The sequence below is a fragment of the Myxococcus guangdongensis genome (genome assembly GCF_024198255.1).
GTDB classification, from domain to species: domain Bacteria; phylum Myxococcota; class Myxococcia; order Myxococcales; family Myxococcaceae; genus Myxococcus; species Myxococcus guangdongensis.
Genome location: NZ_JAJVKW010000011.1, coordinates 338,348 through 394,928 on the forward strand (window position 1 = coordinate 338,348; position 56,581 = coordinate 394,928).

Annotated in this window: 49 protein-coding genes; 25 read left to right on the top strand and 24 right to left on the bottom strand. The window is 70.7% G+C overall.

Going from position 1 to position 56,581, the window contains the following annotated elements; translation table 11 throughout:
* Nucleotides 1-176 precede the first annotated feature (176 nt).
* Together LXT21_RS31055 and LXT21_RS31060 are read left to right on the top strand one after the other, a co-directional pair.
* Entirely contained in the window at nt 177-3,032 is a 2,856-nt protein-coding gene (locus LXT21_RS31055; protein WP_254041826.1) for a PAS domain S-box protein, read from the top strand.
* A 6-nt stretch (nt 3,033-3,038) separates the two neighbouring features.
* Nucleotides 3,039-3,695, top strand: coding sequence for a hypothetical protein (locus LXT21_RS31060; RefSeq protein ID WP_254041827.1), 657 nt, complete (start codon nt 3,039-3,041; stop codon nt 3,693-3,695).
* 4 nt (nt 3,696-3,699) lie between these two features.
* On the opposite strand, the gene LXT21_RS31065 is transcribed toward LXT21_RS31060, so the two are convergent.
* The 3 genes from LXT21_RS31065 to LXT21_RS31075 all read right to left on the bottom strand — a co-directional run bounded on the left by LXT21_RS31065 (nt 3,700) and on the right by LXT21_RS31075 (nt 7,853).
* Nucleotides 3,700-4,344: a hypothetical protein gene (locus LXT21_RS31065; RefSeq protein WP_254041828.1), complete on the bottom strand. Its 645-nt coding sequence runs from the start codon at nt 4,342-4,344 to the stop codon at nt 3,700-3,702.
* Nucleotides 4,345-4,347: 3 nt separating this feature from the next.
* Nucleotides 4,348-5,853, bottom strand: a complete 1,506-nt coding sequence (locus LXT21_RS31070; RefSeq protein WP_254041829.1) for a M91 family zinc metallopeptidase — start codon at nt 5,851-5,853, stop codon at nt 4,348-4,350.
* Nucleotides 5,854-6,332: 479 nt separating this feature from the next.
* Nucleotides 6,333-7,853 (bottom strand): M91 family zinc metallopeptidase, encoded by a 1,521-nt coding sequence (locus LXT21_RS31075; protein WP_254041830.1) that lies wholly within the window; start codon nt 7,851-7,853, stop codon nt 6,333-6,335.
* A 294-nt stretch (nt 7,854-8,147) separates the two neighbouring features.
* On the opposite strand from LXT21_RS31075, the gene LXT21_RS31080 reads away from it, so the two are divergent.
* Both LXT21_RS31080 and LXT21_RS31085 read left to right on the top strand, forming a co-directional pair.
* Nucleotides 8,148-9,587 (top strand): vWA domain-containing protein, encoded by a 1,440-nt coding sequence (locus LXT21_RS31080; RefSeq protein ID WP_254041831.1) that lies wholly within the window; start codon nt 8,148-8,150, stop codon nt 9,585-9,587.
* 18 nt (nt 9,588-9,605) lie between these two features.
* Nucleotides 9,606-10,745, top strand: coding sequence for an autophagy-related protein 17 (locus LXT21_RS31085; protein WP_254041832.1), 1,140 nt, complete (start codon nt 9,606-9,608; stop codon nt 10,743-10,745).
* A gap of 9 nt (nt 10,746-10,754) precedes the next feature.
* On the opposite strand, the gene LXT21_RS31090 is transcribed toward LXT21_RS31085, so the two are convergent.
* Nucleotides 10,755-11,039: a hypothetical protein gene (locus LXT21_RS31090; protein ID WP_254041833.1), complete on the bottom strand. Its 285-nt coding sequence runs from the start codon at nt 11,037-11,039 to the stop codon at nt 10,755-10,757.
* A 359-nt stretch (nt 11,040-11,398) separates the two neighbouring features.
* On the opposite strand from LXT21_RS31090, the gene LXT21_RS31095 reads away from it, so the two are divergent.
* Nucleotides 11,399-12,193, top strand: a complete 795-nt coding sequence (locus tag LXT21_RS31095; RefSeq protein WP_254041834.1) for a sterol desaturase family protein — start codon at nt 11,399-11,401, stop codon at nt 12,191-12,193.
* A gap of 126 nt (nt 12,194-12,319) precedes the next feature.
* Here LXT21_RS31095 and LXT21_RS31100 read toward each other — a convergent pair whose 3' ends face one another.
* Nucleotides 12,320-13,012, bottom strand: coding sequence for a hypothetical protein (locus LXT21_RS31100; RefSeq protein WP_254041835.1), 693 nt, complete (start codon nt 13,010-13,012; stop codon nt 12,320-12,322).
* Between the two features lie 65 nt (nt 13,013-13,077).
* Nucleotides 13,078-14,007 carry a hypothetical protein gene (locus LXT21_RS31105; protein WP_254041836.1) on the bottom strand — a complete coding sequence of 310 codons (930 nt, stop codon included), beginning with the start codon at nt 14,005-14,007 and terminating at the stop codon, nt 13,078-13,080.
* A 403-nt stretch (nt 14,008-14,410) separates the two neighbouring features.
* Here LXT21_RS31105 and LXT21_RS31110 point away from each other — a divergent pair, with 403 nt between their 5' ends.
* The 4 genes from LXT21_RS31110 to LXT21_RS31125 all read left to right on the top strand — a co-directional run bounded on the left by LXT21_RS31110 (nt 14,411) and on the right by LXT21_RS31125 (nt 18,770).
* Complete coding sequence (locus tag LXT21_RS31110) at nt 14,411-14,812, top strand: BlaI/MecI/CopY family transcriptional regulator (RefSeq protein ID WP_254041837.1); 402 nt, start codon at nt 14,411-14,413, stop codon at nt 14,810-14,812.
* Complete coding sequence (locus tag LXT21_RS31115) at nt 14,809-16,839, top strand: M56 family metallopeptidase (RefSeq protein ID WP_254041838.1); 2,031 nt, start codon at nt 14,809-14,811, stop codon at nt 16,837-16,839. Before LXT21_RS31110 ends, LXT21_RS31115 begins: the two co-directional genes overlap by 4 nt.
* Nucleotides 16,840-16,995: 156 nt before the next feature.
* Nucleotides 16,996-18,159 carry a 4-hydroxy-3-methylbut-2-enyl diphosphate reductase gene (locus LXT21_RS31120; protein ID WP_254041839.1) on the top strand — a complete coding sequence of 388 codons (1,164 nt, stop codon included), beginning with the start codon at nt 16,996-16,998 and terminating at the stop codon, nt 18,157-18,159.
* A 164-nt stretch (nt 18,160-18,323) separates the two neighbouring features.
* Entirely contained in the window at nt 18,324-18,770 is a 447-nt protein-coding gene (locus LXT21_RS31125) for a fibril protein (protein ID WP_254041840.1), read from the top strand.
* A 30-nt stretch (nt 18,771-18,800) separates the two neighbouring features.
* Here LXT21_RS31125 and LXT21_RS31130 read toward each other — a convergent pair whose 3' ends face one another.
* Nucleotides 18,801-20,573, bottom strand: a complete 1,773-nt coding sequence (locus LXT21_RS31130) for a DUF885 domain-containing protein (RefSeq protein WP_254041841.1) — start codon at nt 20,571-20,573, stop codon at nt 18,801-18,803.
* A 248-nt stretch (nt 20,574-20,821) separates the two neighbouring features.
* Between LXT21_RS31130 and LXT21_RS31135 the strand changes: the two genes are divergently transcribed.
* Entirely contained in the window at nt 20,822-21,970 is a 1,149-nt protein-coding gene (locus tag LXT21_RS31135) for a TolB family protein (protein ID WP_254041842.1), read from the top strand.
* Between the two features lie 4 nt (nt 21,971-21,974).
* Here LXT21_RS31135 and LXT21_RS31140 read toward each other — a convergent pair whose 3' ends face one another.
* Nucleotides 21,975-22,121 (bottom strand): hypothetical protein, encoded by a 147-nt coding sequence (locus tag LXT21_RS31140; RefSeq protein WP_254041843.1) that lies wholly within the window; start codon nt 22,119-22,121, stop codon nt 21,975-21,977.
* A 138-nt stretch (nt 22,122-22,259) separates the two neighbouring features.
* Here LXT21_RS31140 and LXT21_RS31145 point away from each other — a divergent pair, with 138 nt between their 5' ends.
* Entirely contained in the window at nt 22,260-22,637 is a 378-nt protein-coding gene (locus LXT21_RS31145) for a nuclear transport factor 2 family protein (protein WP_323395177.1), read from the top strand.
* 115 nt (nt 22,638-22,752) lie between these two features.
* A complete protein-coding gene (locus tag LXT21_RS31150; protein ID WP_254041845.1) occupies nt 22,753-24,612 on the top strand; it encodes a SulP family inorganic anion transporter in 1,860 nt (619 codons plus the stop codon).
* Between the two features lie 16 nt (nt 24,613-24,628).
* On the opposite strand, the gene LXT21_RS31155 is transcribed toward LXT21_RS31150, so the two are convergent.
* A complete protein-coding gene (locus LXT21_RS31155) occupies nt 24,629-25,099 on the bottom strand; it encodes an MgtC/SapB family protein (protein ID WP_254041846.1) in 471 nt (156 codons plus the stop codon).
* Between the two features lie 96 nt (nt 25,100-25,195).
* Nucleotides 25,196-26,632: a DUF2254 domain-containing protein gene (locus LXT21_RS31160; RefSeq protein ID WP_254041847.1), complete on the bottom strand. Its 1,437-nt coding sequence runs from the start codon at nt 26,630-26,632 to the stop codon at nt 25,196-25,198.
* 499 nt (nt 26,633-27,131) lie between these two features.
* Here LXT21_RS31160 and LXT21_RS31165 point away from each other — a divergent pair, with 499 nt between their 5' ends.
* From LXT21_RS31165 to LXT21_RS31195, 7 genes are all read left to right on the top strand, one after another.
* Nucleotides 27,132-29,849, top strand: coding sequence for a DUF748 domain-containing protein (locus tag LXT21_RS31165; protein ID WP_254041848.1), 2,718 nt, complete (start codon nt 27,132-27,134; stop codon nt 29,847-29,849).
* A 210-nt stretch (nt 29,850-30,059) separates the two neighbouring features.
* A complete protein-coding gene (locus LXT21_RS31170) occupies nt 30,060-31,331 on the top strand; it encodes an NAD(P)/FAD-dependent oxidoreductase (RefSeq protein ID WP_254041849.1) in 1,272 nt (423 codons plus the stop codon).
* Nucleotides 31,332-31,520: 189 nt separating this feature from the next.
* A complete protein-coding gene (locus tag LXT21_RS31175; RefSeq protein ID WP_254041850.1) occupies nt 31,521-32,807 on the top strand; it encodes a sigma-54 interaction domain-containing protein in 1,287 nt (428 codons plus the stop codon).
* A 173-nt stretch (nt 32,808-32,980) separates the two neighbouring features.
* Complete coding sequence (locus LXT21_RS31180; protein ID WP_254041851.1) at nt 32,981-33,691, top strand: MBL fold metallo-hydrolase; 711 nt, start codon at nt 32,981-32,983, stop codon at nt 33,689-33,691.
* A gap of 115 nt (nt 33,692-33,806) precedes the next feature.
* The gene (locus tag LXT21_RS31185) at nt 33,807-34,406 is read left to right on the top strand and encodes a rhodanese-like domain-containing protein (RefSeq protein ID WP_254041852.1); all 600 of its coding nucleotides are present in this window, start codon (nt 33,807-33,809) and stop codon (nt 34,404-34,406) included.
* Entirely contained in the window at nt 34,403-35,416 is a 1,014-nt protein-coding gene (locus LXT21_RS31190) for a sulfite exporter TauE/SafE family protein (protein WP_254041853.1), read from the top strand. Before LXT21_RS31185 ends, LXT21_RS31190 begins: the two co-directional genes overlap by 4 nt.
* A 218-nt stretch (nt 35,417-35,634) precedes the next feature.
* Nucleotides 35,635-37,290 (top strand): formate--tetrahydrofolate ligase, encoded by a 1,656-nt coding sequence (locus tag LXT21_RS31195; protein ID WP_254041854.1) that lies wholly within the window; start codon nt 35,635-35,637, stop codon nt 37,288-37,290.
* A 60-nt stretch (nt 37,291-37,350) separates the two neighbouring features.
* Here the strand turns inward: LXT21_RS31195 and LXT21_RS31200 are convergent, their stop codons facing one another.
* Nucleotides 37,351-38,511, bottom strand: a complete 1,161-nt coding sequence (locus LXT21_RS31200; protein ID WP_254041855.1) for a methyl-accepting chemotaxis protein — start codon at nt 38,509-38,511, stop codon at nt 37,351-37,353.
* 287 nt (nt 38,512-38,798) lie between these two features.
* Nucleotides 38,799-39,872 carry a saccharopine dehydrogenase family protein gene (locus LXT21_RS31205; RefSeq protein ID WP_254041856.1) on the bottom strand — a complete coding sequence of 358 codons (1,074 nt, stop codon included), beginning with the start codon at nt 39,870-39,872 and terminating at the stop codon, nt 38,799-38,801.
* Nucleotides 39,873-40,066: 194 nt separating this feature from the next.
* Here LXT21_RS31205 and LXT21_RS31210 point away from each other — a divergent pair, with 194 nt between their 5' ends.
* Nucleotides 40,067-40,627 (top strand): hypothetical protein, encoded by a 561-nt coding sequence (locus LXT21_RS31210; RefSeq protein WP_254041857.1) that lies wholly within the window; start codon nt 40,067-40,069, stop codon nt 40,625-40,627.
* Nucleotides 40,628-40,665: 38 nt separating this feature from the next.
* Complete coding sequence (locus tag LXT21_RS31215) at nt 40,666-41,112, top strand: hypothetical protein (RefSeq protein WP_254041858.1); 447 nt, start codon at nt 40,666-40,668, stop codon at nt 41,110-41,112.
* Nucleotides 41,113-41,117: 5 nt separating this feature from the next.
* Here the strand turns inward: LXT21_RS31215 and LXT21_RS31220 are convergent, their stop codons facing one another.
* The 3 genes from LXT21_RS31220 to LXT21_RS31230 form a co-directional block, all read right to left on the bottom strand.
* On the bottom strand, nt 41,118-41,615 hold the full coding sequence (locus LXT21_RS31220; RefSeq protein ID WP_254041859.1) for a PTS sugar transporter subunit IIA: 498 nt from the start codon (nt 41,613-41,615) through the stop codon (nt 41,118-41,120).
* Between the two features lie 295 nt (nt 41,616-41,910).
* Entirely contained in the window at nt 41,911-42,408 is a 498-nt protein-coding gene (locus LXT21_RS31225) for a PTS sugar transporter subunit IIA (RefSeq protein ID WP_254041860.1), read from the bottom strand.
* Nucleotides 42,409-42,526: 118 nt separating this feature from the next.
* Nucleotides 42,527-42,892: a hypothetical protein gene (locus tag LXT21_RS31230; RefSeq protein ID WP_254041861.1), complete on the bottom strand. Its 366-nt coding sequence runs from the start codon at nt 42,890-42,892 to the stop codon at nt 42,527-42,529.
* Between the two features lie 220 nt (nt 42,893-43,112).
* Here LXT21_RS31230 and LXT21_RS31235 point away from each other — a divergent pair, with 220 nt between their 5' ends.
* Together LXT21_RS31235 and LXT21_RS31240 are read left to right on the top strand one after the other, a co-directional pair.
* Nucleotides 43,113-44,015, top strand: a complete 903-nt coding sequence (locus tag LXT21_RS31235) for a YncE family protein (protein WP_254041862.1) — start codon at nt 43,113-43,115, stop codon at nt 44,013-44,015.
* Nucleotides 44,015-45,196 (top strand): porin family protein, encoded by a 1,182-nt coding sequence (locus LXT21_RS31240; protein ID WP_254041863.1) that lies wholly within the window; start codon nt 44,015-44,017, stop codon nt 45,194-45,196. The genes LXT21_RS31235 and LXT21_RS31240 overlap by 1 nt, the downstream gene beginning before the upstream one ends.
* 3 nt (nt 45,197-45,199) lie before the next feature.
* Here LXT21_RS31240 and LXT21_RS31245 read toward each other — a convergent pair whose 3' ends face one another.
* Entirely contained in the window at nt 45,200-45,556 is a 357-nt protein-coding gene (locus LXT21_RS31245; protein WP_254041864.1) for a hypothetical protein, read from the bottom strand.
* A 157-nt stretch (nt 45,557-45,713) separates the two neighbouring features.
* The gene (locus LXT21_RS31250) at nt 45,714-46,076 is read right to left on the bottom strand and encodes a hypothetical protein (RefSeq protein WP_254041865.1); all 363 of its coding nucleotides are present in this window, start codon (nt 46,074-46,076) and stop codon (nt 45,714-45,716) included.
* 262 nt (nt 46,077-46,338) lie between these two features.
* Here LXT21_RS31250 and LXT21_RS31255 point away from each other — a divergent pair, with 262 nt between their 5' ends.
* Both LXT21_RS31255 and LXT21_RS31260 read left to right on the top strand, forming a co-directional pair.
* Nucleotides 46,339-47,673: a sigma-54-dependent transcriptional regulator gene (locus tag LXT21_RS31255; RefSeq protein ID WP_254041880.1), complete on the top strand. Its 1,335-nt coding sequence runs from the start codon at nt 46,339-46,341 to the stop codon at nt 47,671-47,673.
* A 126-nt stretch (nt 47,674-47,799) separates the two neighbouring features.
* Complete coding sequence (locus LXT21_RS31260) at nt 47,800-48,264, top strand: hemerythrin domain-containing protein (RefSeq protein ID WP_254041866.1); 465 nt, start codon at nt 47,800-47,802, stop codon at nt 48,262-48,264.
* A 122-nt stretch (nt 48,265-48,386) separates the two neighbouring features.
* On the opposite strand, the gene LXT21_RS31265 is transcribed toward LXT21_RS31260, so the two are convergent.
* From LXT21_RS31265 to kdpF, 7 genes are all read right to left on the bottom strand, one after another.
* On the bottom strand, nt 48,387-48,569 hold the full coding sequence (locus LXT21_RS31265; protein WP_254041867.1) for a hypothetical protein: 183 nt from the start codon (nt 48,567-48,569) through the stop codon (nt 48,387-48,389).
* Nucleotides 48,570-48,751: 182 nt separating this feature from the next.
* Complete coding sequence (locus tag LXT21_RS31270; RefSeq protein WP_254041868.1) at nt 48,752-50,593, bottom strand: HAMP domain-containing sensor histidine kinase; 1,842 nt, start codon at nt 50,591-50,593, stop codon at nt 48,752-48,754.
* Entirely contained in the window at nt 50,590-51,756 is a 1,167-nt protein-coding gene (locus tag LXT21_RS31275) for a sensor protein KdpD (RefSeq protein ID WP_254041869.1), read from the bottom strand. Before LXT21_RS31275 ends, LXT21_RS31270 begins: the two co-directional genes overlap by 4 nt.
* 211 nt (nt 51,757-51,967) lie before the next feature.
* A complete protein-coding gene (kdpC, locus tag LXT21_RS31280; RefSeq protein ID WP_254041870.1) occupies nt 51,968-52,624 on the bottom strand; it encodes a potassium-transporting ATPase subunit KdpC in 657 nt (218 codons plus the stop codon).
* Nucleotides 52,625-52,636: 12 nt separating this feature from the next.
* Nucleotides 52,637-54,697: a potassium-transporting ATPase subunit KdpB gene (gene kdpB / locus LXT21_RS31285; protein ID WP_254041871.1), complete on the bottom strand. Its 2,061-nt coding sequence runs from the start codon at nt 54,695-54,697 to the stop codon at nt 52,637-52,639.
* A gap of 3 nt (nt 54,698-54,700) precedes the next feature.
* Nucleotides 54,701-56,419 (bottom strand): potassium-transporting ATPase subunit KdpA, encoded by a 1,719-nt coding sequence (gene kdpA / locus LXT21_RS31290; RefSeq protein ID WP_254041872.1) that lies wholly within the window; start codon nt 56,417-56,419, stop codon nt 54,701-54,703.
* Between the two features lie 12 nt (nt 56,420-56,431).
* Entirely contained in the window at nt 56,432-56,521 is a 90-nt protein-coding gene (gene kdpF / locus LXT21_RS31295) for a K(+)-transporting ATPase subunit F (protein WP_254041873.1), read from the bottom strand.
* Nucleotides 56,522-56,581 lie beyond the last annotated feature (60 nt).

A 56,581-nucleotide genomic window follows, 5' to 3' on the forward strand; every position in this document is an offset into this window, starting at 1 on the left:
AAGGAAGACAACTCCCCGCCCTCGCACAACATCCAACGGCACGCGGTCCGAATCCCAGGCCCGGGGTCAGGCCAGCCCCCTTGCTTGGCCTGCAGGAAATCCTGAATCGTTGGATAGTTGCACACCGTCCGGACGCCCAGCCCGGATGAGCGCGGTCCACTTCCTCGAGCCTCAACATGCAGACGCCGCCCCCCAGGCCAGACTGGACTCCACACGAGCGACGCTACCGGCTCGTCATCGACAGCCTGAAGGAGGTGGTGTTCCAGACGGACGTGCAGGGCCTGTGGACGTTCCTCAACCGGGCGTGGACGGAAATCACCGGCCACGCGGTGGACGTGTCGCTGGGCAAGTCCTTCCTCGACTTCGTGCTGCCCGAGGACCGCGCCATCTGTCAGGAGAACCTGCGCCGGTTGATGACGCGGGAGCTGGACCACGTGCGCGTGGAGGTGCGCTACGGGACGCGGCAGGGAGGCTTCCGGTGGGTGGAGGTCTTCGGCCGGGTGATGGTGGGCGACGACGGCGAGCTGGTGGGCACCTCCGGCACGCTCAATGACATCACCGAGCGCAAGGCCTCGGACGGGGCGCTCGCGCGGCGTGAGCGCTACCTCACGGCGCTGGTGGAGATGCAGCAGCGGCTGCTCGCGGTGCGCGACGGCGGAGATTTGTACGGCTCCGTGCTGTCGTCGCTGGGGCTCGCGGCGGGGGCCAGCCGCGTCTACGTCTTCGACCTGCACCCGGGACCGTCCGGCGAGCGGATGTGCAGCCAGCGCGCGGAGTGGTGCGCGCCGGGCGTGCACGCGGAGATCGACAACCCGGACCTGCAGAACGTGCCCATGGTGCCCGTGCTGGAGCGCTGGGAGACGACGCTGTCGCGGGGCGACGTCATCGAGGGCCTGGTGGCGGGCTTCCCCGAGTTGGAGCGGGCGCTGTTGGACCCGCAGGGCATCCTCTCCATCCTGGTGCTGCCCCTGCGCGTGCAGGGCGTGCTGACGGGCTTCGTGGGCTTCGACAACTGCGCGGAGGCGCGGCGGTGGGACCGGCTGGAGGTGGACCTGCTGTCCGCCGCGGCGGGCGCCATCTCCGTCGCGTTGGAGCGGCGCGAGTCGGAGCGCGCGCTGCGCGAGCGTGAGCGTCGCTTCCGTCAGCTCGCGGAGAACGCGTCGGACGTGCTGTACCTGTACCGCCGCGAGGCGCCCCGGGGCTTCGTCTATGTCAGCCGGGTGGCGCACGCGAAGCTGGGCTACGGGCCGGTGGCGCACTACGGCGACGCGGACCTGTGGTACCGGCGCGTGCACCCGGAGGACCGCGCGGCGTTGGAGCAGCTGCTCGAGGCGCCGCGCGCGTCGGCGGGAGCGCCGGTGACGGTGCGCTACCTGCATCCGGACGGCCGCATGCTGTGGCTGGAGCACGTGGTGGTGCCGGTGACGGACCCCATGGGGCGCATGGTGGCGGTGGAGGGCCTGGCGCGCGACATCACCGAGCGGCGGCAGGCGGAGGAGGCGCTGCGGCTGTCCGAGGCGAGCTTCCGCGCGCTGCTGGAGGGCGTGCCGGACGCGGCGGCCATCGAGCGGGACGGGCACATCGTCTACGCGAACGCGGCGCTGGTGGGCACGCTGGGCTTCGAGCGCGCCGAGCAGCTCGTGGGCCGTCAGCTCTCCGAGTTCGTCAAGGACATGCGCGGCGTGGAGGCGGTGCGCGCGGGCGCGCTGACGGGAGAGCGCAGGCTGGTGCGCCGCGACGGGCGCACGCGCGTGGCGGAGGTCGTCTCGCTGCCCCTGCGCTTCGACGGACAGCCCGCGGTGGTGTCCATCGCGCGCGACGTGACGGAGCAGCGGCAGTTGCAGGCGCGGCTGACCTTGGCGGACCGGTTGGCCTCGGTGGGCACGCTGGCGGCGGGCATCGCGCACGAAATCAACAACCCGCTGGCCTTCGTGCTGTCCAACCTGAGCTTCATGTCGGACGAGTTCCGCCGCAACCTGCCCCCGGGCGACGGCGCCGCGGCGCTGCAGGCCCGGCTGCGCGGCGAGCCGGACCTGGCCGAGTGGGGCGAGGTGCTGCACGAGGCCTGCGAGGGCGCGGAGCGGGTGCGGCAAATCGTGCGTCAGCTGAAGACCTTCTCCCGGCCCGACGAGGAGCGCGTGTCGCCGCTGGACGTGCACACGGTGCTGGAGTCGGTGGCGATGATGGCGGCGAACGAAATCCGCCACCGCGCGCAGTTGAAGCGGGAGTACGGCGACATCCCCTCGGTGATGGCGAACGAGGGCAAGCTGAGCCAGGTGTTCCTCAACCTGGTGGTGAACGCCGCGCAGGCCATTCCGGAGGGCTCCGCGCACCGGCACGAAATCCGGCTGGCGACGCGCAGGGACGGGCTGTCGCGCGTGGTGGTGGAGGTGCAGGACACCGGCGTGGGCATCGCGCGCGAGGTCATCGACCGCATCTTCGACCCGTTCTTCACCACCAAGCCCGTGGGCGTGGGCACGGGGCTGGGCCTGTCCATCTGTCACAGCATCGTCCACGGGTTGGGCGGTGAAATCACCGTGGAGAGCGAGCCCGGCCGGGGCACCACCTTCCGCGTCGTGCTGCCCACCACGGAGCCGGAGGCGCGCGCGGCGGCGACGGCGCTGGAGCCCTCGGGCTCGCCGGTGGGCCCTCCGCGAGGACGGGTGCTGGTGGTGGACGACGAGCCCGCCGTGGGCCGGGTGTTGCAGCGCATCCTGCGTGGCCACGAGGTGGAGGTGGCGTGCAGCGGACGGCAGGCGCTGGAGTTGCTCGAGCAGGGACTGAAGCCGGACGCGGTGCTGTGCGACGTGATGATGCCGGACCTGACGGGGAGGGACGTCTACGAGCTGGTGCGGCGCGCGCACGCGGGCCTGGAGGGGCGCTTCGTCTTCGTGTCCGGCGGCGCCTTCACCACGGGCGCCCGCGAGTTCCTGGCGAGCATCCCCAACCTGCTCCTGGAGAAGCCCTTCGACGAGGGACGGGTGCGGCGCGTGGTGGATGACCTGGTCCGCCTGCGACCTCCGGAGGCCTGACGCCCCATGTGGACCGATGAGGAGCTGCGCGACTTGGACGGGTGCGCCGCGCGGCTGCTCGCGCGGGTGCGCGAGTCGGACGGGCTGGAGCAGGTGCGCGCGCAGGTGGCCGAGGCCCAGGTCGTGGACGCGGGGCTCGTCGCGGAGATGACGGCGGGGCTGGTGAAGAGCTTCGGGATGTACCGCGAGCCTCGCTACCTGCGGCAGGAGGCGTACGCATGGGAGGAGCTGGACGGCGTGCGCCGCGCACGCGTCCGGCCGCTGTCGGGCCTGTTGCTGTACTGGGCGGGTGGCGACGTGAGCCCCTTCGTGCCCCAGGAGGTGTGGGGCCAGGGGCTGGTCGAGCACTTCTACGAGGAGCTGGGGGAGGAGAACGCGCTGGACTACAGCGCGACGAACTTCGACACCTGCGGCGGCTTCGGGCTGGGCTCGCTGGGGGATGCGCTGCTGGAGCTGGCCGAGGACCGCGAGCTTCGCGAGCTGGCGGTGTTCGCGCCGCTCGAGAAGTTGCTGGTGGTGCGCTCGCTCCAGTGCGCGCGCGAGGCGGTGCGGAAGGCCGTGGAGTCGGAGGCCTTCCGCGCGCTGCCCCGTGAGGCGTCGTTCCAGGTCCTGGCCATGCCGGGACACGACGAGCCGGCGTGCCTGCTGTGGCGGACGCCCTGACGGACTACTTCACGCCGTCGAGCGACAGCGGCCCGCTGTCCAGCAGGCGCTGACGCGTCACCACCTGGCCGTACTCGGCGGAGCGGAAGGTGCGCCCGCCCGATTCGGTCGTGCCATGCAGGCGCACCTCGGAGGTGTCCGGAAGGTAGCCCACGCGCAGGCGCAGCTCGCGCACGGCGGACAGCTCGAGCGTCGTCTCCGGGCCCTGGGAATAGGGCAACGACGTGCGCAGCGGCAGGGGAACCACCAGGCGCGAGGACACGGTGGCACCGGGCGCCAACGGGCTGACGTTGGGGACCTCGGGCATCTCCACCTCGAAGTCCTCCGGCACGGGCACCAGCGCGCGCAGCAGCACGGCGCCGTCACCGGAGAGCTCCACGTAGGCGCGCTCGGGGGCGAGGCCGACGAAGCCCGTGGGGCCCCACTCCGGCAGGCCATCCACGAGCAGCACCTCGCGCGGCGAGCCGTTGTGCACCACGTACGAGACGGCGAGCCCCTCGGGCCCGCTCGACACCGACTCCACCTTCAGCTCCACCACGTCCGCCTGGGCCACGCTTCCTCCCGCATTCACCGGGCGCTCCGCCCGCGTGCAGCCGACGATTATGGCCAGCGCCATGCCGAGGGCGCCAGCCTGGAGCAGGGCTCGCATGGACTAGTAGCGCGGGCGGGTGGGCAGGTTCAGCTCGTCGCGCAGGACGTTCTCGCCCGGGCGGCCCGGCTGCACCACGTCCGGCGTGGCGGGGTTCTGGTCCAGGTCGATGGGCAGCCCCACCGCGGACGTCTCGCGGTTGTTGACGCCGTTCTTCTCGCCGCGCGCCAGCGTGCCGTTGGCGTAGTCGGACGCGTGCACCAGCTCGTGGAACAGGGCCACGATGGGAGGACGGGTCATCCACTCCTCGCCGCCGAGCGAGACGCGCGTGGTGTTGTAGTTCACCGTGCCGTCGGTGCCCTTGCCCGGCGTGCCGTCCGTGTTGAACCAGGCGTCATCGCGGTTGGCGGGAGACGCGGAGTTTCCGCTGGTGGTCTCCTTGATGGTCGTCGAGTGGCCGCTGTCATCCAGCGTGCGCAGCAGGTCCTGGCCCGAGGGCAGCGAGCGCATCGCGTCCAGGTCCGACTGCGTGCGCGCCTGGAAGTCCGCGCTGCCCTCCACCGTCACGGAGCGGCCGCGCTGGCTCGCGTTGGTCATGTCGACGATGGTCCGCTCGCTCGCGGCGCCGTCGGTGGTCTCGTTCTCCTCGACGTAGAGCTTGTCGTCGCCGCCGTTGCCCTCGACGAGGTCCGCGCCCTCGCCGCCCGCCACCGCGTCGTTGCCTTCACCGCCGCTCAGCCGGTCATTGCCGCGGCCGCCGATGACCTGGTCATCGCCCGCGCCGCCCGTGGCCGTGTCGTCGCCCGCGCCACCGTCGATGTAGTCGCGGCCGTCGCCACCATCGAGCTGGTCGTTGCCGTCCAGGCCGTAGAGCACGTCGCGACCCGCGCCGCCCTCCACCCGGTCGTCGCCCGCGCCGCCCTCGACGTAGTCGTCACCGTCGTCACCGGACACCGTGTCATTGCCCGTGCCGCCGATGATGGTGTCGTTGCCCGCGCCGCCACGGATGGTGTCGTGACCCGCGCCGCCCTTCAGCGTGTCGTTGCCGTCGCCACCGTCCAGCGTGACATCCACCGTGACGTTCGGGTCCACCGTGATGGTGTCGTTGCCGGCGCCGCCGTTGATGATGGCGTTCTTCGACTGCTCGGGCGACAGCGTCACCGTGTCGGAGCCCGACTTGATGACCAGTCCACCGCTCTTGTTCATCGTCACCGTCGCGGTGTTGTTCCCCGCGCCCAGGTCCACCACCGTCTGACCGTTCGCGTTCGTGCTCACCTGCGGCGCCGTCGCGGAGCCCGCGGCCTGCTTCACCTTGTCCGCCAGCTTCGCGATGGCCTTGCCCAGCCCGCCGCCAGGGCCGGGAGGAGGCGCACCCTCGAAGTCACTGCCACCCGTGCGGGACTTCGTGCTCGCGCGCGTGGGGGCCGCGTCGAAGCCGTCCTTCATCCGCTGGTCCACCGCCGTCTTCACGACGTTGGGGCGCTGGGCCGGCTGCTTCGCCGTCTCCTGCTTCGGCTCGGGCTTCACGTACGAGGTGCTGCGCGAACCGGTCTTCCCAATCGTGGACATGCGGCTTCTCCCTGAGGCGGCCCGCGACGGTAAAGCGGACCAACGCCGAACTCCTTGATTATCGGAACCTCGGGAACCCAGTTGCTTCGAAGCCCGGGGCGGGGAGTGGATCACCCGTTCAGCGGGGGCGCGGGACTGGGTGACTGGCGCGCGACGTGTCCGCGCCGCATCCAGCGCCTGTCGTTCCAGCAGGTTGGCGGGGGAGTACGGATCAACCCGGCACATGAGCCCCAGCCTCAGGGCGGCGATGCCGGAGAGGATTGCCCGAGCGAAGCCCTCCTCGACGTGGAGAAGGCATCCCCTGCTCGCGGCCCTGCCCCCATGTCGACGCCGCACCGGAGGCACGTGTCCGAGCAGAGCACGCCCCCGCGGAGAGCAGGCGCATCCCTGCGCGGTCCTGAATCCACGTCGACGGCGACGCTGGAGGCGAGGCGCCCTCAGGGGCACCCCGCCATCATCGGCTCACCTCGAAGCGCTGCTCAGTAGTGCGGACGCGTGGGCAGGTTCAGCTCGTCGCGCAGGACGTTCTCACCCGGGCGGCCCGGCTGCACCACGTCCGGCGTGGCCGGGTTCTGGTCCAGGTCGATGGGCAGGCCCACCGCGGACGTCTCCAGGTTGCGTACGCCGTCCTTCGAGCCGTTCGCCAGCGTGCCGTTCGCGATGTCGGACGCGTGCACCAGCTCGTGGAACAGACCGACGATGGGGGGACGGTTCATCCACTCGTCGCCGCCCAGCGAGATGCGCGTGGTGTTGTAGTTCACCGACGCATCCGAGCCCTTGCCCGGCGTGCCGTCCGCGTTGAAGAAGCCATCGTTGAAGTTCGTGCCCGACGCGGTGTTGCCGCCAGACGTCTCCTTGATGGTCGTCGAGCGGCCGCTCTTGTCCAGCGTGCCCAGCAGCTCCTGCCCCGACGGTAGCGAGCGCATCGCGTCCAGGTCCGACTGCACGCGCGCCTGGAACTCCGCGCTGCCCTCCACCTTCACCGAGCTGCCGCGCTTGTCCGCGTCCGTCATGTCGACGATGGTCCGCTCGCCCTTGGCCGCGTCCGCCGTCTCCTCGCCCTCCTCGACGTAGAGCTTGTCGTCGCCGGCGTTGCCGCTGACGGTGTCCTTACCCGCGCCGCCCGCCACCGCGTCGTTGCCCTCGCCACCCGACAGGGTGTCGTCGCCACGACCGCCGATGACCTGGTCATCACCGGCGCCGCCCGTGGCCGTGTCGTCGCCCGCGCCCGCGTCGATGTAGTCGCGGCCCTCGCCGCCGTCCATCTGGTCATTGCCGTCCAGGCCGTAGAGCACGTCGCGTCCCGCGCCACCCTCCACCCGGTCGTCGCCCGCGCCGCCCTCGACGTAGTCGTCACCGTCGCCACCGGACACCGTGTCATTGCCCGTGCCGCCGATGATGGTGTCGTTGCCCGCGCCACCGAGGATGGTGTCGTGACCCGCGCCGCCCGTCAGCTTGTCGTTGCCCTCGCCACCGTCCAGCGTGACATCCACCGTGACGTTCTTGTCCACCGTGATGGTGTCGTTGCCGGCGCCGCCGTTGATGATGGCGTTCTTCGACTGCTCGGGCGACAGCGTCACCGTGTCGGAGCCCGACTTGATGACCAGTCCACCGCTCTTGTTCATCGTCACCGTCGCGGTGTTGTTCCCCGCCCCCAGGTCCACCACCGTCTGACCGTTCGCGTTGGTGCTCACCTGCGGCGCCGTCGCGGAGCCCGCGGCCTGCTTCACCTTGTCCGCAATCTTCGCGATGACCTTGCCCAGCCCACCACCAGGGCTCGGCGGCGCGTTCTCCGTGGTGCGCGCCTCCGTGAGCACCTGCGGCCGGGACGCCGAGCCCGCGCGAGCCGGGGCCGCGTCGAAGCCGTCCTTCATCCGCTGGTCTACCGCCGTCTTCACCGCGTTGCGCTGCGCCTGGGCGGGCTGCTTGGCCGTCTCCGCCTTCGGCTCGGGCTTCACATACGTGGGGGTGCGCGAACCCGTCTTGCCAATCGTGGACATGTCTTCCTCTTTCGGCGGGCGCGCTCCCAATGCGGTCCCGACCCTCTGAAGTCGCGGTCGGAGAAGCCCCAACCTTCCCGATTATCGGAATCCCGGGATGGCAGTTGCTTCGATTCTCGCGCCCCGGGAACCCGCGGGGGGGTGAGGTGTCTGGTGACCCGGAATGCCTCGCACGGCAATGTCTGACGTCTGGGTTATCGGTCATCGGGGGGACCCTCCTCCCGGTGACCGATGCGTCGCGGGGGCGGACGGGCGAGTGTCCCTCCCGTAAAGCCACACACCCCGAGGAACCGCATGAATCGCACCCTGCTGCTGCTGTCCGCCGCCGGATTGCTCGCCCTGGGCGCGCTCTCGCTGGGCAAGCCTCCGCCGCCGCCCGCGCCTCCTGCCCCGCCCGTCACCGACACCAGCCACACCGTGGCCCAGCCCGACGAGCCGCCCGCCACCACCCTGCTGCCGCACGTCATGTCCGCGCCGGATGACGGCGCCCTCGTCCTCTCCGGCAAGCTGTCCGGCAGCTACGTCCAGACGGGCCCCAGCGAGGCCTTCGCGTGGCTGGAGATCAAGGCCCGCCCCAACCCCACCGCCGCGCGCCGCGTCCCCGTCAACCTGGCCCTGGTCGTGGACCGCTCCGGCTCCATGAGCGGCCAGAAGCTCGCCGACGCCAGGAGCGCCGCCGCGGAGCTGGTGCGCCGCCTCACCGCCGAGGACCGGCTGGCCCTCATCCACTACGGCACCGACGTGAAGGTCCTCCCCAGTCGCCCCGTCACCGAGGCCGTCCGCCAGGAGCTGCTCTCCGCCATCGCCAACATCCGCGATGACGGCTCCACCAACATCAGCGGAGGCCTCACCGAGGCCGCCGTCGCCCTGCGCCCCCACCTGCGCGAGTACCGCGTCAGCCGCGCCATCCTCCTGAGCGACGGCCAGCCCACCACCGGCCTCGTCACGGAGCCGGAGCTCCTCCACCTGACGCGCCAGCTGCGCGACGAGGGCATCACCGTCAGCGCGCTCGGTGTGGGCGAGGACTACCAGGCCTCCCTCATGCGCGGCATGGCCGAGCAGGGCGGCGGCTTCTCCGGCTTCATCGAGGACTCGGCCCGGCTGGCGGAGGTCTTCTCCCGCGAGCTGGACCAGGCCACCAGCACCGTCGCCCGGCAGGTGGAGCTGCGCCTGGAGCTGCCCCCCGTCGCCCGTGACGCGCAGGTGCTCGGCCTGCCCTCCACCCGCGAGGGCGCCACCCTCAAGGTGCCGCTGTACGACCTGGCCGGCGAGCAGTCCGTGCGCGTCGTCGTGAAGCTGACGCTCGACGCCCAGGCCACCTCCGACGCGCTCACGCTGCTCGAGGCCCGCGTGGGCTACATGGACGTCCCCCGCGACACGCGCGCCGAGACGAAGCTGGCCCTGTCCGCCATCGTCACGAACGACGCCTCGCTGGTGCGCGCCAACCTGGACCGGGACGTGCGCGTGCACGCCGTGCGAGCGTTGGGAACCCAGCAGATGCGCGCCGCCGCGGCGGAGATGAAGCGCGGCAACCGGGGCGCCGCCATGGGTCTGTTGGGCAACGCCCGGAAGCTTTTCGGCTCGTCCGCGGACGCGCTCTCGGGGGAGCTTGCGGAGCTGGACCAGACCCAGGCAGCCTATGAGGGGGCATCGAGTGACGACGAGGTCCGCCGCGAGTCGCTGAAGCTCTACAAGAAGACCATGAAGAACTTCGGCGAGAACAACGCCTACTAGTCAGGACGGTGCAGCCCCATGGCCCTCTCCCTGCAGTTCCTCCACCGCGAGGAGTTCGAGTCCCGCACCTTGCGCGCGCTGGGGGGTGGAGCGTGCATGGGCATCTTCGCGGCGCTGGCGCTGCGCCTGTGGGCCCCCTTCGAGCCCGTCGTCCGGCTGACGCTGGAGCCGGGCTACTTCGCGGTGCTGGGCGCCGCGCTCGCCGCCGCCCGGACCGCCAAGGGTGGAGGCTGGGGGCTGCGCGCGGCCCTCACCGTGCTGCCCGTCTTCCCCTTCCTCTTCTCCGCCCCGTGGCCCCTGGCCCAGAGCGTGGCGGGCTGCATCGCCGCCGCGCTGGTGACCTGGCTGGGCCATGGCCGCGAGCAGCCCGGCGCGCCCGTCCCCGTCGCCCTGAGCGCCGCCGCCGCGGGTGTGCTCACCCCGGTGGGCCTGTACGTGCAGCAGGTGCTGGACGCCCACTTCCTCGGCAACACCGCGCTCGTCTCCCTGGTGGTGGGCTACGCCTGCGTGGCGCTCTTCTGGAGCATCGGCACGCTGCCCTCGCACCTGGTGCTGCACACGGACGCGGTCGAGGCGCGGGGCAAGTCGCTGCAGGGCACGCTCACGGGGGAGGCCCAGGAGCTGACCACGCGCGCGCTCGGGCTGTATCAGCAGTGCAAGACCTCCGCGCTGCGGCTGCCCGCGAGCCCTGGCCGACAGGAGCTGCTCGGCGTGGTGGAGAAGATGGCCTCGGAGAGCTTCTCCCTCGCGGAGGCGCACGCGGGCCTGACGGCGCAGCTCGACTCCGTGGTGGCCCATGACGTGGATGCCCAGGTGAAGGAGCTGCGCGCCCGCGCCGCCGCCACCCAGGACAGCGTGGCGCGCCGTCAGCTGGAGCTCGCCGCGTCCTCGCTGGGCGAGGAGCTCAACCACCTGGATGCCCTGGGCCGCAAGCAGGAGCGGCTGCTCGCCCAGCTCCACGCCCAGGTGGCGCTCCTGGAGCGCGCCCGCGTGTCCTTCATCGGCGCGCAGGGCCACGAGCTGGGCGCCAAGGGGGAACAGGCCGCGCAGCTCGCGCGCCGGCTCAAGGGCCTGGGCGAGGAGTCCGCCACGCCGCCCGCCCCCGTCGACGACGCCGCCCGCCCCGCCACCAGCGCGGCCACGCGGCTTCCCAGCTAGGACGCCCGTTCAGGAAGCCTGGCTCTTCTTCTTGCGCGCCGCGGTCCGACGCTGCTTGGGCTTCTGCTGCTGCGTCCGGGCCCGGAAGCTGCCGGGCGGCGCGTGCAGTTCGTCCGCGATGCGACGTTCGATGGCCTCGCGGGTGTCGCGCGCCACCAGGAGCGCCGCCTCGATTTCCTCGCGCACCCGCGCCGCCTGCTCCTCGGCCGCCGCGCGGTACTCCGAGGTGGGTCGACGTAGGGCGAGCGAGCCCCGGTCCTCCCCTTCCACCGGCTGGGTGCGCCGCGTCGTCACCGCAGCCTGCCTCCGAGCCCTGCTCCCTCGCGCCTTGTCTTCCCCAGCCTTTTCCGCCATGAGGGCCTCCCCGCGCTGATCCCTTGCGTCGAACATGGGCCCCGCGCTTCCCGCCGGGAAGTCCGCCGCATGACTCGGCCCCCACCCGGGCGGGAGGGCAGGCGGCCCACCGCGGGGACGCACAGCAGCGGTGCTTCTCTTGGGCCGCAGAAAAACGTAAAAGCCGAGCGGATGATTGTGGCGCGAGCGCGCCCGGGCCCTGCTACTCACAGCGGCGCCGCATGCCCCAGGCCGGCGGGCATGGCGCGGCCCACCTGCTCCACTGCCCCGACGGGCAGCGTCCACCTGCGAGGCATACCGTGGCGGTCAGCGCACCCTTTTCGTTTCTGAAGAACCGGAAGCACAACCTGGACCGGATGACGCTGGGCGACCTGGTCTATTCGTTCTTCACCTACTACGCCGTGCTGGCCTACATCACCGTGGGCATCGTCAGCCTGGTGTACGCGGTGAAGTGGTTCGAGAGCCCCGTGCGCACGCTGTTGTCCATGGCGGCCGCGAGCGTGGTGTTCCCGCTCGGCTGGTTCCTGGTGCACAAGCACATCCTGCACAGCCGCTTCCTCTACAAGTCGCCCCTCACCGCGGCCACGTGGAAGCGCATCCACTTCGACCACCACCAGGACCCCAACGACTTGCGCGTGCTGTTCGGCGCGCTGGCCAACGTGCTGCCCACCGTGGGCGGCGTCATGGCGCCCATGGGCTACCTCATCGGCGGCAAGGCGGGCATGGCGGCGGCGCTGGGCTGGGGCATGGTGATTACGTGCTTTTATGAGTTCTGCCACTGCATCCAGCACCTGAACTACACGCCGAAGCTGGGCTTCCTGAAGGACATCAAGCGCCTGCACCTGTCGCATCACTTCCACAACGAGCAGGGCAACTACGGCATCACCAACTACTTCTGGGACCGGCTCTTCGGCACCTACTACGCCAAGGCCGCTGACCTGCCCAAGAGCCCCACCGTCTTCAACCTGGGCTACACCGCCGAGGAGGCCCAGCGCTATCCGTGGGTGGACCGGCTGTCCAACGGCACGCGCGGGGACGGACACCCCAAGCGCTTCTGGCAGGGCAAGGACGGCCAGGGCACCCAGCCCGAGTAGTGCCAGGCCGCGCTCGCGCGCGACGACGGGCGGGCCCCCACGAGGAGGACCCGCCCGCCGTCTCAGTCCGTGCTCACCGGAAGGGCGCCACGATGCCGCCCTCCGGGAGCCTCACCTCCTCGTCGGCTAGAACTTCACCGCGCCGGTGGGCAGCAGCAGGGTGCTGGTCTCCACCAGGCCGCTGGCACCGGGCGCGGAGACATCCACGATCGAGCGCGACACGTCCAGGTGGAGCACCGCGCGGCCACGCGTCCTCAGGTCCGACACCTTCGCCTCGAAGGTGATGGGGGCCACGCGGGCGTCGAGCTGCGAGGCCTGCGCGGACTGACGGGCGAAGTCACCCATGGCGTTGAAGTGCACGGTGATCTGCACCTTGTCGATGCCGGGAGGCACCGTGAAGCGCGCGGCCAGCGGCGCGTGGACCCCGTCGGCGAGCTCCAGCAGGTTCGACACCACCTGCACGTTCACCGGCTTGCCCTCGGCGGTGATGGTGACGTCGGAGACGGGCACCTTCAGCGAGGTGAAGTCCATCAGGCTCTCGCCCTTGAGCCGCAGCTCGAAGCTCTGCGTGGAGGGCGTGCCGGGGTCCTCGCCACCGGGCACCGGGTCCGGGTCCTGACCACCGGGCACCGGGTCCGGGTCCTGACCACCAGGCACCGGGTCCGGGTCCTGGCCACCGGGGGTGGGGTCCTCACCGCCGGGGACGGGCTCCTCCACGCCGGGGTCTTCATTGCCAGGGACCTGCCGGGAATCATCACCACCGCAGGCGGAGAACAACAGGGCCGAGGCCCACAGGGTCGACATCAGGAACTTCTTCATGACTTGTTACCTCAAAGGCTTTCAGTGATTCGGTTGTGTCTGGAATGGGTTTGGGACGGCGACGCTCACGGAGGAGGAATGCAGAACAGCCCCGTGGGAATCGTCGGGTCGATGGCGAGCGCCTGCGCCGCCTGCGGCGTCGAGGGGCCGGGGTCGAACCCGCCCGGGAACGCCGTCGTCTCGCAGGAGTTGTTGTAGGTGTCGAGCTGCGTGGCGAGCGTGTTCAGCTGGGTGCAGTTGACGGTGCCCAGCGCGGTGAGGATGAGCTGGAGCAGGTTGGCCGGGACCGTGGCGCCGCCGAACACGCGCTGGTTGCAGGTGGCCACGAAGAGCTGACGCCCCGCGAGGAAGCGGATGCGGTCCAGCTGGCTGCGCGGCAGGTTGGTGATGGGGTAGCGGTCCGGGTCACCCCAGAGGATGCCCTCGGCGCCCGCCAGGCCGAGCACGACGCCGATGCTGCCCAGCGGAATGGGCCCGCCGGCGAGGCACTGCTGCACCGCCGGGATGTGGTTCTTCCAGAAGCCCAGCGAGCGCGTCGCGTTGGCGCACGCCTGCGGCGGCTCCTCGCAGGCGATGCGCGCGGTGCACACCGAGCTGCCCAGGTCGAAGCCCGCGGTGAACGTGTTGTCGATGTTGTTGTCCGGCAGGCCGTCCAGCAGCGCCAGCGTGCGGCACTCCGTGACGTTGTTCAGCGTGAGGCTGAAGTTCGACGTCACCGACTGGCCCACGGGAATCACCACCGGAGGCAGCGGGCTGAACGTGAAGCCCCGCGTCGCCAGCAGCGGGTCCAGGGCCGTCAGCATGATGGACGGCAACGTCGGATGGACGTTGTTGACCTGGAAACTGTAGTTCGCGGTGAACGGATACGTCGAGGCAACCACCGACGCCTGCCCATTCACCAGCTTCGTGCACGTCAAGTCGTGCGCCTCGGCCACTCCCGACAACCCCACCACGGCGGCACACGCCGCCCCCATCCAACTGCTCCACGCCTTCATGTGTCTGCCTCGTCTTTGCTTCGCGGCTCGAGCCCCGATGACCCGCGCCGGGCAGACCCTTTTTCACCGGATGTGCCACGCGCCCGACCTGTCAGGTCGCATTTGTGGCAACGAACCCACCTCCCTCCAGGCCGACCTGCCTGGACCCGAGGGGTGCTTGCGTGGCCCCCGCGTTTCCCTCCGTGGGTAGAAGTCTTCCCACTCGGAAAAACGGATTCTTCTCCGCGTGGGTAAAACCCGGGAGCAGGCAGGCGCGCGGATGGGGAACCTACGGCCCTTGCACTGGCGTCACCCACACCGTGGGAGTGACTACCACCTCACGGGCGGCATCTACGAAGACCTTCGTTGACATCTACGAACCCGTTCGTATGATGGCCTCGTGGATGCTCGAAGCGAGGGAGTCATGAGCGAGGCGGTGCTGCCGCGCCCCACGGATGGCGAGCTGGCCATCCTGCGGGTGCTCTGGGAGCGAGGAGACAGCACGGTGCGGGAGGTCCATGAGGTCCTCTCGCGGCGCGAGCCCGCGGACGCGGGCCCGGGCTACACGACGGTGCTGAAGCTGATGCAAATCATGACGGACAAGGGCCTGGTGGAGCGCGACGAGACGCAGCGCGCGCACGTCTACCGGGCGAAGGCGACCGAGCAGCGCACGCAGCGGCAGTTGGTGACGGACCTGGTGGAGCGCGCCTTCGGCGGCTCTCCGGCGCGGCTGGCCATGCAGGCTTTGTCCTCGCGCAAGACGAGCCCCGAGGAGCTGGCCCAGCTTCGCCAGCTGCTCGAATCCCTGGAAGGAGCGGACGAATGAGCAGCCTGGTGATGGAGTCGCTGGGGTGGGCGTTGGTGCACTCGCTCTGGCAGGGCGCGCTGGTGGCGGTGGGGCTGGCCGCGGCGCTGTTGACGGTGGGCCGTCACGCGGCGAACGCGCGGTATGCCCTGGCGTGCGGCGCGCTGGTGCTCGCCGTGGCGCTGCCCGTGGCCACCGGCTGGCGGCACGCCTCGCGCGCCCGGGCCGAGCGGTCCGAGTCGTCGCGGGGCGTGGAGCAGGGGCTGGACGCCCCGGCGTTCCAGGCGGCGCGGGCCCAGGTGATGGCGCGCGTGTCGCGGGCCCTTCGCGCCGAGCGCCAGCCCGCGCTCGAACAGGCGGAGGGCGAGGGCTTCGACTGGCGCCACGCGACGCCGACCTCGGCGCTGGCGTGGCTCTGGGAGCGCGCGAGCGAGGCGGCCCCCCGGCTGCTCAACTGGCTGGTGTTCGCGTGGGTGGCGGGCGTGGGGCTGAGCTCCGGACGGCTGACGGCGGAGTGGGTGCGGCTGCACCAGCTGGCGCGCCGCGCGCTGCCCGCGCCCCGGGAGTGGCAGGAGCGGCTGGACGCGCTGTCGGGCCGCCTGGGCCTGAAGCGCGCGGTGCGGCTGCTCCAGTCGGTGGAGGTGGACGTGCCCTCCACGGTGGGCTGGCTGTCGCCGGTGGTGCTGCTGCCCGTGTCCACGCTCTCCGGACTGCCCACGCGTCAGCTGGAGATGGTGCTCGCGCACGAGCTGGCCCACATCCGCCGGCATGACTTCGCGGTGAACCTGGCGCAGGTGGTGGTGGAGACGCTCTTCTTCTACCACCCGGCCGTGCGGTGGATGTCCAACGTCATCCGCGTGGAGCGCGAGCACTGCTGCGACGACGTCGCGGTGGGCGCCAGCGGCAACTCCGTCTCCTACGCCCGCGCCCTCACCGCGCTGGAGACGCTGCGCGTGATGCCCCCCGTGGAGAGCCACGCCATGTCCGCCCTGGGTGGCTCGCTGCCGGAGCGCGTGCGCCGACTGGTGACACCGCCCGCGTCCCGCTGCTCCTCGCGCTGGGTGGCGGGGGCCTCGGTGCTCACGCTCGTCAGCGGCCTCGCCGTCGCCGCGCCGCTGGCGTCGCTGGTGCTGCCCCGGACGCCTCCGAGCACCCTCGCCCCGCTCGCCGGGCTCAGCGCCCTCCCCGCGCCTGTCGCCCCGCCCGCGCCTGTCGCCCCGCCCGCGCCGGCCTTCCCCGCGGTGGACGTGAAGGTGGACATCGCGCCGAAGGTGAAGCTGGCCGCCGCGCCGAAGGTGAAGGTGGACTTCGAGCGCGAGGACGACGTCGACGGGAGCACCCAGGTGGGCGCGGGGCAGCCGCTCTCCGTGGACCAACTGGTGGCGCTGAAGGTCGCCGGCGTGACGCCGGAGCGGGTGAAGGAGCTGCGCGGCATGGGCTTCGAGCCCACCGTGTCCAACCTGGTGGACATGGGCCACGCGGGCGTCTCCCCCGAGTTCGTGAAGCGGATGAACGAGTTGTTCGGCCGCAAGCTGGAGGCGGGCACGTTGGTGGAGCTGCGCCACCTGGGCGTCACGCCGGAGTACGTCGCGGCGCTCTCGGGCGCGGGCTTCGACACGAAGGACCCGCGCGACGTCATGGACGCCCGCGCCGTGGGCGTGAGCGAGCAGTACGTCCAGGGCTTGAAGGCGGCGGGCTACTCGGGCCTGCCGCTCCAGCAGGTCATCGAGCTGCGCGCGGTGGGCGTGGACCCGGGCTTCATCGGCGCGCTGGGCAAGGCCGGCCTGACGAAGCTGACGGCGGACGAACTCCATGAACTGCGCGCGGTGGGCGTCACGCCGGCGTGGCTGGAGCAGATGCGCTCGGCGGGCGTGGGCACCAAGGACCCGCAGGAGCTCACCGAGCTGCGCGCCCTGGGCGTCAACCCGGACTTCCTGCGCGAGCTCAACGCCGCGGGGCTGAAGAACCTCACCACCGAGGAGCTGGTGCGCCTGCGCGCCGGCGGCGTGAACGCCGAGTTCATCCGGCGCATGCGCGACACCCAGTAACACCTGTCACACCGTCACGCAGAGGTCGGAGGGCTTTTTCCCTCCGGCCTCCGGACACCCGCCTCCCCTCTCATCACCGCCTTCCCACGGAACGGGCCCACGCCAGGGCGCGCGCCGGACGGGAGGGCTCCATCCTCGAATCGAAGGAGCCTCACCATGCGTCGAGCATCGTCCTCGTGGTTGTTGTGTGTCCTCATGCTGGTGACGAGCGCCGCCTCCGCCGCGAGCGAGCTGCGCGGGACGTGGAACGCCTCCGCGCACCCGAAGTCCCCCGACCAGCTCCACCTCAACCTGAGCCACCCCGAGGACGCGCAGAAGGGCCGGGGGCACATGGGCTTCAGCGAGGCCCGCGCCGCCTTCCAGGGCCTGCCCACCGGGGACGGGCCGGCCACCTTCACCCTGCCCCGTGAAGCCGGCACCTTCGCCTTCACCGGCAGTTTCCAGGACGGCGAGGGCGCGGGCCACTACCGCTTCACGCCCAGCGATTCCTATATCAAGACCATGGCCTCGCTCGGTTACGCCTCGCTGACCCCGAACCAGCAGTTCCAGCTCGCCGCCACCAACGTCACCACCCAGCGCATCAAGGACCTGGGCGCGCTGGGCTACAAGAACATCCCGGTGGAGAAGCTGCTGATGGTGGGCATCTTCGACATCACGCCCGAGTACGTGAAGGAGCTCTCCAAGCTGGGCTACGAGAAGCTCGACCTGGACCAGCTGGTGCAGGGCCGCATCCACGGCGTCACGCCCCAGCGCGTGAAGGAGCTGGCGGACGCGGGCTACGCGAAGCTCGCGTGGGACGACCTCATCTCCATGAACATCCACGGCGTCACGCCCGCCTTCGTGAAGGAGATGAAGGAGCTGGGCTTCAAGGATTTGGGCCCGAGCAAGGTCGTCGCGCTGCGCATCCACGGCGTCAGCGAGGACTTCGCCCGGCAGATGCGCGAACTGGGCTTCCAGGACGTCGCGGCCGACAAGCTGGTCGCCTTCCGCATCCACGGCGTCACGCCGGACTTCGTGAAGGAGATGCGCGAGCTGGGCTTCAAGGATTTGGACGCGGACGACTTCGTCGCCTTCCGCATCCACGGCGTGAAGCCCGCCTTCGTGAAGGAGATGCGCGAGCTGGGCTTCCCGAAGCTCACGTCGGACGAGCTGGTGAACTTCCGCATCCACGGCGTCACGTCGGACTTCGTCAAGAAGCTGCGCGACGCGGGCTACACGAACATCACGCCGGAGGAGCTGGTGCGCCTGCGCATCCACGGCATCGACGAGACGTTCATGCGCGCCATGTCCAAGGGCGACAAGGGCAAGGGCGGCAAGTAGCGGATGGACCAGGGGGCGCCCGGGCCGGGGCGCTCGGGCGGGCGGGGGCCCGTCGCCAGGGCGTGAGAGCGTCCACTGGACGACGGAACACGGGGGCAAGCGCGTGCACGTGCGGGACGCCAGCCTCACCTTCGCCAGCGGGCGGCGTGGAGGAGGTGGGTGCAATGGTGTCACTGCGAATCGCGTGTGTCGGGTTGCTGGCGCTTTCGGCGTGTGCCTCGTCGAGGCCCTCGGTGGTGAGGGCGCCACGGCAGGAGGCCGCGCCCATCGCGACCTTCCCGGACGAGGGAGGCACCTACGGCTACCGCGCGGAGGACCCGGTGCGGGTGGGCTGGGGCAACCCGGGCATCATGGCCTTCTTCGAGCTGCTGCGAGGCCCCCAGGGTCAGCGCGTGGCCTGGAAGCGGCTGGGGCCGTGTGATGAGGGCCCCTCGCGGGAGTACGCGGACCTGGTGATGTTCGAGGTGAGCTACGACGGCCTGGGCCTCCCGGTGCGCATGTACCTGGACCCCAGCCACGGGGCGTCCATCCGCGCGCCCCGGGGCTTCACCATCGAGGGCCTGTCCTCGCGCGACACGCCCCAGACGCCCGAGGACGTCATCGAGCTGTAGGCGCGCGAGGATTCGGGCGCGGGTGCTCGCCTACTCCAGCGACGGGGACGCGTCGCCGGGGATGAGCACCTTGCGCGCGAGCGCCACGGGCAGGCCCAGCTGCAGGAAGCGGTCGTGGAAGTCCTTCAGCACGAAGGTCTTCCCGCTCGCCTCCAGGTGCTTCTTGTAGTCCTCGCGCAGCTTGAGGATCTGCATGCGGCCCAGCGCGTAGTACAGGTAGGTGGGGTTGGAGGTGCCGCGCTCCACCTCGCGCAGGGCGGGGAAGGGCTCGAAGTAGGCAATCTCCGCGTAGCGCTTCGCCACGGCCTCGACCGGCTCGTTGTACACGTGCAGCGCGAGCGCCGCGTACCAGCGCGCGTGACGCTGGAGCGCGCGGCGCAGCTGGCCCAGGCGCACCGCGGGGTCACCCTCGCCCAGGCCCTCGTCCACCATCATCTGCTCGGCGTAGTGGGCCCAGCCCTCCACCACGGAGGCGGGGGTGAAGACCTTGCGCACGTCGGTGGGAATCTTCGCCCCGTAGAGCAGCTGCACGAAGTGGCCGGGCATGGCCTCGTGCACGGTGATGCCCAGCAGGCCCGCGCGGTTGAAGTACGTCAGGTGCTGGGCCTTCTCCTCGGAGGACCACTCCGACTCCACGTTGGTGATGTTGTAGTAGGCCTCCTTGGCCTTGCTCTCGAAGGGGCCCGGCGTGTCCATGGACGCGAAGCCCAGCCGCTCGTACGGGGGCGTCTCGCGCACGGACGGCAGCGAGTCCGAGGGCAGCGTGAGGATGTCCTTCTCGCGCACGAAGCGCTGCAGCTCCACCAGCTGCTTGCGCGCCAGGGGAATCAGCTCCTCGGCCTGCGGGTGGTCCTTCACCAGCGCGGCCATCACCTCCGCGGGGGACTTGGTCGGGTCCACCTTGGCCGTCTCGCGCGCCACCCAGGCCTGGTACTCGCGGATGGCCCGCTCGTTGATGTCGCGCAGCTGGTCCGCGTTCAGCGTGACGTGCTCCTCCAGGGCCAGCTTCTTCTCGAACCGCTCGCGGCCCAGGCGGAAGTCGCCGGTGGCGCGGGGGAGCAGGTCCTGCTCCAGCCACGCGGTGAAGGCCTCCATCTGCTCGAGCGCCTTGGCGCGCGCGGCGTCGAAGGCCTGGCGCTCGGCGGGGGGCAGCTTGTCGGCGCCCTGGGCCTCGAGCGCGCGAGGCAGGTCCACGCGCAGGTACACCTGGGTGCCGCGCGCGTCGCGGATGGCCTGCTCGGCCCACAGGCGGGGCACGTCCTGGAGGTTGACCTTCGCGGCCTCGAGCACGCGCGGGATGTCGTTCATGCGCGAGCGCATGTGCATCATCCGCTCGGACAGGGGCGCGAAGTCGCGCGAGGACAGGCTGGACAGGCCGCCGGAGACGAGCCCCACGTAGGCGCCCGGGTTGCGGCGCCAGACGCGCTCCTCCTCCAGCTCCATCAGCTCCGCGCGGAGGGCGTTCTCGAGCACCACGCCGTCGACGGCGTCGTCACCGGAGAGCGCCGAGCAGTTCACCTGCTCCAGGCGGGTGAGCCAGCCGCGCAGCGCCTCCGCCTTCCGGTCGAGGGCCTCCTGCGAGACTTCCTGCAGGTGGGCGTCGTGTTTGTGGAAGCCCAGGCGCGTGGCGCGCACGGGGTTGGCGGCGGCGAACCAGTCGAGGTACTCGCGGATGAAGTGGGAGTAGGCGGTGGTGGCCGCGTGCGAGGGCGTGGGGAGGGAGGACGCATCCCTTCCTTCCTTCGGGCGCGAGGCGCACGCGCAGACACTGGCCAGCAGGACGACGGCGACACGGATACGCATGAGGGCTCTCATCGAGATTGACGGGCCCCAGTCTCCGCACTGTGCGCCTGAAGGGGTAGGCGGAAACAAGGGCCGACGTCGGACGCCGTCCTGCGCTCAACCCGCCACGTCGCCCCCGAGGTCACGGTTGACCGTGTGGTGAATCACCCTTGTGTGTCCGCGCACGTGGGTCCGTCGTGCGGCGGACGCTCGCGTGTCGCGCGGCGACGACTTGAACACACGGATGATGTCGGCCCAGGCTCGCGGACATGAACACTCGTGCCTGGGTCTTCTGTGGAGCTCTGGGATTGTTGGGGACCGCGTGCGCCACGGTCTCTCCAGTGAGGCCGCTCGCTCCCGATGGCGACTATGGAACACGGGCGCCCTTCATCTTCCAGGCCGCCGCGCCGGATGGTCGGTGGATTCTCGCGTGTCAGGCCCGCGAGGACACGGACCAGGATGGCAAGGTGGAGGTTCGCTTCGACCCGCATGGTGGGCTCATGGGAGACACGGCTCGGCCCTATCTCTTCCTCGAGCCGGGCGAGGGCCTCGCCGTCGATGATGTCCTCACCTGGGACACAGAGGGACGACGACTGGCCCTGCTGCGCGATGGCGCGATTCACCTCCTCGACACCACGACAAACGAAGAGACGCGGCTCGGCGACTGGAGCCTGGCGGACGACGAGACGAAGGCGCCACGTCCACCCATGCGCGCCAGCTTCTCGCGGGACGGCCAGCGCCTGCTCTACCTCCGGCGAGAGGGAACGCGGACGGTGCCGGTGCTTCGGGATGTGACGAGCGGCAAGGAGCGGAGGGTGGACACGGGACCAGGGTTGCTCGGACAGGCCTTCCTTCACCCCGATGGCCACTGGATGGTCTTCGACGTGGTGGTGAAGGACACCGACCAGGATGGAGTCCTGAGATGGCCCCAGGAGCAGACCACGCTGGCACCCGCGCGGTGCCGAGGACGGGTCCTGTCGAGTTCGTACATGGGCTTCCGCGGAGACCAGCCCGTGCGACGCTTCCAACGCATCACGGGAGGACCCCTCATCGAGGGAGAGGACATCCTCCAGCCGCTCGGTGAAGGACTCCTCCGGCGGGCTCCGGACGGTACGCTCTTCTTCGAGGACGAGGATGGCGACCGGACGACGTGGGTGCCCGCGAGCTGCAAGGCCCACGTGCTCGCCGGGGATGCGCCTCGCGAACAACCCGTCGTCGGCTGTGATGCGCGGAATGAGCTCGCGGACCTGCGGGCCGGTCAGGTGCTGGGCCTCGTCACAGACGAAGACGAACCCGAGACCATCGACACCCGCGGGCGCGCGCTGCACTTCCTCCAGCCGAGGCCCGACGGCACACCCGGCAGGCGGTCCGCCTCCTGGGGCCCCGTGCGATGGCGTCCCGCCGTGCAACCCCAGTGACGCCTCACGCGCGCGACGTGTCTCCCAGCAGCGTGTGCGTCCACGGCGCATCCACCTCCGCCGCGCCGATGGCGACCATCACGTTGGCCAACGTCCCCTGCGCGAACATCTCGCGGATGCGCGCGTCCGACGCGCCCGAGGCCCCTCGCACGTACTCCACCTGCTTCGCGTAGCAGTCCCTGGAGCAGCACCATGAACGCCACGACCCGTCCCCCCAAGCCCTCCGCGAGCGGGCGCAGGACACCTTCTCCAAGCATCTCGAGGACCTGTCGAGCGGTCGCATCCCGCAGTGGGTGGAGCTCTTACGGAGGACGGGGTGCTGGAGTTCCCCTACGGCCCGGAGGGCTTCCCCCAGAAGGTCGAGGGCAAGGAGGCGCTGCACGGATACATGAAGAACTTCCCAGAGCACTTCGACGTGCGCTTCAAGGACCTGCGCTTCCACGAGACGGTGGACCCGACGCGGGTGGTGGCGGAGTTCGCCAGCGAGGGCACGGCGCGGTCGACGGGGCGCCCGTACCACCAGAAGTACATCTCCGTGGTGGAGACGCGCGACGACCGCATCACCCGGTACGTGGACTTCTGGAATCCGCGGGTCGCCATGAAGGCCATGGCGGTGGAGGAGTCGCGCGGCATGGGCGCCTCCTTCCTCGGCGCCGGGGCCTCGTGAGTGTGAGGGGCGCTCGGACACGCGGGCGATGAGCCCCTCACCTCCTACCGCCAGACGATGACCGCGCGCCGCGTGCCCTCCAACGTCCCGGGATGTACCCGCCGGAGGGGCCCGAGTGACCGAGCATGCGCAGCGACAGACCTCCCGCTTCCTGCCCTTCCTCGCGTGGCTGCCCGCGTGGCGCCCCAGCTCGCTCAAGCGCGACCTGGTGGCGGCCCTCACCATCACCGCGCTGCAGATACCGGAGGCCATGGCCTACGCGGAGCTGGCGGGCGTCCCACCGCAAGCCGCCTTCTACGCGGGCCCGGTGGCACTCGTGCTCTATGCGCTGCTGGGCACATCGCGACAGCTCGTCGTCGCCATCTCCGCCACGGTGGCGGTGCTCTCCGCCTCCACGGTGGCGAGCCTCGCGCAGACCGGAACCCCGCGCTTCATCGCGCTGACGGCCGCGCTCGCGATGCTCGCCGGAGTCATCTCCCTCCTGGCCGGAATGCTCAAGCTCGGCCGCATCGCCCAGTTCTTCTCCGAGTCGCTCCTCACGGGCTTCGTCTTCGGGCTCGCGCTCGTCATCGCCATCAAGCAGGTGCCCAAGCTGCTCGGGCTCGATGCCGGCGGTGGCAACTTCTTCGAGCGGCTCTGGCACCTCGTCACCCACCTGCCGCAGACACACCCGCTCACGCTCGTCGTGGGCGCGGCGAGCCTCGGGCTCCTGCTCGTGCTGGGCCGCTGGGTGCCGAAGCTGCCCGCGTCCCTCGTCGTCCTCGTGCTGGGCACCGCGTGCATCGGCCTGCTCGGACTCCAGAGCCACGGCGTGAAGGTGGTGGGTGACATCCCCTCGGGCCTCTCCGGCCCCGCGATTCCCGACGTCGGGTTGAAGGACCTGCTGGGCCTCCTGCCGGGCGCGTGCGGCATCGCGCTGGTCACCTTCGCGGAGGCCATCGGACCGGCGCGCGTGCTCGCGTCGAAACACCGCTACGAGGTGGACGCGAACCAGGAGCTCATCGGCCTGGGCGCCGCGAACCTGGGCGCCGGGCTCTTCCGCGGGCTCTCGGTGGGCTGCAGCCTCTCGAAGTCCGCCGCCAACGACGCGGCCGGCGCCCGGACACAGATGCCCAGCCTGCTCGCCGCCGCGCTGCTCGCGCTGGTGGCGCTCTTCTTCACGCCCCTGTTCCGCACGCTGCCGGAGGCCACCCTGGCCGCCATCGTGGTCCTCGCCACCGCGGGGATGATGGACGTGAAGGAGATGCGCCGCCTCTTCACGCTGCGCCGCACCGACTTCCTCCTGGCCACGGGCGCGATGCTGAGCGTCCTCGTGCTCGACGTGCTCCCCGGGTTGTTGGTGTCGGTGGGGCTCTCGGTGGCCTTCCTCGTCTGGCGGGCGAGCCAACCCCGGCTGACCGAATTGGGCCGCGTCCCGGGCACCCTCGACTTCGCCGACGTCCACCGGCGCCCCGCGCCCCTCCGCATCCCGGGCCTGCTGATACTCCGGCCGAACGAAGGCATCTTCTTCGCCAACGCCACCGCGCTGCGAGACGCCGTCATCGCGCGCGTCGACCCGTCGAGCACCCCGGTCCACACCGTGCTGCTGGACCTCGAAGTGACAGCGGACCTGGACGTGCCCGGCGCGGACATGCTCGGCGAGCTGAAGGAATCACTCGACCAGCGGGACATCACGCTGATGCTGTCCAGGGTGCTCGCGCCCACCCTGTCGCTGCTCGACAGGACCGGCGTGACGGAGCGCCTGGGCGAGCGAGACCTCCAGCCCCAGACGCTCAACGGCGTCATCGAGTACCTCACCCGCCGGGCGCACCACTCGAAGGAGGAGTGGGCCCTCATCCGCGATGGTCTCCAACGCCTGGTCGAGCTGGTCGACGAGGCGCACGACTCCTCGGAGGACGAGGGTGAGCGCCGAAGGCTGGAGGAGCTGCGTCGCACCCTGTCGCGGCTCGACACGCCTCACGGGCCCCCGGAGTGACGGGGAGCGAGGAAGCTCAGCGTCGTGGGTCTTCCGGCTGTTCGCCCCGCAACTCGCGCATGATTCGGCGACGGTGGAAGACGCGGCTCTCCAGCAGCCCCACCAGCCAGCTCGTGAGGGAGATGGAGGGCGCCACGCAAGCGGCGAGCAGCGGGTTGCCCAGTGCGGCCTCGCAGCCCACCGCCGCCGCAATCCAGATGGAGGCGGCCGTCGTGATGCCGAAGATGGCGCTGCCCTTCTTGAGGACGCTCGCCGCGCCCACGAACCCGATGCCGGAGGCCACGCCCTGGATGATGCGCAGCGAATCCGAGGGCGTCCCCGTCAGGTTCGCCCCGGACGTACAGAAGAGCGCGGCGCCCAGCGTCACCAGGTAGTGGGTCCGTACGCCGCCCGGCCGCCTCCGGTAGGGCAGCCCCAGGACGATGCCCGCCGCCCCCGCCACGAACAGCCGAACGAGCAGCTCTCCACTCCCGAACTCCGCGGCCATGACACGCGGCCCCCCGACCGCGCGCCAAAGGTGGTGCTCCCGTGTGGCGCTCGCAACACACGCCAGCGCCGGCCTCCCCTCGGGACCAGGGCGCGTTCAGAAGCCGATGGCCGGCAACGGTGGCCAGGGCGCCCCCTGGAGCGCGTGCTCCAGCGCCTCGGCATGGTGTCGGACGACCGCATGCTCCGAGGTCGTACGGAGGTCGTGGAGCTGCGCCCGCGCGGCGCCGCGGTCCGCGTCCTCACGCGCGTCACGCGCCACGGTGGCGAGCAGGCGCAGGAGCCGGAGCATCACGGAGGGCTCCGTGGCGCCGTAGCGCAGGACCGGCTCGGTGACCTGCTCCAGATGGTCGCGCAGCGAAGGTGAGCGCAGGAACACGCGCGGCGTTCCCGCGCCATCCGGCAGCACGCGCGGCCCCAGGTGCATCGAGCCCAGCTCACGCAGCAGGAAGGTGAGCTGGTCCAGCGCCTCCACGGCCGTGTACGGGTCGTTGATGCCGGGGGACAAGGCCCGGGTGGCGACATCCACCAACTGCCGCACGCCCAGCGACACGTCCCGCGCCTCGTCCCGCCAGCGCCCCAGGCGGATGGCGCGCGACACGAGCGCCGCCGTCTCCTCGCGCCCCGCGGCCTGGCCCCAAGTCCCCGACACCACCCACCCCACCTGCTCACCGCGCACCACCGGCTCTCCCACGGCGCGCTCCAGGTGCACCACGAGCCCCCTCGCCGTCGCGACCGCCAGGAGCGCCCGCGCATCGACGGCGACGATGAAGCCGCTCCCCACGGCCCGCAGCGGCCACGACGCCGCCGTTCGCGAGCCCGACGCGCCGGGCCCATCCAGGTCCGCCACGCTCGAGCCTGACGCACCGTCCTCTGCTCGCGAACCCGAAGTGCCGGGCACCCTCACGTCCTCCGCGCGCAACGGCTCCAGGCCTCGGGCGACCGCCAGCGTATCCACGCGCACCCGCCGGACCAGGTTCTCCACGCGCATGAGCTGCAACGTCTGCAGCACCTGGAACACGAGCGCGCCCTCGCAGACGACGAGCAGCCACATGGCCAGCGCGAGCGCGGGGCGAGGAACGCGCCCGACCTGCGCGACGAGCCCGAACTCGTGGGCCGCCACCAGGCAGAAGACGCTCGTGGCGATGAACACCGGGATGACGACGCGGATGCCCGCGCTGTGCAGGTACAGCCGCAGCAGGCGCGGCGAGTACTGGCCCGCCGCGTTCTGCACCACGAGCATGGACAGGGACAGGACGATGCTCAGCGACGTCAGCGACACGCCGAGCACCGTCGACAGCATGCTCCGCGCCTCCGCGGGCGTGGCCGACCAGGCCGCTCCACTCAGGCCTCGCACCACCGGAGCGCCTGGGCTCACGAAGAAGATGCCCAGGCTGGCCCCCAGCAGCGCGCCCACGAGGGGAGGGACCCACAGCCGGTGACGCCGCCACTCGTGGAAGGACCTGCCCTCGTCGCGCCGTCGTCCCGCCCCGGCCCACGCTCCCGCGCGAGGAAGCACCTGTGTCGCCGCCATGTGCGTCTCCTCCCTCACGAGGCCCTGGGTGCTCCGTTCCCCCATCCGGCGCCTGCGACGAAGCTGGGCGCCGGCGGGCGCCAGGACAACGAGGGCCCACACCGAGAGGGAGGCGTTCGTCCCCCAGCAGGAGCCCACCGCCCGGGGCCCACCACGGTCGAACCCCGCGAATCCGGGAGGCAGGGCGCTCCCCCCAGGCGCACGCCCACCCGGCCCCGGGACAGCCGACGTGTGCGGGTCAGGCCTTCCCTCCGGGCCCGCCCGTGCATACCTGGAGCGTGTTGGGTGGCAAGGAGGCGCCAGAGGGCCGGCTGGCGCCTCCGCTCTCGTCCCCGGGACGACCGGACGGGCCCCGAAGCCACTCCCCTGGAAACCACGCATCACGTGGCCGCGCCAGACGCGTGCGGCGCGCCCCGGGCTGGGCTAAGCGTCTCGACGTGAGCCCAGGCTCCGCGCCGGCCGAGACCCGGGGCCCGCTCACCTGAGGAGGAACCAAGCGATGTCCGACGTCGTGAAGAAGAAGCGCCGCTGGCCGTACGTGCTCGGGGGAGTCTTCGCGCTCCTCGTCGTCGCCGTGCTCGTGGTGCTCTGGCGGCTCGACGCCATCCTGTTGAAGACGGCCAAGGAGCAGGCCGCCACCTATTCACAGAAGCTGGGCCGCCCGATTGAAATCGGCGACATCTCCACCCAGCTCTTCCCCAGCGTGGGCGCGGTGGTGGAGGACGTCTCCATCGGCGCGGGCGAGGGCGAGGACCTGCCGCTCGCGACGCTCGCCAAGGTGGACGTCAGCGTGGCCGTGGGGCCGCTGCTCTCCTCGAGCGGCAAGGACATCCAGGTGAAGAACGCCGAGGTGTCCGGCCTCACCGTCAACGTGGTGCGCCTGGCCGACGGCACCACCAACGTCCAGCGCCTGCTCGAGCGCCTGGCGGAGCAGTCCCCTCCCGAGGAGGAGAAGCCCGAGGAGGAGTCGAAGCCCACGGACCTCTCCGGCGTGCACGTGGAGCGCGCCGCGCTCACCGACGGCACCATCCGCTTCGTCGACCGCGCCGGGGGACAGGCCGCGCGCGAGCTGGCGGTGAAGGACCTGGACGTCGAGGTGAAGGACCTGCGCGCCGGCAAGCCGCTGGTGGTCGACCTGGCCGCGGCGGTGCTCGCGGAGAAGCAGAACCTGAAGCTCTCGCTGCACGCGGCCCCGCTGCCGCCCACGCTGATTCCCACGCCGGAGCGCGTGACGCTGAAGGCGGAGAAGATTGACTTGTCCCCGCTGGGCCCCTTCCTGCCGCCCGACGTGGGCCTGCAGGCGGGCACGCTGGACGCGGACTGGAAGGCGGAGCTCGGCGGCGCGGTGCCCGGTGGCAAGGGCCCCACGCGGCTGGTCGGCGCCATCTCCGCGCTGGGCATGCGCTTCGCGGGTGCGGAGGGTGGCAAGGCGCTGGACGTGGTGCTCGACACGGACGTCACCGGGGACCTGGCCACCGGAGACCTGTCGCTCGACAAGCTGAAGCTGGACCTGGGCCCGGCGAACATCACGGGCAAGGGCCGCGTGAAGGGCATGCTGTCGGACGCGCCGTCGGTGGAGGGCTTCGAGCTGGTGGGCCGCGACCTGGACCCGGCGGTGCTCGCCGAGTACTACCCGCCGCTGAAGAAGCAGCTCAAGGGGATGATCGCCGGCCCCATCGGCCTGGACGTGCGCGCCAGCGGGACGCAGGCCGCGCAGGCCATCAACGTGTCGGTGGACCTGACGCCAGTGCGCCTGCGAGTGCCCGCGCAGCTCACCAAGGAGTCGGGCGGCGCCATGAAGCTCACCGCGAACGTCACGGGCGCGGCGGCGAGCGGCGGCGCGCTGAAGTTCGACGCGAAGGCGGACCTGTCTGGCGTGGACCTGCGGCCGGGCCTGCTGGTGGACAAGGCCCCGGGGCAGCGGATGGAGATGACCGCGGCGGGCACGTACGCGCCCGGCAAGGGCGGCGTGGGCATGAAGGTGGACGTGCCGAAGATGACGGCGCACCTGCTCCAGGACACGGTGACGGGCAGCGCGTCGTTCGCGACGGCGGGCACGGGCAAGAAGCAGACGACGACGTTCTCCGCGGACGTGAAGGCGAACAAGCTGGACGCGGACGCGCTGCTGTTCGACGAGCAGGAGCTGGCGGCGCGCAACGGCGGCACGGTGCCCGCGCCCGGGTCGGCGGAGCTTCCCCCCGAGGACCCCGCGCGGTTCAACGGCTACCGGGGTGACATCCGCTTCGCGGTGGGCACGCTGCGCTACACGCAGATGGACCTGACCAACGTCACCGGCGTGGTGAAGATGACGGACGACCTCATCTCCGTGGAGAAGTTCTCCTCGGGCGTGTTCGGCGGCAAGGTGGTCGCGGACGGGACGAGCATCCGCCTGGGCCCCGCCGCGCCGCAGCGCCCGTTCGAGGCGAAGGTGAAGGTGGAGGGCGTGCAGGTGGCGGACGCCATCGCGCAGGCCACGCCGCGCAAGGTGATGACGGGCACGTTCAACGGGAACGTGGACGTGAAGGGCATCGGCTACACGCCGGAGAAGCTCAAGGAGACGCTCCTGGGCGGCATCAGCGGCAACATCCTGGGCGGCACGCTGCTGGGCAAGGATTTGGTGTCGTCCGTCTCCGAGCCGCTCGCCAAGGCGCTCCCCTTCGCCTCCAAGGCGCTCAAGAGCAACGAGGTGACGTCGCTCAGCGAGAACCTGCCCTTCGGCGTGCAGATCAAGAACGGCGTCGCGCAGCTGTCCAAGCCGATCACGTGGACGCGGCCGGAGGCGGCGCTGAGCTTCGACGGCGGCATCAAGCTGGACGGCACGCTGGACCTCACGGGCGCGGTGGCGCTGACGCCGTCGACGGTGAAGACGTTGACCCTGGGCAAGGTGACGCCGCCGTCGGACATCCCGGTGGGCCTGAAGTTGACGGGCCCGGCGTGGAAGCCCGAGGTGACGGGCGTGGACGTGAAGCCGGCGGTGACGACGTTGGCGAAGCTCGCGGCGTCCTCGCTCGCGGGCAGCCTCATCGGCGGTGAGCGCGGCCAGCAGGTGCAGCAGGCCATCGAGGGCGGCGAGGAGAAGCTGCGCGCCGACGCCGAGGCGAAGCGCAAGGAGATGGAGGCCAAGGCCGCCGAGGAGAAGAAGCGCCTGGAGGCCGAGGCGAAGAAGCGCGCCGAGGAGGAGGCCAAGAAGCGCCTGCGCGGCATCTTCGGGAAGTAGCGCACGGTACGACGGGAGCCCTCACGGCCCGGTCGAGCGGATGTCCTCCCCAGGACGCTCGCTCCTCCGGGCCGTGTTGCATGAAACACCCTGAAACGGTGTGAAACAGCGCCGCGCTCCAGCACACACGCGGGCTGTCCTCGGGGACGATGGTGGCATGCGCCCTGCTAAGGCCCCCTGCCGATGTCATCCAGGCAGGGAGCGAGCACGATGAACCCGAGCGAGGACTGCGGCTGCACGGACCCGGCGACGACGCCCATGCCCTACGTGGCGCCCGTGAGCGAGCGCCACCGGGTGCTCATCCTCGGCGGAGGCACGGCGGGCATCTGCGTGGCGGCGAGGCTCGCGAGGCTGGGGCAGAAGGGCGTGGCGATCCTGGAGCCCTCGGAGCGCCACTACTACCAGCCGCTCTGGACGTTGGTGGGCGCGGGCGAGGCGCGCATCGAGGACACCGTGCGCGCCGAGGCCAGCCTCATCCCCCGAGGCGTGAAGTGGCTGAAGGACGCCGCGGAGGAGGTGGACCCCGTGCGGCAGGAGGTGCGCACCCGGGGCGGGCTGCGCGTGGGCTACGACTTCCTGGTGGTGGCGCCCGGCATCCAGCTGGACTGGGACCAGGTGCGGGGTCTGCGTGACGCGCTGGAGACGGAGCACGTCAGCAGCAACTACGACGTGAGGCTCGCGCCCAAGACGTGGCGGATGCTGCGGGCGTTCCAGGGAGGCACCGCGCTCTTCACGCATCCGACCACGCCGGTGAAGTGCGCGGGGGCGCCGCAGAAAATCATGTACCTGGCCGCCGACCACTTCCGCCGCACGGGCATCCTGGAGCGCTCGCGGGTGGTGTTCGGCTCGGGAGCGAAGGCCATCTTCGGGGTGCAGCCCTTCGCGCGGGTGCTGGAGGACGTGGTGAAGCGCTACGGCATCCAGACGCACTTCGGACACGACCTGGTCGCGGTGGATGGAGCGCGGCGCGAGGCGACGTTCGAGACGATGCGCGAGGGGCAGAAGACGCGCGTCACGCTGGGCTACGACCTGCTGCATGTCACGCCGCCGCAGAGCGCGCCGGACTTCATCCGGAACAGTCCGCTCACCTCGCGCGAGGGAGCGTGCAGCGGCTGGGTGCGCGCGGACAAGTACACGCTCCAGCATCCGGGGTTCCCGAATGTCTTCGCGCTCGGGGACGCGTCGGACCTGCCCACGAGTCGCACGGGGGCGGCCATCCGCAAGCAGGCGCCGGTGCTCGTGCAGAACCTGCGCGACGTCATGGCGGGCCGAGCGCCCACCGCGAGGTACGACGGGTACGCCTCGTGTCCGTTGACCACGGGGTACGGGAAGCTGCTGCTCGCGGAGTTCGACTACGACGGCAAGCCCACGCCCAGCTTCCCGCTCATCGACACGACGCAGGAGCGACGGGACATGTGGTGGATGAAGAAGTACGGCCTGCCCCAGCTCTACTGGAAGGGAATGCTGCGCGGGCGGGCGTAGTCCCAACGTTTTTTGCGCCCTGCACGTGCTCCCGCTCTACGGCAGGGGCATGCTGCGCGGGCGGGAGCCCCAACGCGTGTGACACATGCGCGTTGCCCTCGTCTGCTCCACGGCAGCGGCGCGCGCATACCGGACACGCAGCGCCACGGGCGTGCCTGCGAACCCACTCCGCGCTATGCACCCCGGAGCATGCCCACGTCCCGCACTCCCCAGCGTCCGCCCCGGCTCGCCTTGTCCGCGCTCGACGCACTCGCGGGCGCCGTGCTCCTGGTGGACGCGGAGCGCCGCATCGCGGGCGCGACCTCCGCGCTGGAGTCCCAACTCGGCGCCCCCATGCGCGAGGGCACACCCCTCGCGGAGCTCCTCTCCCTCCAGGGTGGCGCCGAGCGCCTGGACACGCTGCTCACCACGGGACGCGAGACGACGGCGAAGCTCCGCGCCGGAGGCACCGTCAGGGTCCGCGCGATGGCGCTCGGCAAGGTCGGCTGGGCGCTCACCTTCCGCCAGGACGCCTCCCCTGCCGCCCTCGACGGCACCGAGGTCTTCCACGGCCTGTGGACCCAGGACGCGGACCTCCGTCGAGTCTTCCGCATCGTCGAGAAGGTCGCTCGCACCGAATCGAGCGTGCTCGTGCGAGGCGAGTCCGGCACGGGCAAGGAGCACATCGCGCACGCCCTGCACGAGCTCTCGCCGCGAGGCAAGGGCCCCTTCCGCGCCATCAACTGCGCGGCCCTCCCGCCCAGCCTCCTGGAGAGCGAGCTGTTCGGCCACGTCCGCGGAGCCTTCACCGGCGCGGTGCGAGACAGCCCCGGACACTTCCGGCTCGCGCACGGTGGCTCGCTCTTCCTCGACGAAGTCGCGGAGCTCCCCTTGGACCTCCAGGCGAAAATGCTGCGCGTCCTGGAGACGCGCACCGTCATCCCCGTGGGAGGCCGAGCCCCCGTCCCGGTGGACGTGCGCATCATCGCCGCCACCCACCGCGCACTGCGTCGAGAGGTCGAAGCCGGCCGCTTCCGCGCGGACCTCATGTACCGCCTGCGCGTGGTCCCCATCTTCCTCCCCACGCTGAGAGAACGTCGGGGCGACATTCTTCCGCTCGCACTGCGCTTCCTCGACGAACTGCACCAGCGAGGGACGCGGCGCGTGGAGCGAATCGCGCCCGGCGCGCGCAAGCTCCTCGAGTCCCACGGATGGCCGGGCAACGTGCGCGAGCTGCGCAACGTCATGGAGTACGCCTACGTCATCGGCGAGGGCCCGGTGCTGCGCGAGGTGGACCTGCCCCCCGAGTTCTCCGAGGCGAAGGCCCTCTCCTCCGCGGCCACCGGGACGACGACGGGAGCCACGCTCGACGAGGAACAGGTGCGCGCGGCCCTCACCCGAGCGGGCGGCAATCGCTCCGAGGCCGCGCGCCTGCTCGGCGTCAGTCGCGTGACACTCTGGCGCCGCCTGCGGGCCTTGGGCGAAGCTGCGCGGTGAGCGAGCGACCGTCCTCGAACCAGGGCGACCGTTTCACCCAGGTGTTTCACCTGTTTCCTCGAAGTGGGTGCCACGACCGGCGCGCTCGGGCCGTCACTCGGAGCCGCATCGCTGGCATGGGGCTCGCAGTACCGCTGCACATGCGCTGCGACCAACACAGGAGGGAAGTGGACATGCTCTTCCGGCAGCTCTTCGACTCGGAGTCCTCGACCTATACCTACCTGTTGGCGGACCTGACGACGCGGGAGGCGGTGCTCATCGACCCCGTGCTGGAGCAGGTGGAGCGGGACACCCGGCTGATGGAGGAGCTGGGGTTGAAGCTGGTGGTGGTGATGGAGACGCACGTGCACGCGGACCACGTCACCGGCGCCGGGCAGCTGCGCGAGCGTTTGGGCGCCCGGGTGATGGCTTCGGCGAAGGGTGCGCCCTGCGTCGACCGGCAGCTCGCGCATGGCGACGTGGTGCGCGTGGGCCAGCTGGAGCTGCGCGTGCTGGAGACGCCGGGCCACACCGACGACAGCCTGAGCTTCCTGTGCGACGGCCGACTCTTCACGGGGGACGCGCTGCTGGTGCGCGGCACGGGCCGCACGGACTTCCAGAATGGAGACCCGGGGCAGCTCTACGACTCCATCACCCGCGAGCTGTTCGTCCTGCCCGACGCGACGGAGGTGTTCCCCGCCCATGACTACGCGGGCTTCACGTCGTCCTCGGTGGGCGAGGAGAAGCGACACAACCCGCGCCTGGCGGGCAGGACGCGTGACGACTTCGTGCACTTCATGAAGTCGCGGCAGATTCCTCCGCCGCGCAAGCTGGACGTGGCCGTGCCAGCCAATCGCGCCTGCGGCCTCACCGCGCCGACAGATTCGGATTCACCCTCCGCGTGACGTGACACGTGCCCGCTGGGGGCACGTCGCCAGTCCCTCCCTTCCAGGGCCCCGACCGCCTCCCACGATGGACGCGGAGCGGGGACCCTTTTGCTCGAATCGAAGGAGTCGCAGCTTGAGTCACCTCTACGACAGCGCCCATCCCCGGCCCGAGGGTTATCGCGACGTGGACGTCCAACAGCTCGCGGCCGGGCGGTCCCCGGGGCTGCACCTGGTGGACGTGCGCGAGCCCGCCGAGCTGGATGGGCTTCTGGGCCACATCGAAGGCGTGCATCCGGCGCCGCTCGCCACGGTGCGCGAGGCAGCGGCGCTGTGGCCACGGGACACGGAGGTGCTGCTCATCTGTCGCTCGGGTGCGAGGTCCGCGAGAGCGGCCACGCAGTTGGTCCAGATGGGGTTCACGCGGGTGATGAACCTGGGTGGCGGGATGCTCGCATGGAACACACGAGCGCTGCCGGTGGTGCGTCTGACCACGGAGCCGCTCCCGAGCCTCGGCCAGGTACGCGACATGCTGCGCGCAAGGCTCACGGGGATGCGCGTGCCCGCGGTGGAGTCCCTGTCACCGGAGCCCTCGCGCGAGGACCTGAGCGCGGTGCTGGATGCACTCCAGGCGGAGCCGCCGAAGGAGCGCAAAGACGCGGCGGCGTTCGAGAAGACGCTGCGCGAGGTCCGGGACCTGCTCGCGGTCGCGAGGACTGGAGGCAGTCGTCCATGATGTGGGCCGTGGGGATGGCGGGCGCGTTGCTCGTCGGGGTGTTGTTGGGGTTGTTGGGAGGTGGGGGCTCCATCCTCACGGTGCCGCTCCTGGTGTACGTGCTGGGGGTGGAGCCGCGCACGGCCATCGCCATGTCCCTGGTGGTGGTGGGCGTCACGAGCGCGAGCGGTGCGCTGCTGCACGCGCGAGCGGGCCGGGTGAAATGGCGCACGGCGCTCCTGTTCGGAACGGGAGGGATGGCGGGTGCGTTCCTGGGTGGGAAGCTCAACCCGCTCCTGTCGCCCACGCTGTTGCTGCTGTGCTTCGCGGGGGTGATGGTCGCGGCCTCGGTCGCCATGTTGCTGCGCTCGGAGGCACCGACGCCGACGACGAGCAGCCCCGTCACGGCCGACACGCGGGGCACTTCACGAGTCACGTCCGAGCCGCCTGGCGCAAGCGAGCCACGCATCCCGGGCCCCCTCGACAGGCCCGCGCGGTCCACCCGCCTCGAGAGCGGTTCCTCCGTCTCCGTGGCGCGCGTGGTGGTGCAGGGAGTGGGCGTGGGAATCCTCTCGGGACTCGTGGGCGCGGGAGGCGGCTTCCTCATCGTCCCCGCCCTGACACTGGTGGGGCTGTCCACGCCGATGGCCACCGCCACCTCGCTGGTGGTCATCGCGCTCCAATGCGCCGCGGGCCTCGTCGGACACCTGGGACACATCGAGCTCCCCTGGCGCCTCACGAGCGAGGTGCTCGCCATCGCCCTCATGGGAAGCATGCTCGGAGGCCGGTTCGCCGGACGCGTGGCCCCCGGAGTCCTGCGCCGAGGCTTCGCCCTCTTCGTGCTCGCCACCGCGACGTTCCTGCTCCTGGCTCAGCTTCCGCCCACCGTGCACACGTACCTGGGGCAACGACTGTCCAACGCGGGAGCCTGGCCCTGGCTCATCCTGACGACCACCGTGGGGCTCTCCACCCTCGTCGTGCGCAAGCACCTGCGCACGGTCCGACAGCGCACCACGGTCCGAGGTCTCTGACACCAGACGCTCACGCACGGGCGCCCACCGAGCTCACGGCCCCCCGGCAACACGCGCAAGCGCCACGGCCCGCCCTCCGACGCGCCCCCGCGCTGCCACGTCATCGCGCCATCACGCGCACGGCACCTCGCCCCGAATCCGTCCCACCCCCGACGGGCCAACCCGCGTCCTTCACCACATCGGTTGACCCGTGCCCCGCGCGCGTCGAGAGTCCCGGCATGAAGCTGAGACCCATCGCAGAAGTGGGCGCCGAGCTGGGCCTGTCCCCCGACGACGTGCATCCCTGGGGCACCAACCGCGCCAAGGTTTCCCTCGGCGCGCTCGGCAAGCAGGGCGGAAAGCAAGGCCGCCTCGTGCTCGTCTCCGCCATCAACCCCACGCCTCCGGGCGAGGGCAAGACGACCATGTCCGTGGCGCTGGCCATGGGCCTGCGCAGGCGAGGACGCCGCGCCGTGGCCGCGCTGCGCGAACCGTCCCTCGGCCCCGTCTTCGGCGTGAAGGGCGGAGGCACCGGCGGCGGACAGGCCAGCCTGGAGCCCGCGGCGGACATCAACCTGCACTTCACCGGCGACTTGCACGCCATCACCAGCGCCAACAACCTGCTCGCCGCGCTGGTGGACAACGCCGTGTACTACGGCCAGCCGGTGGCCATCGACTCGACGCGGGTGCGCTGGCGGCGCGCGCTCGACATGAACGACCGCTTCCTGCGCAACGTCATCGTGGGTCTCGGCGGCAAGGCGCACGGCGTGCCGCGCGAGGGTGCGTTCGACATCACCGCCGCCAGCGAGGTCATGGCCATCCTCGCCCTGGCCGAGAACCTCGAGGACCTGGAGGAGCGCCTGGGCCGCGTCGTCGTCGGCCACTCGCCGGACGGCAAGCCCGTGCGCGCGCGGGACGTGGACGCGGCGGCGGCCATGGTCGCCCTGCTCAAGGACGCGCTGATGCCCAACCTCGTCCAGACGCGCGAGGGCGGACCGGCGCTCGTGCACGCGGGCCCCTTCGGCAACATCGCCCACGGGTGCAGCTCCGTGGTGGGCACGCGCATGGGCCTCGCGTACGCGGATGAAGTCGTCACGGAGGCGGGCTTCGGCTTCGACCTGGGCGCGGAGAAGTTCCTCGACATCAAGTGCCGGAGCACGGGCCTGTGGCCGCGCGGCGTCGTCCTCGTGGCCACGCTGCGCGCGCTCAAGTACCACGGCGGCACCCCGCTCCCCCGCGTCGCGGAGCCGGACGGCGCGGCGCTCGCGCGCGGCTTCGACCACCTGGACAAGCACCTCGAATCGGTGCGCGCCTTCGGCCTGCCCGCGGTCATCTGCGTCAACCGCTTCCCCCAGGACACGCAGGAGGAGCTCGACGCCCTGCGCGCCTTCGGCCGGGAGCGCGGCGTGGAGATGGCGGTGTGTGACGGCTTCACGCGCGGCGGCGAGGGCTCGCTGGAGCTGGCGGACCGCGTGCTCGCGATGCTCGACGGCACGGACGCGTCTCCGCCCACGCCGCGCTTCCTCTACGACGTGAAGCAGTCCCCCGAGGAGAAGGTCCGCGCGATTGCTCGCACCGTGTACGGCGCGGACGACGTGGCCTTCACCGCCTCCGCGCGCAAGGACCTCGACACCGTGCGCGAGCTGGGCGGCGCGGAGCTGCCGGTGTGCATGGCCAAGACGCACCTGTCGCTCTCGGACGACGCGACGAAGCAGGGCCGGCCGCGCGGCTTCACGCTCACCGTGCGCGAGGTGCGCCTGTCCGCGGGCGCGGGCTTCATGGTGGCGCTCACCGGCGACATCCTCACCATGCCGGGCCTGCCTCGCGAGCCCGCCGCCCGCCGCATCACCGTCCACGAGGACGGCCGCATCACCGGGCTCATGCAGGGCGAGTAGCGCGCGCTTCGACGGGCGGCCCACGCCTCACACAGAGGGGGCCGCCCGGAGCGACGGGACTTAAGCGCGGAACGACGTGGACAGCGACTCGAGCCGCCCCAGGGTGGCGTTGATTTGAGTCACGGCCTCCTCGGCCGTCATGGTGGAGGTCACCACGTCCGCCATCATCGAGGACAGCTGCGTCATCACCTCGGTCATCTGCGCGATGCCCGCGTTCTGCTGGGTGACGGAGGCGACAATCTGGCGCGCGGCCTGACTGCTCTCCTGCACCACGGTGGTGATTTCCTTCAGCGAGTTCGCCGAGGCCAGCACCTGCTCGATGTTCTGCTCCATCTTCTCGCTGTCGCCCTCCGCGATGGAGGTCGTCTGGCGGATGGCCTGGTTGATTTCGAGCAGAATCTTCCCGATGCGCTGGGTGCTCTGGAGCGACTGTCCGCTGAGCGCGCGCATCTCCCGCGCCACCACCGCGAAGCCCCGGCCCTCCTCGCCCGCGCGCGCGGCCTCGATGGCGGCGTTGAGCGCGAGCACGTTGGACTGGTCCGCCAGGTCCTTCACGCTGCTGATGATTTCGCCGGCGTGCACCGCCTGGTCGCTCAGGTGCGCGATGCTGCCCACCAGCGCGCCCACGCGCTCGCGAATCTGCTGCATGCCCTCCGCGCTCTGCTCGATGGAGTGCTGCCCGGAGGTGCTGAACTGGTCCGCCTGCGCGGCCACCTTCAACACCATCTCCGCGCGGCTCGCCGCCATGCTGGAGGTCTGCGCGATTTCGGCGATGGTGGTGCTCGCCTCGGTGAGGCTGCGCGACTGGTTCGTCAGGAAGTTCACCTGGTCCTGGCTCGCCTGCGTCAGCCGCGTCGCCGCCGAGGACAGCTCCTCCACCACGGACTTCAGCGTCGCCGGCACGTCGCGCAGCCGGTCCGCCATCACCTGCAGGCTGCGGCTCAGCTCGCCCACCTCGTCCTGCCGCCCCAGCTCCAGCGGCTGCGACAAGTCGCCGTCGTGCGCGATGCGCCGCGCCACCTCGGACAGCCGCGTCAGGGGCTCGGCCAGGTCACGGTGCAGCCACCACGCGAGCCCCGCCGTCGTCCCCAGCGACAGGAGCGCCAGCACGACGACCAGCCACGTGGGACCGCCCGCCAGCGCCACCACGACGAGGACGGCGAGGAGCACCGCCGCGGCCACCGGGGACAGCATCACCTTCTGCTTCAGCCTCAAGCGCACCGAACGGCCTCCGTCCCACCCGAGTCTCCACGCACCCCGTCCGCCCCGGCCAGGGTCCGGCAGTTGAAGCGCGACTCCCCGAGGAGCCTGCAGCGCCCGTCCATGTCGCCATCCTTCCGAGGAGCCCCGTGGACTCCTTGAAGCTCGGACGGACCGGTGATCCGCCGAAGTGCAGGATAGCCAACTGAGACCCGGCTGCTAAGGGTCCCCCGCCCTCTGACACACACCGGCGCCGTGTGGTTTTCCACCAGTCTGGGTTCAAACAGACCCGGGACGCGGGAGGATCATCACAAGGCGTCGAAGCGGCGGGAGCCCTCGACGCGGAGGACGAAGTCGGCGCCGAAGGCGCCCGCGGGGGTGAGGGCGCCGGGGGTGGGCTGGGCGAGCAGCTCCTCCACGGCGAGGACGGAGGAACGGGCGGTGAAGAGGTAGCCCTCGCACACCTCCAGCCAGGCCTGGGCCAAGCGGCCGTCTGGGGCGCGGGCCTGGGCCCAGACGTACGAGCGACCGGACGTGCGCAGGTCCGCTCCGGGGCCCTTCACGCGGGCGTCGACGAGCTTCATCAAGCCATCGCGGACGGGGCCGAGCTTGAGGGCGCGGCGGAGGATGGGATGGGTCCACCGCAGGGCGCGGGCGCCGTTCGCGGGGAAGGCCATGTACGTCGTGATGTTGGGGATGCCGGTGGTGTGGAACGCGGTGGAGAGGTCGCCCCAGGGGATGGGCATGACGGAGCGCTCGCGGTCGCTGAAGCGCACGCGGCGGGCGCCGTGGCCCATGGGGTAGGGCTCGAGCCGGCCGTTGCGGCGGACGCTGCCGCCCTCGGGGATTTGGAGGAGGGCGGACTTGGTGGTGCCGGGGCTGGCCTGGGAGACGGCGGCGATGGCGATGTCGAGTTCGGTGGCGCCGGGGACCTGCTCGCCGACATAGCGGGCCAGACAGTCGGTGGGGACCACGTCGAAACCGACGCCGGACATGAAGGAGACGCCGCGGGATTTGGCGTCGGCGTCGTGGCGGAAGGAGCCCTCGAAGACGGGAATCTCGCCGGTGATGTCCAGGTAGTGGGTGCCGGCGGCGAGACACGCCAGGCGCATGGGCTCGCTGGTGTGGACGAAGGGGCCCGCGGCGTGGAGCACGAGCGGCAGCCCCTCCATGGCGGCGGCCAGCTGGCGCGGGTCGTCGAGCGACGCGGGGCGGACCTCCAGGCCCAGCAGCTCCGCCAGGGGCGCGAGCTTCTCGCGGGAGCGGCCGGACAGCACGGGGCGGTGGCCACGGCGCACGGCCTCCTCCGCGATGAGGCGGCCGGTGTAGCCGGAGGCACCGTACAAGAGCCAGCGAGGCGAGGTGGTCGAGGTCGTCGTCACGGCCCGCGACGCTACCAGGACGCGCCGCGTCGGGCGGCTCGGCGTGTCGGCCTGACCTGCTATCTGTCAACGCCTTCAACACTTCCCTCGAAGAGACCTTCCGAACAGCAGGAGGCCCGATGCGGCGACCACCTCGCTGGACCGTCTTGCTGCCCCTCGGGCTTCTCCTCGCGGGATGCACGAGCCCCAACCCCTTGGTTCGAGTCACGCGCCGCGCGGACGGCATCCTGGTCGTCGATGGCCCCGCGGCGGGTCCGTTCGACACGCAGGAGGAGCTGGCCCGAAACGCCTGTGCGCTCGTGACGGCCCAACCTGGTGCCGCGACGGGCAGCCAGGGCATGGAGTACTGCGTCCTCTGGTACTACGCGAAGGAAGAGGGGAAGTACTTCATCAGCTACCTGTCCGACGTGGGCGGAAACAGGGCCAGCGGCAGGAAGTACTGCGAGGTTCCTCGCGCGCTCAACGCCCCGACGCAGGGCGATGTGTTGCTACTGGGGCCGGGCCACAACCATCCCCACAATCGCCAGTTCTCCGCCGAGGACCTGGGCTCCGGCCGGGCTCCCGGCTGGTCTCCTCAAGGCCCCTCTCGCTTCCATGACCCCGTCACCCGACGCACCTGGGACCGGGAGCTGCTGGTGTTCTTCAAGGAATGGGACGGGAACTGCACGACCTATCGCTATAACTACGCGACCCGGGTGGTCTCCGCCCTGCGCGATGGAGCATGGTTTCCCATCGGCAAGGTCGAGGGAGAATGAGGAGACCTCAAGATGTTCGAGGGCCAGGACTGGCTGCCATGAAGACGCCATCGACGACCGCCATCTATCGAACGCTCCTCGGCGCCACCCTCGCGGGAGCGCTCAGCGGCTGCTCCTACTTCGGCTATCACAAGCAGGAGAAGGCTCGATGGGCGCCGCCGGAGCAGCACCGCGACATCGATTTTCCGGACGCGTTCACGAACGGCCTTCACCTGACAGGCCCCATGGCGGCGGCCATGGATGCGGCCCTGCGAGACTTCCTTCCCCCAGGAGGCAGGCCCGCGGGGCGCGGCACCGACCCTCGCGTCGAGGAGTGCCTGTCTCGTCGCGGCACCTATGAAACCTTCATCCTCCAGGCGAACGAGGACCTGTACTTCGTCCGCTTCTCACCGGTCCTCGACCGATGCGGGCTGGATGTCCCCATCCTGGATGGGGGCGCCGTCTACGCCATCGATGGACAGGGGCAGATTCTCGAGGCGCGCTGAGCGGCTCACCACCGCGCCACGGCGGCCTCGGAGCGCTGGCTCACGTGCGCGTCCTCCACGCAGACCAGCAGGGCACGCAGGGCCGAGGCAGACGGCGCGGTGAGCAGCGCCTCACGCAGCCTCGTGTTGCGCAGGAGCGCGCCGATGCGCGCGAGCACGTTGAGGTGCAGACCCGCGGGGTCCGGCGGCGACACCATCCCCACGAAGACCCGCACGCGCCCGCCGTTGGCCTCGCCGAAGTCGAGCCCCTCCTGGTGAATCCCCACGCACGTGACGATGCGCGGCACGCCGATGAGCCGGCAGTGCGGCACCGCCACGCCCCCCGTCATCGCCGTCGAACCGAGTCGCTCGCGCGCCAGCAGGTGCTCCGTCAGCTCCTTCGCGGGCACCCGCGCGCGCGCCGCCATCAGCCCCGCCAGCTCGTGCACCACACCCACCCGCTCCCGCGCCTCCAACGACAGGCGGACAGCGTCGACCTCCAGGAAATCCGTCCACCGCAACATGCCGCACCTCCTCGGGCAAGCCGCCACCGCCCGAGTCCGCGCAGAGATGCATCCGCGCTCTCGAATCCGCACCCCTCCCCGCGAATTCATCGAGCCCACTACACACTTCTCTCTGGCTTTCCGGACTCGGTCCGAATCACCCCGTCCCTCGCGGGTTCTCGACCTCGTCCAGGTTGAGAACCCGCGAGAGCTCCCGGGCCAGGAGCGCCGCCGTCGGACCCGGCGCGGCGCCCTCGACGGGGGTGACGCATGAACGACAACCGCCTCCGCCCCGAGGGCAGCGCCCACGTGCGCCTCAATACGCCGCCCGGGCGACCTCGCCGCGCTGGGGCAGATGCTCCTCCTCCGCGCGAACGAGCAGCGCGTGAATCGCCGCCGCGGACGGCGCGGCCATCAGCGCGTCACGCACGTGCACGTCCCGCAGCAGCGTGGCGATGCGCGAGAGCACGTTGAGGTGCAGGCCCGCCGTGTCCGGCGGCGACACCAGGCCCACGTAAATCCGCACCAGCCCATCCTCGGGCTCACCGAAGGCCAGCCCACCCCGGTGGATGCCCAGGCAGGTGGCGATGCGTCTGGCGCGCGCATGTCGACAATGCGGCACCGCCACGCCGCCCTCCATCGACGTCGGGCCGAGCTGCTCGCGCGCGAGCAGGTGCACGGCGAGCTGCCGAGGGGCCACCCCGGAGCCGGGCGACATCAACCCCGCCAGCTCGTGCAGCACCCCCACCCGCTCCCTCGCCTCCAGCGCGGGACGGATGGCCTCGACCTCCAGGAACTCCGACCACCTCCACATGACGACCTCCCCAGGACGGCGAGACGCCGCCCGCTGAAGTGGAGCCCCCTCGCTCCACCTCGCACTCACCCGAGGCCCGGTGGCTTCCTGCGCCATTCCGGGCCTTCCACCATGAAGCTCAGAGCGCGGGTGCCACCCGCTCGCGACCGGACAGGACGATGCACGCGGCCAGCACACGGGCCGCGAAGCCATCGCGCTCCTGCGCGTCGAACGCGCACGCGAGTTGTTCCGGGTCATCGTCCAGGAACAACGTGGAGCCAATCCTGTCATGCAGATGCTCCAGCAACGCCCGGCAGCACGAACACCGCCGAGCTCCCCTCAAGGCATGCTCCGCACGCTCACGCGCCTCGGCCAGCCGAACCACGCCCAACATGCGCACGGCCTTGAGCGGCGCCTCCCCGAGCAACGAGCCGGGCTCTCGCCGAGGTGCGGTACGGAACAGCGGCAGTGACGGCAGCGACGCGAAGAATCGACTCAGCACCATGGGGTCCTCCCCACCGGGCCACCCGCGCCCGGCACGAGCCCCCCCCATCGCATCCGCCGTGCCGCCCACCCTCAACGCCAGACCCCCGGAATCCGAGCACTTTTCCCCGGGCGAGCCCCACCCCACCGTGCAGACCGCAACCGCGTGCCCCCCAGCGCCTCGCGACGCGCGAGGTCCCCACCCGCTCGCCCGCCCGGGCGGCGTGGCATCATGCGCGCCCATGAAATCCCCTTCCCCGTGGCTGCTCCTCGGCGCCCTGCTCTTCACCGCCTGCGATGACTCCACCCCGACGCCCCTGTCCCCCGACGCGGGCTCCCAGGTGGACCGCGGCCCGCGCGCCATCCCCCTCGAGGGCGACCCCAACGGAATGTTCTGGGACGCCACCACCCAGACGCTCTTCATCGGCGACGACCAGAACCACCGCATCCTCAAGTACCGGGACGGCGAGGGCATCTCCGTGGCCGCCACCTGGGCGGACGCGCCCGCCAACAGCACCAACCTGGGCGAAATCACCCGCATGCAGGACGGCACCCTCGTCACGGTGCGCTTCGGCTTCGGCAACGCGGGCGCGGTCCTGTTCGTCCGCCCGGACGGCACGACGGGCACCGTGCCGAACCTGCCCATCAACCGCCGCCGCATCGGCGTGACGGTGACGAAGGACGGCCGCATCCTCGACAGCTACTTCGTGCGCAACAACAACGTGAACGTCGGCTCCATCGCGCAAGTCACCCTGGAGGGCACGGAGACGGAGCTCGTCGGCGCGCTCCAGAAGCCGGTGGGCGTGCTCGCCGTGGACGACACGCTGTACATCGCCGACCAGATTGCGGGGAAGGTCTACCGCTCCTCGCTCGCCGCGCCCGCGGAGCTCACCACGCTGGCCACCATCACCGAACCGGACCTGCTCTCCGTCGGCCCGAACGGCACGCTGCTCACCGGAACGCGCCAGGGCACGGTGCTGAGCATCTCCACCCGCGACGGCGCCACGTCCGCGCTCGCCACGGGCTTCCAGCAGGTCCGAGGCCTCGCGTACGACGAGGCCAACCGCCGCATCTTCGCCGCGGACCACGACGACGACGAGACCAACGGCACCACGCACTTCCTGCAAATCATCCCGGTCGACTGATGCGACACCTTCGTTGGATGTGGCTCTGGGCGCTGGCCTCCACGCCGGCGCTCGCGGACGAGTCGTGGCTGAAGCCCACGCTGGTGGGCGAGCTGGACTACCGCCAGCACGGCTCGGACGTGGAGGGCTTCGATGGCTTCACCTTGGCGCGCCTGCGATTGGGCGCGGAGGCCCGTCCCCTGCCCTGGCTCGTGGCGCGGGGCGTCGCGGAGTGGGCGCAGGAGAAGCCCGCGCTGATTGACGCCTTCGTGGCGATGACGTTCGGGGACGTGAGGCTGTCGCTCGGCCTCAACAAGACGCCGCTGTTCCCCAGCGCGCACGACGAGAACCTCCAGGCCCGCGCCATCCCCGAGCTGTCGGGCCTCGCGCAGTCCTTCTGGCCACGAAGAGACCTGGGCCTGGAGCTGCGCTGGGCTCCGAGCCACCTGCCGGTGGAGAGCTGGGTGCGCGTGGGCAACGGCTCGCGCAGCCCGCTCGGCAACGACAACCAGCTGCCCGCGCTGGACGCGCGGGTGGACGGACGTTGGGGGCGCTCGGCGGGGAAGCCGGAGTCCTCCTGGGGCGTGCGGGTCGGCGCGGGAGCGCACGTGGAGAGCGCGTATGACCGCGCGGGCATCGGCGGCATCGGCGCGCAGGGCTTCGTGTACTACCGCCCTCCGCCGGTGAGTGGCTCGCGCACCGTGGCGGAGGCGCATGCGCGGCTGGACGTCGGCCCCGTCCGGGTGGCGGCGGAGTCGGCGGCGGCGTGGGAGCGACGCTCGCGGGACACGGATGGCAACCCCGACACGCCCAGGGAGGTCCTGCCCCGCCTCGAGAGCCAGGGCGCCTCGCTGGAGGTGTCCTGGGTGGTGTGGGGCAAGCCCCGCGACGACGGCGGCACGTGGCCGCGAGCGGACGAGGACTCGACCCAGGCGCTCCAGACGTTGCGGGAGGGCCGAATCCCCCGGGGAGCGCTGGAGGTCGCCGGACGCGTCGAGCGACTGTGGCTGGGACGCGGCGCGCCGGATGTGCAGACGGGCGGCGCGACCAGCGGAGCGCTCGCGGTGCGCTGGTGGACCACGTCCTTCTTGGGCGTGGGCGTGGCGGGCTACGTCCAGCGCTACGACACGGCGCCGTTGGAGGAGCCGGACCGGCGCGACTCGTGGCTCGTCCTCGCGCGCACGACGGTGAGCTTCAACTGACCCTCAGCGAAGGGCCCGACCCTGCAGCCGGGCCTGCTCCTGACAGGCCCCCTGGCACTCGGGGAACAGCAGGAGGAAGCGGGCCTGCTCGCGGCAGCGCGGAATCAGGCCCGAGTGGGAGGGCGTGGAGCACAGCTGTTGGAAGCCGTCCCACGACTCCTGGAACACGAGGGCGCGCTCATCCGGCTCCAGGGACAGCACGGCGCGGCGCTCCGAGCCCAACCACCCCACGACGAACGCCAGCGAAGCCCCCAGCGCGAGGATGGAGAGCAGGTCCTTCCACCAGGGGCTCGCCAGGGAGGGCGGCGCGTCGGGGGCCTGGGGAGAGGAGTCATGGACCAGACGGAGCTCGGGACGCATGCGCCCACCAGGGGCAAACCCCGTGCCGCCAGGGCACGAGGCCACCTCCGAGCAGGACCCCATCACCGAACTCCACGGCCCCTTGCATTCAGCAAGCAGCCGCGCGCAAAGCCATGCATCACGCAAGGGCCCCGCACCGACAGGAGGCCAGGCGCCCTCAGCGCACCGCCTGCCGCAGGAGGGGCGCAAGCTCCTGTCGGCACGCCTCGTCGCACTCCGAGAAGCGCGTGAGGAACTCCGCCTGCTTCTGGCAGCGCTTGACGAGCTTGGGTCCGCCGTCGCCCATGCACAGCAGGCGGATGTCGTCGAACGTCTCCTGGAAGAGCGCCTCGCGCTGCGCGGGGGACAAGGCGTTCAGCGCGCGATTCTCTCCGCCCTGGAGGTAGGCCCACACCCCGGCGAGCACCAGCAAGACGATGCCCAGCGTCACGGCCTGGCGGACGCGCTTCTGGCTGCGGGTGGGCGCCCTGTCCCGGGTGAAGATGTTCTCCTCTTCCCCCTCGTTCCCGTTCGGACCCATGGCCCCATGTTCCACCGGAATGAGGGGGGCAGGGCCAGGATTCGTTGTCGCGGGTGTGAAGAAGTGGCGGCCCGGGTTGCAGCCTGCACGACGGGAGCGGCCCGGGGGTTGCGCATCGCACGGTGCGCGAGGGCCCGGGGACGCGGAAGTCCCCGAGACGACTCACGGGCCTCGACGAGACACGGCCGGGCGCAGCCGATGCACTTAGAATTGACGCATGGATGCACGGATGGAGCCGGCCCCGGTCTCGGGCGAGCGGCCGATGCGGGTGTTGGTGGTGGACGACGAGCGCAACATCCGCCACACGCTGCGGGTCTGCCTGGAGGGCTTCGGCTGCGAGGTGCGAGAGGCGGCCACGCCGGAGGCGGCGCTGGCGGCGCTCGCCCAGGGGCCCGCGGACCTGGCGTTCGTCGACCTGAAGCTGGGGACCGCGAGTGGCCTGGACCTGTTGCCCCGGCTGCTCGCGGAGTCACCGAACCTGGACGTGGTGCTCATCACCGCGTACGCGACGTTCGACACGGCGGTGGAGGCGGTGCGCCGGGGCGCGCGCGACTACCTGCCCAAGCCCTTCACCCCCGCGCAGATAAGGCACGTGTTGGACCGCTCGCGAGAGCACCGGGCGCTGTCCTCGCAGCTGGAGAGCCTCGAGGGACAGCTCGCGCAAGCGGTGCCGGAGGCGACGCTGGAGACAGGGTCCCCCGTGATGCACGCGGCGATAGGGCTGGTGTCACGAGCGGCGACCTCGGACGCGGCGGTCCTGCTGCGAGGAGAGAGCGGCACCGGCAAGGGCGTCCTGGCGCGCGCACTGCACTCGATGAGCGTGCGCAGGCGCAGACCCTTCGTCACGGTGAACTGTCCGACGTTGTCGGAGCAACTCCTGGCGAGCGAGCTGTTCGGCCACGTGCGAGGCGCGTTCACGGGAGCGGTGAAGGACCAGCCCGGCCGCGTGGAGCAGGCGGAGGGCGGCACGCTGTTCCTCGATGAAATCGCGGAGATGAGCCCGTCGCTCCAGGCGCAGCTCTTGCGTTTCCTCCAGGAGAAGCAGTTCGAGCGATTGGGCGAGGGCCGCACGCGCAAGGCGGACGTGCGCGTGGTGGCGGCGACGAACCGCGACTTGGAGAAGGACGTGGCGGAGGGACGGTTCCGCGAGGACCTGTTCTACCGGCTCAACGTCATCGAGGTGAAGCTGCCGTCGTTGCGTGAGCGACCGGAGGACCTGCTCGCGTTGGCGAGGCGCTTCGTGACGTTCTTCGCGAAGACGGGGCAGCGGCCGGTGACGCCGGAGCTGTCACCCGCGACGGAGAAGATGCTGCTCGCCTACCCGTGGCCCGGCAACGTGCGCGAGCTGCGCAACGCCATCGAGCGAGCGCTCATCGTGTGGCCCGCGGGAGTGCTGGAGCCGCAGGCGTTCCCGGACCGCATCGCGGCGGCGGCGGGCTCGGTGGTGGCATTGGGAGGGCCGCACACGTTGGAGGAGGTGGAGCGCGAGCACACGCTGCGCGTCATGGCCTCCGCGCCCACGTTGGACGAGGCCGCGAAGGTGCTCGGCATCGACGCCTCCACGCTGTGGCGCAAGCGCAAGAAGTACGAATCCTGAAGCGCTCCCCTGCTCCCCTCCTCGCGAAGGCTGGGACGAGGGAGCGTGCGCGGGGCCGCGAGTGATTGCCGGGGCCTGGGGAGGTGAGGACCGTTGAGGTGCGACCCCACTGAAAGGATTGCACCCGTGGACGTCATCGACCTGTTGATTCAGCAGCACCGTGAAGTCGACGCGCTGTTCCTGGCGTTCCGCAACGCCTCGGACGACACGAGCCGCAAGGAGCTCTGCATCCAGCTCGCGGAGGCGCTGATGCTGCACAGCACCATCGAGGAGCGCTGGGTCTATCCGAAGGCCACGCGGGTGGTGGGCGACGAGAAGATTCAGCACGCGGAGGAGGAGCACCAGGAGATGACGAAGCTCCTGGGGGACATCGTGCGGCTGCGCGATGACATGAACGCGGTGAAGGCGAAGGTGGACGCGCTGGAGAAGGTGGTCAAACGGCACGTCGCGGACGAGGAGAAGAACATCCTTCCGCAGGTGGCGAAGAACGTCACCGAGAAGGAGCTGGGCATGTCGTGCAAGGACCTGGTCCGCGAGGCCTCGAGGATTCGTCGCGAGGAGATGAAGGACTGGGGCGGCGCCACGGTGTGACGACGAAGTCCACGGGGCCGTAGGGCCCTCTCCCGCTCTCGAGGCAGGCCAGACACACCCCGTGTCGTTCCCTCCTGCCTCGGGAGTCGGACCTGACGCGTCTCCTCCGCGCGCGAGTGCCCTCACGGCCGCGTGAGCGTCAGCGTCTCCTGCCCCCGAACCCGCGCGAGCCCCTCGGAGGACAGACATCCCGAGGAGAGGTCCGCCGTCACGAAGGAGGCCGTGCGGTTCGCGCTCGAGCCCGCGTACTTGCCGAGGACCACGCTGCCCACCTGGGTGACAACCGTCGGGGTGCCCTGCACCACGAGGGCTCCTCCGAGTCACATCCGACCGAGAGGACCGCCAGGAGACTCGACGCACTCAGGACATCACGTGACATGGGGACCTCTCCACGAGGAACCAGCCCCGGGAGCGTCACGAATCCTCCGCGCCATCCCCTTGTCCTGGAGTCCCATCGCACCTGCGGCGCCCTCGGGCACACGTCGCATCACGAGGTCTCCGCCACGACCTGCCCCGGCAGGGTGAACCAGAACGTGCTCCCTCGCCCAGGCGCGCTGATGACGCCCACCTCTCCACCATGGGCCTGGACGATCTCCTTCACGATGGACAGCCCGAGCCCCGCCCCCCCCGCGGGCGCCCCGGGCGCGCGATAGAACTTCTCGAAGATGCGCGCCTGTTGCTCCAGCGCGATGCCCTCCCCCGTGTCGCGAACCTCGAAGCGGACGCGCGAACCATCGCGAGCCACCCGCACCTCCACCTCGCCTCCCGCCGGAGTGTGCTTCACGCCATTGCCCACCAGGTTGCCGAGCACGAGCCCCATCCGCTCCGGGTCCACGTCCACGGTCTCCACCTCCAAGCCCACGAGCCGGGACAACCGCACCCCGCGCTCCTCCGCCGCCGAGCGCTGTGAATCGAGCGCCGCCTGCACGAGTTCCTCCGTGGACACGCGGCGCACCTCGAGCCGGAGCTGTCCCGCCTGGATGCGAGACAGGTCGAGCAGGTCATCGACAATCCCCTGCAACCGCTCGCAGTCCTCGCGCGCCGCGAAGAGCAGGTCCGCCTGTTTCTCCGTCACGGGCCCCACCATGCCCTCGGCCACCAGGTGCACGGCCATGCGCAGGGACGTGAGGGGCGTGCGGAACTCATGGGCCACGGTGGCCACCAGGTCGTTCTTCAGCTCGTCGAACCGGCGCAGCCGAGTCACATCCTGGAGAATCACCGTGGCACCCACCACCTCGCCCGTCTCGCCGTACACGGGACTGGCACGAGGAAGGAGCCACCGGTCGCCCTCGGTCAGCGGCACGCGCACCGCTTCTTCATACCCCCGAGGCTGATAGGCCCCCTTGCCCCCGAGCACGTGTCCCCGCACGCGCTCCAGCACATCGCGAGCCTCCGGCACCACGCGCCCGAGCACATCCCCACCGCCCTCGAGCCCCAGCTTGAGCACGTCCTCGGCCGAACGGTTGACGTTGAGCAGCCCGCCATCCGCGCCGAACACCACCACCGGGTCGGGGAGGCTGTCGATGGCGGCCTGGGAAGCGGCCTGGGCCTGGAGCAGCTCGCCCAGGCTGCTCTGTCGGTACTGCTGGAGCGCCTCGGCCATGGAGTTGAAGTCCTCGCCCAGCCGCGCGATTTCATCCGAGCCCTCCACCGTGGCGCGCACGGCGTAGTCCCCGCGCCCCAGCCGCTGCACGGCCTGGGACAGCACGGACACGGGCCGCAGCGCGCGATGCGTGAGGGACGTGGAGGCGAACAACCCCAGCGCGAACGCGACCAGCACCGCGAGCACCATCAGCGTGTTCACCCGGTCGCTCTGCCGACGCAGCGCTTCGCTTTTATGCACCATCGCGTCCTGATTGAGCGCCAGGACGGCGGACGCCGCGTCCTTCACCTCCCGGAACGTGGGCTCGATGTTCCGGAAGTACGCCGCCTTCTGGTCCTCGGGGGAGGACTGCGAGAGGAACACGTCATAAGCGGACACATAGCGCTCCCAGCCCGCGCGCAGCCGGCGGGTGGACTCGGCTTCACCCGGCTCGGTGACATTGCCCTCCTGCAGCCGCAGCTCGGCCTCCAGGACCTGTCGCTGCGAAGCCTGTTGGGCCAGTCCCCGCTCACGCTCACCGGCGACGATGAAGAGGGCGGCGCTGTCCATGCGCTCCAACTGCTCGGTCATCCGCTGGGCGGCCAGGACGCTGCGGTAGTTGTCCTGGAGGATGCGCTGCCCCGAGCGACCCAAGCGAGCCAGGGTGATGACGGCGACCAGGCCCACCAGCGCGAGCGCGAGCGCGAGCGGCGCCTGGGCCAGCAGCAATCGCATCCGGAGGGTCATGGTCGTTTCTCCTCGGAGGAGGGCTCGAAGGCGACGACATGGATGTCGAAGCCCTCGCCCTCACGGAGCAGCCGCACATCCGCGGCGCGTCCCAGCGCGCGCCTCCACCAGGGCTGATGCGAACGGCCCACCATGATGTGTCCCACGCCATGGGAGCGAGCGAAGTCGAGGATGGCCTCGACAGGGTCCTTCGAGCGAAGACGGACCACCTCGGCGCCCAGCTCGCGGGCCTTCTCGATGTTGGCCAGCAGGTGGCGTTGCGCCTCGGCGTCGATGAGGTGGGGCGCCTCGCGAGGCGTCTCGACATACACCACGAACCAATCGGTATTCAGCCGACCGGCCATGCGAGAGCCACGGCGCAGCAGGGTGGCCGCGCGAGGAGGGTAGCTGGACATGGCGACCAGCACCCTGCCCCAAGCCGCGCCCTTGCGAGGCTCGTCGTCGCCAGAGCGCGAGGACTGTCCGGAGGTGGCACGGTCCAGGCTTTCGGCCACCTCGCGAAGGGCGAGCTCGCGAAGGGTGGACAGGTTCTCGCCCGTGAAGAAGCGCTCGAGGGCATGGGGCACCTTGTCCTCGGCGTAGATTTTTCCCGCCTTGAGTCGTTCGTGGAGGTCTTCCACGGCGAGGTCCAGGTTCACGACCTGGTCGGCGCCCTTGAGGAAGCTGTCGGGCAGCGTCTCGCGGACGACGACGCCGGTGGTGCGTTCCACCAGGTCATTGAGGCTCTCGAGGTGTTGCACATTGAAGGCGCCGATGACGTTGATGCCCGCGTCGAGCAGCGCCTGGACATCCTGGTAGCGCTTGCGATGGCGGCACAGGGGGAGGTTGGTGTGAGCCAGCTCATCAACCACGGCGACCTGGGGCTTGCGAGCGAGGACCGCCTCCAGGTCCATCTCCTCGACGAGAACGTCGCGGTAGGAGTACGTCTTGCGAGGCACCGTCTCGAGTCCAGCCACCAGGGCCTCGGTCTCCTTGCGGCCGTGGGTCTCCACGAAGCCGAGCACCACATCCACACCGCGCCGTTTCAGGGCATGAGCCTCCTCGAGCATGCGGTACGTCTTGCCCACGCCGGCCGCGAAGCCGATGTAGAGCTTGAGCCGGCCGCGCCGGCCGCGCTCGACCAGCTCCAGGAAGTCCTCCGCACGCGAGCGCCGAGTCGTCATCCCAGGACCTCGGGGCGCGGCAAACGAATCACACGAAGCCGAGTCGCCTGCTGAGACAGCTCAGAGGTCATCGCCCCGCCCCCATGCGCTCGCATGAGGCCGAAGGACCTCGGCCCACCCAGGAGACAGGACGCCCGTCGATGCCATGAGACGAACGTCCTCGACTCCCGACGGCAACGCAACTCCCGTCGAGAGCTCCAGCGCCTCGACCTCACGGATTGCCCGCGCTCCGTGCAGGCGTGTCGGACGGAGCCACCGCGCCCCCCATCGGAACCACAGGCTCGACGGCGGAGCGGCCGAACTGTCGGTCGAGCGCGAGGTTCAGCAACAGCACATTCACCCGAGGCTCGCCGAGCACGCCAAACGTCCGCCCCTCGACATGCGAGCCCACCACGGCCAGCACGCGCTCCGGAGCCACACCGCGAGCCTTCGCGACGCGAGGCACCTGCCAGCGCACGGCGTCCGGCGACAGGTGAGGGTCCAGCCCGGACGCGGACGTCGTGACCAGCTCCGCGGGCACCTCACCGGGAGCCTCTGGATTCTCACGGCGCAGACGCGAGGCCTCGGCCGTGACGCGGTCCCGGAGCTTCTGCGACGTAGGCCCCAGGTTGCTCCCCGAGGACGCGGCCGCGTCGTAACCATTCCCAGCGGCCGAGGGACGGGGCTGGAAGTAGCCCGCGCGAGTGAACCCCTGGCCGATGAGGGCGCTCCCCACCACGCGGCCCTGTTCATCCTTCACGAGGGAACCCTGCGCCTCCGAGGGAAACAGCAACTGAGCCACGCCGGTGACGGCGAGGGGATACAGCAGGCCCGTGAGCACCAGGGTGACGACACAGGCACGAAGGGCGGTGACGAGAGTGGAGACCATGATGAGCAGTCCTCAGGCGAGCCCGACGGCGGTGAGCAGCACATCCAGGGCCTTGATGCCGATGAAGGGAACGATGACGCCGCCGAGCCCGTAGATGAGCAGGCTGCGGCGCAGGAGGGCCGCCGCGCCGAGCGGCCGGTAGCGCACGCCACGCAGCGCCAGGGGGATGAGCGCGATGATGATGACCGCGTTGAAGATGACGGCGGCGAGGATGGCGCTGAAGGGCGAAGTCAGCCCCATGACGTTGAGCGGAGCAATCTGGGGGAACACACCCATGAACAGCGCCGGCAGGATGGCGAAGTACTTCGCCACGTCATTGGCGATGGAGAACGTGGTCAGCGTGCCGCGAGTCATCAGGAGCTGCTTGCCCACCTCCACCACCTCGAGCAGCTTGGTGGGGTTGGAGTCGAGGTCGACCATGTTCCCCGCCTCCTTCGCCGCCTGCGTACCGGTGTTCATCGCCACGCCGACATCCGCCTGAGCGAGCGCGGGAGCGTCATTGGTGCCGTCGCCCGTCATCGCCACGAGCTTTCCCTTGGCCTGCTCGGTGCGGATGAGCGCGAGCTTGGCCTCGGGAGTCGCCTCCGCGAGGAAGTCATCCACGCCCGCTTCACGGGCAATCGCCGCGGCGGTGCGAGGGTTGTCACCGGTAATCATCACCGTGCGGATGCCCATGGCGCGGAAGCGGTCGAAGCGCTCACGGATGCCGCCCTTCACCACGTCCTTCAGGTGGATGATGCCGAGCAGTCGCGACCCCTCCGCGACGGCGAGCGGCGTCCCACCCGCGTCCCCGATGCGCCCCGCGGCCAGCGCCAGCTCGGAAGGCACGGAGCCGCCCTGCGCCTGCACATGCTTGACGATGGCATCCACCGCGCCCTTGCGGATGCTGCGAGGCTGAGGGTCCACCAGGTCGCACCCGCTCATCCGAGTCTGCGCGGTGAAGGGCACGAACGAGGCCTGATGTGCCTGCAGCTCGCGAGGGCGCAGCTTGTAGGCGTCCTTGACCAGCGTGACGATGGAGCGTCCCTCGGGAGTCTCATCGGCCAGGCTCGCGAGCTGAGCGGCCTCGGCCAGCTCCTCCATGCGCACGCCGGGCATGGGCAACAGCTCCGTGGCCATGCGGTTGCCGAGCGTAATCGTGCCCGTCTTGTCGAGCAGCAGCGTGTCCACATCCCCCGCCGCCTCGACGGCGCGACCGCTCATCGCGAGCACGTTCTTCCGCAACAGCCGGTCCATGCCGGCGATGCCGATGGCGCTCAAGAGTCCCCCAATCGTGGTGGGGATGAGGCACACGAGCAGCGCCACCACGGCGGTGCCCGACAGCGGCACGCCCGAGTAGAGCGCGAGCGGCACCAGCGACACGCACGCCAACAGGAACACCACGGTGAGCCCGACGAGGAGGATGTGCAGGGCGACTTCGTTGGGCGTCTTCTGCCGGGCCGCGCCCTCCACCAGTCCAATCATGCGGTCGAGGAAGGACTCGCCCGGGTTGGCGGAGATGCGCACGACGATTCGGTCCGACAGCACCTTGGTGCCGCCCGTCACCGCCGAGCGGTCACCGCCAGACTCACGGATGACGGGAGCGGACTCACCGGTGATGGCGGACTCATCGACGCTGGCGATGCCCTCCACCACCTCGCCATCACCAGGAATGAGGTCTCCGGCCTCGCAGACGACCCGGTCCCCCTTGCGCAAATCAGGCGCGGGAACCCGCTCCTCGCGGCCCTCCGAGAGACGACGCGCGGTGGTGTCCTTGCGCATCTTGCGCAGCGCACCGGCCTGCGCCTTGCCGCGCCCCTCGGCGACCGCCTCGGCGAAGTTCGCGAAGAGGACGGTGAACCACAGCCACAGGGCCACGGACACGGTGAACCAGAGGGGCGCGCCGTCGGCGCGCGGCGACACGAGGTCCTTCACCACCAGCACGGTGGTGAGCAGGCTGCCGGCCCACACCACGAACATGACGGGGTTGCGAGCCACATCCCGGGGGTGGAGCTTCTTGAGGCTGTCGAGCAGCGCGGGCTTGAGCAGCGAAGCGTCGAAGAGCGACGCGGGCTTCGAGGACGAGGAGCTCATGGCTCAGTAGACCTTTCCGGCCCCGGCGAGGAAGTGCTCGACGATGGGGCCCAGGGAGAGGGCGGGGAAGAAGGTGAGCGCGCCGACGATGACGACGATGCTCACCAGGAGGCCGGTGAAGAGGGCGCCATTCGTCGGGAAGGTGCCTGGACCCGCGGGAACCGCCTTCTTGCCCACCATGGAGCCGGCGATGGCGAGCGCGGGGACAATCATCAGGAAGCGCCCGCCGAGCATCGCCAGGCCCAGTGAGATGTTCCAGAACGGGGTGTTCGCGTTGAGTCCCGCGAACGCGCTGCCGTTGTTGGCCGTGCCGCTGGTGAACGCGTAGAGGATTTCCGACAGACCATGGGGTCCCGCGTTGTTGAGCGAGGACACGCCCTGGGGAAGCACGGCCGCCGCGGCGGAAAGCCCGAGGATGAACAGCGGGAAGATGAGCACGTAGAGCATCGCGAGCTTCATCTCCCGGGCCTCTATTTTCTTGCCCAGATACTCGGGGGTGCGGCCCACCATCAGTCCGGCGATGAAGACGGAGAGCACGACCATGATGAGGATGCCGTAGAGGCCCGCGCCCACGCCGCCAAAGATGACCTCGCCCAGCTGCATGTTGATGAGCGGCACCAGTCCGCCCAGCGGATTGAAACTGTCATGCATGGCGTTGACGGCGCCGCACGACGCGTCGGTGGTGACGACGGCGAAGAGCGTGGACGCGGCGGTGCCGTAGCGCACCTCCTTGCCCTCCATGTTGCCGACCTGGGCCACCTGCGCGACGGACACGGCGGCGTTGGGTTGGGCCTCGGCGGAGTACGCGGCGAGGACCCCCACGAAGAACAGGAACGACATGGCGGCGAAGAGGGCCCAGCCCTGCTTCGTGTCACCCGTCATCTTCCCGTAGGTGTACGTGAGCGCCGAGGGGATGGCGAAGATGAGCAGCATCTGCACCAGGTTGGTGAGCGGCGTCGGGTTCTCGAACGGGTGGGCGCTGTTGGCGTTGAAGAAGCCACCACCGTTGGTGCCGAGCATCTTGATGGCCTCCTGCGATGCCACCGGTCCCATCGCGAGCGTCTGACCGCCGCCCTCGAGCGTGGTGAGCGTGTGATAGGGCGAGAGGTTCTGCAGCATCCCCTGCGAGACGAAGAACAGGGCGACGATGAAGCACAGGGGCAGGAGCACGTAGAGCGTGCCGCGCACCAGGTCGACCCAGAAGTTGCCGAGCGTCTTCGCGCCCTCGGGCCCCGGGCGTCGGGTGAACCCGCGAGCGAGCGCCAGCGCAACCCCGAGCCCCGCGGCGGCGGAGACGAAGTTCTGCCACGCCAGCCCCACCATCTGCGTGAGGTAGCTCATGGTGGATTCACCGGCGTACGACTGCCAGTTGGTATTGGCGACGAAGCTGGCGGCCGTGTTGAAAGCCAGCTCGGGCCCCACGGCGCCGAGCCCCTGGGGATTGAAGGGCAGCAGATGTTGCGCGCGCTGGAGGGCGTAGAGGATGAGCAGGCCCACCAGGCTGAAGGCCAGCAGGGCGCCGCAATACTCCACCCAGGTCTGCTCACGCCGCTCGCTCGCGCCACTCAGGCGCAGCAGCCCCCGCTCCACGGGGCCGAGCACGCGCGGCAGCGGCTGCGCCTCGGACTCGAAGACACGGAAGAGATAGACGCCCAGGGGCTTCGTCAGCGCGAGCAGGAGGGCGAAGAACAACAGGACTTGCAACCAACCGATGAGAGTCATTGGAGGGGTCCCTCAGAAGCGCTCGGGACGGAGCAGGGCGTAGACGAGGTAGACGGCGAGCAGGACGGCGAGCACGGCGCCGGCCGCGTATTCGAAGGTCATGGGGGAGGACTCCGGGTGATGCTTGGCGTGGAGCAGCGCATGAACGAAGCGCAGGGCGCG

Bases quoted from the DNA above. Each gene is read 5' to 3' on its own strand.
- LXT21_RS31055 (WP_254041826.1), top strand. From the start codon at position 177: ATGCAGACGCCGCCCCCCAGGCCAGACTGGACTCCACACGAGCGACGC.
- LXT21_RS31060 (WP_254041827.1), top strand. From the start codon at position 3,039: ATGTGGACCGATGAGGAGCTGCGCGACTTGGACGGGTGCGCCGCGCGG.
- LXT21_RS31065 (WP_254041828.1), bottom strand. From the start codon at position 4,344: ATGCGAGCCCTGCTCCAGGCTGGCGCCCTCGGCATGGCGCTGGCCATA.
- LXT21_RS31070 (WP_254041829.1), bottom strand. From the start codon at position 5,853: ATGTCCACGATTGGGAAGACCGGTTCGCGCAGCACCTCGTACGTGAAG.
- LXT21_RS31075 (WP_254041830.1), bottom strand. From the start codon at position 7,853: ATGTCCACGATTGGCAAGACGGGTTCGCGCACCCCCACGTATGTGAAG.
- LXT21_RS31080 (WP_254041831.1), top strand. From the start codon at position 8,148: ATGAATCGCACCCTGCTGCTGCTGTCCGCCGCCGGATTGCTCGCCCTG.
- LXT21_RS31085 (WP_254041832.1), top strand. From the start codon at position 9,606: ATGGCCCTCTCCCTGCAGTTCCTCCACCGCGAGGAGTTCGAGTCCCGC.
- LXT21_RS31100 (WP_254041835.1), bottom strand. From the start codon at position 13,012: ATGAAGAAGTTCCTGATGTCGACCCTGTGGGCCTCGGCCCTGTTGTTC.
- LXT21_RS31105 (WP_254041836.1), bottom strand. From the start codon at position 14,007: ATGAAGGCGTGGAGCAGTTGGATGGGGGCGGCGTGTGCCGCCGTGGTG.
- LXT21_RS31110 (WP_254041837.1), top strand. From the start codon at position 14,411: ATGAGCGAGGCGGTGCTGCCGCGCCCCACGGATGGCGAGCTGGCCATC.
- LXT21_RS31115 (WP_254041838.1), top strand. From the start codon at position 14,809: ATGAGCAGCCTGGTGATGGAGTCGCTGGGGTGGGCGTTGGTGCACTCG.
- LXT21_RS31120 (WP_254041839.1), top strand. From the start codon at position 16,996: ATGCGTCGAGCATCGTCCTCGTGGTTGTTGTGTGTCCTCATGCTGGTG.
- LXT21_RS31125 (WP_254041840.1), top strand. From the start codon at position 18,324: ATGGTGTCACTGCGAATCGCGTGTGTCGGGTTGCTGGCGCTTTCGGCG.
- LXT21_RS31130 (WP_254041841.1), bottom strand. From the start codon at position 20,573: ATGCGTATCCGTGTCGCCGTCGTCCTGCTGGCCAGTGTCTGCGCGTGC.
- LXT21_RS31135 (WP_254041842.1), top strand. From the start codon at position 20,822: ATGAACACTCGTGCCTGGGTCTTCTGTGGAGCTCTGGGATTGTTGGGG.
- LXT21_RS31155 (WP_254041846.1), bottom strand. From the start codon at position 25,099: ATGGCCGCGGAGTTCGGGAGTGGAGAGCTGCTCGTTCGGCTGTTCGTG.
- LXT21_RS31160 (WP_254041847.1), bottom strand. From the start codon at position 26,632: ATGGCGGCGACACAGGTGCTTCCTCGCGCGGGAGCGTGGGCCGGGGCG.
- LXT21_RS31165 (WP_254041848.1), top strand. From the start codon at position 27,132: ATGTCCGACGTCGTGAAGAAGAAGCGCCGCTGGCCGTACGTGCTCGGG.
- LXT21_RS31170 (WP_254041849.1), top strand. From the start codon at position 30,060: ATGAACCCGAGCGAGGACTGCGGCTGCACGGACCCGGCGACGACGCCC.
- LXT21_RS31175 (WP_254041850.1), top strand. From the start codon at position 31,521: ATGCCCACGTCCCGCACTCCCCAGCGTCCGCCCCGGCTCGCCTTGTCC.
- LXT21_RS31180 (WP_254041851.1), top strand. From the start codon at position 32,981: ATGCTCTTCCGGCAGCTCTTCGACTCGGAGTCCTCGACCTATACCTAC.
- LXT21_RS31190 (WP_254041853.1), top strand. From the start codon at position 34,403: ATGATGTGGGCCGTGGGGATGGCGGGCGCGTTGCTCGTCGGGGTGTTG.
- LXT21_RS31195 (WP_254041854.1), top strand. From the start codon at position 35,635: ATGAAGCTGAGACCCATCGCAGAAGTGGGCGCCGAGCTGGGCCTGTCC.
- LXT21_RS31215 (WP_254041858.1), top strand. From the start codon at position 40,666: ATGAAGACGCCATCGACGACCGCCATCTATCGAACGCTCCTCGGCGCC.
- LXT21_RS31220 (WP_254041859.1), bottom strand. From the start codon at position 41,615: ATGTTGCGGTGGACGGATTTCCTGGAGGTCGACGCTGTCCGCCTGTCG.
- LXT21_RS31225 (WP_254041860.1), bottom strand. From the start codon at position 42,408: ATGTGGAGGTGGTCGGAGTTCCTGGAGGTCGAGGCCATCCGTCCCGCG.
- LXT21_RS31230 (WP_254041861.1), bottom strand. From the start codon at position 42,892: ATGGTGCTGAGTCGATTCTTCGCGTCGCTGCCGTCACTGCCGCTGTTC.
- LXT21_RS31235 (WP_254041862.1), top strand. From the start codon at position 43,113: ATGAAATCCCCTTCCCCGTGGCTGCTCCTCGGCGCCCTGCTCTTCACC.
- LXT21_RS31240 (WP_254041863.1), top strand. From the start codon at position 44,015: ATGCGACACCTTCGTTGGATGTGGCTCTGGGCGCTGGCCTCCACGCCG.
- LXT21_RS31245 (WP_254041864.1), bottom strand. From the start codon at position 45,556: ATGCGTCCCGAGCTCCGTCTGGTCCATGACTCCTCTCCCCAGGCCCCC.
- LXT21_RS31250 (WP_254041865.1), bottom strand. From the start codon at position 46,076: ATGGGTCCGAACGGGAACGAGGGGGAAGAGGAGAACATCTTCACCCGG.
- LXT21_RS31255 (WP_254041880.1), top strand. From the start codon at position 46,339: ATGCGGGTGTTGGTGGTGGACGACGAGCGCAACATCCGCCACACGCTG.
- LXT21_RS31270 (WP_254041868.1), bottom strand. From the start codon at position 50,593: ATGACCCTCCGGATGCGATTGCTGCTGGCCCAGGCGCCGCTCGCGCTC.
- LXT21_RS31275 (WP_254041869.1), bottom strand. From the start codon at position 51,756: ATGACGACTCGGCGCTCGCGTGCGGAGGACTTCCTGGAGCTGGTCGAG.
- kdpC (WP_254041870.1), bottom strand. From the start codon at position 52,624: ATGGTCTCCACTCTCGTCACCGCCCTTCGTGCCTGTGTCGTCACCCTG.
- kdpB (WP_254041871.1), bottom strand. From the start codon at position 54,697: ATGAGCTCCTCGTCCTCGAAGCCCGCGTCGCTCTTCGACGCTTCGCTG.
- kdpA (WP_254041872.1), bottom strand. From the start codon at position 56,419: ATGACTCTCATCGGTTGGTTGCAAGTCCTGTTGTTCTTCGCCCTCCTG.
- kdpF (WP_254041873.1), bottom strand. From the start codon at position 56,521: ATGACCTTCGAATACGCGGCCGGCGCCGTGCTCGCCGTCCTGCTCGCC.